The sequence below is a fragment of the Pseudomonas sp. G5(2012) genome (assembly GCF_000408945.1).
In the GTDB taxonomy this organism is placed as follows: domain Bacteria; phylum Pseudomonadota; class Gammaproteobacteria; order Pseudomonadales; family Pseudomonadaceae; genus Aquipseudomonas; species Aquipseudomonas umsongensis.
On sequence record NZ_APIO01000059.1, the window covers coordinates 114600 to 170397 of the forward strand.

Here is a 55798-nt window from a genome sequence, read left to right on the forward strand (position 1 = left end):
GACCATGAAGTCCTGCACGGCACCGGCCAGCACCACGCCGGCAATCAGCCACAGCGTGCCGGGCAGGTAGCCCATCTGCGCCGCCAGTACCGGACCGACCAGCGGCCCCGCGCCAGCGATGGCCGCAAAGTGGTGACCGAAGAGAATATGCTTGTTGGTCGGGACATAATCCAGACCGTCATTGTTGAGCACGGCCGGGGTAGCCCGTCGCGCATCGAGTTGCATGACATTGTTAGCGATAAACAGACTGTAGTAACGATACGCAACCAGATAGATGGCCACGGAAGCGACCACAATCCACAAAGCGTTGATCGCCTCACCTCGGCGCAGTGCCACCACGCCCAGGGCGCACGCCCCAACGATTGCCAGCAGCAGCCAGGGTAAGTGGCGTAGCGGGCTATTATTATTTTTCATTTTATTATTCCAGCCAGAGTGGACAAGAAAGACAGCCACCTCGAGTTTAGCTCGCCTGACAGCAAAGGCCATACCCTGACATTGGTCTAGACACCTGCCGGCGCTGGCAGCCTTTTGCAAGGCCAGTCTATAGTCAGCGTACATTTCCGAGGATCGCGCCATGAGCGAGCACCCTTCCGAACGTCGCCGCTTCAAACGTATTGCGTTCGATGCCAGAACCGATCTGAGCCAAGGAGCGTTCACCTGGCCGGTGAAGCTGATCGATCTGTCGCTCAAGGGCTTGCTGATCGAGCGACCGGAGCCGTGGCTTGGCAACGCGCAGCAGGATTTTTCTGTCGACATCCATTTGAGCGAAGACAACCACATTGCGATGGATGTGCAATTGACCCATGAAGACCATGGTCAATTGGGTTTCGTGTGCAGGCACATCAGCCTGGAGTCCATTGAACGCCTGCGGCGATTGATTGAATTCAATCTGGGCGATCCGCACGAGCTTGAACGCGAACTGGGCGCGCTCATCGAAATCTGAATGCCCCCTGTAGGAGCGAGCATGCTCGCGATGGACTCAAGAACGCTGCGGGGTGCCAGGTTCCCAGCGTTATCATTAACGACCATCGCGACGGCGTGACGATTCGACATGCTCGCTCCTACAGGGGATTGGTGTTATTCGAAGAGGGCGTCGAGGGCCTGCTCCAGACGGGTGACCGCGATGATCTGCAAACCCGCAGGCGGCTCTTTCGGCGCATTGCCCTTGGGCACGATGGCACGTTTGAAGCCATGCTTTGCCGCTTCCTTCAGGCGCTCCTGACCGCTTGGCACCGGCCGCACTTCGCCGGAAAGGCCGACCTCACCGAACACCAGCAGATCATGGGGCAGCGGCCGGTTGCGCAAACTGGACATGACGGCTGCCATCAATGCCAGGTCAGATGCCGTTTCCAGTACCTTCACCCCTCCGACCACGTTGAGAAATACATCCTGATCGTGGGTGGGTATGCCGCCGTGCCGATGCAAGACGGCCAACAACATTGCCAGTCGGTTCTGGTCCAGGCCCAGCGTTACCCGGCGTGGATTGGCCAGGTGACTGTCATCTACCAGTGCCTGGACTTCCACCAGCATCGGCCGTGTGCCTTCCCATGTCGCCATGACCACACTGCCCGGGACTTCTTCCTGCGCGCGGGTCAGAAAAATAGCCGAAGGATTGGAGACTTCTTTCAGGCCCTTGTCGGTCATGCCGAACACGCCCAGTTCGTTAACCGCGCCGAAACGGTTTTTAACCGCCCGCAACAAGCGCAGGCGCCCGTCTGATTCGCCTTCAAAATACAACACGGTGTCGACCATGTGCTCCAGTACCCGGGGCCCCGCCAGCGCGCCCTCCTTGGTCACATGCCCCACCAGGAAAATCGCGGTGCCACTCTGCTTGGCGTACCGCACCAACAGCGCCGCACTTTCACGAACCTGGGACACACCGCCCGGTGCAGATTGCAGTTGCTCGGTGAAAATCGTCTGGATCGAGTCGATCACCATGACCCGGGGCTTCTCCACCCGGGCGGTGGCAATGATGGTTTCTATGCAGGTTTCGGTCATGACCCGCAGCTGATCCTGTGGCAGCCCCAGGCGTCGGGCACGCATGGCCACCTGTTGCTGCGACTCTTCACCCGTGACATACAGTGCCGGCATGCTCTTGGCGAGATTGCACAAGGTTTGCAACAGAATGGTGGATTTGCCAATTCCGGGATCACCGCCGATCAGCACCACCGAGCCATCCACCAGGCCACCACCGAGCACCCGGTCAAGCTCACTGGAAGCCGTGGAAAAACGCGGGACCTCCTCGACACTGACTTCAGCCAAGGTCTTGATTTGCGCCTGCTGACCGGTCCAGCCAGTGCGACCGCTGGGTGCCGCTGCCCCGCCGCTCTCCACCATGGTTTCGGTGAGTGTGTTCCAGGCGCCGCACTCACCACATTGTCCGGCCCACTTGGGAAAGGTTGAGCCGCACTCGGTGCAGCCGTACATGCGCTTGGCCTTGGCCATCTGAACTCCCGGCAAAAACCGCGATGATAGCTCAGGTCAGCCGCCTCGGTGCGTTACGATCGATGCCGGCCTGTCTTGAATGAATAAGTTTCAAATCAACGCTTCCAAACTTGCTCGACACGACTCAAGCACACATCTATAACTACACACAATCTAAGCACCAAGCACTAGTTACTTATACACAAACACCAAAAACACCTTCCTTCCCGTTAATAAGCGCAAAAAAACCTGTACAAACACTAACCATTAACGACTTAAACGTACAACAACAGCTTGTTGAAAATCGCCACACGAATCTTGTCATCTGCTTTTGGTGCCGGGTGATTTTATCAAATGGAAACACCCGTCTAAAAAATGGCAACCAGATGACAGGCGTCGCAATATTCAAAGGTAAATCACACAGCGCAAATCATTGCGACTTTCTCGCCAGTCACTCGCCAGATCGCCAAATCCGAGAAGCGGCCGAGAAGCAATGATTGCGTATGGATAACCGGCATTTTGTAAACTTTTTGCCAAAGGTCCGGTCCTTTGCAGGCGAACCTCGCACGCAGTCGTTTCGAGCAGGATGCGATTTGCTGATTTACACTGCGTTCACCAACCTCATCTGTAACAAGGAAATGACCTATGGGCGTGTTAAACGAGTTCAAGGCCTTCGCGGTCAAAGGCAATGTGATCGACATGGCCGTCGGTATCATCATCGGCGCTGCTTTCGGCAAGATAGTGACGTCGTTTGTTGGCGATGTGATCATGCCTCCCATTGGCTTGCTGATCGGCGGCGTGGACTTCAGTGACCTGGCCATTACACTCAAGGCTGCCCAAGGCGATGTTCCTGCGGTGGTCCTGGCGTACGGTAAATTCATCCAGACCCTGATTGACTTCGTCATCGTCGCCTTTGCGATCTTCATGGGCATCAAGGCCATCAACCGCCTCAAGCGCGAAGAAGCCGTCGCACCCACCCTGCCGCCGGTTCCGACCAAGGAAGAAGAGTTGCTCGGTGAGATTCGCGACTTGCTCCGGGCCCAGAACAATCGACCCTGAATCAAACGGCGCTTGCAAGGCGCCGTTTTTTTTACCAGAAGTTTTCCACTGCCACCTGACCTGGCCGCCGGCTGAGGCTCAAGTGCATGTCGCGCTGCTTGAGCAATTTGCGCGTGTCATCGATCATTTGCGGGTTTCCGCACAACATCACTCGGGAATGTTCTGGTGTCAGCGCCACGCCAGCCGCCCGCTCCAGTTCGCCGTTTTCAATCAAGGTGGTGATCCGTCCGTTGAGGGCGCCCGGATGCCGCTCGCGGGTCACAGTGTTGATCAGCTGCAATTTGTGGGCGAATTCCTTCAAATAATCACGCTGCGCCAAGCCAGCGATCAGCGCCTGATAAGCCAGCTCCCTGGTCTCCCGGACGCTGTACACCAGGATGATTCGCTCGAATTTTTCCCAGACCTCGAAGTCCTGCAGGATCGATAGAAACGGCGCCAGGCCTGTACCGGTGGATAACAACCACAAGTCACGCCCATCAGCGAAGCGGTCGAGGGTCAGGTACCCGAACGCCTGTCGATCGACCAACAACGTGTCGCCAATGCCCAGCCGGCTGAGCTCGCTGGTGAATTCACCGCCGGGTACGACAATTGAAAAGAACTCGAGAAACTCGTCGTAGGGTGAAGACACCATCGAATAGGCACGCCACACCGTACTGCCATCAGCCTTGATCACACCCAGCCGGGCGAATTGCCCTGCGCGAAAGCGAAAACCTGCATCCCGCGTGGCGCGCAGGGTGAACAGGTTCGGCGTCAATGGCTGGACGTCGAGCAAGGTCTGGCGGGTAAATTTCTCTTCACTGGCGGTCATGGGGTGCTCCTTCAACACATAGCCGCAGTGTCTCGCAAAGCGGCACCCAGAAACACCGGCGATTTGTAGTGTCTTTAAAGCAGCAATATCGAATACATAGATATACAAGCCGCCTCACCCCCTCCCTAACTAACCAGTTAATAACCGCTAGCCAGGACGCCAACATATTAACATCGACATTTAACAACCATCTTTCACACAAACTTCTCTTTAGAACCCACACCCTTTGTCACAACTTCATCTAGGACAAAAAAGTTCTCACGGCGCCGTAAGAAAAATCCTACACTCCGATCCTATTGGGCATGGATCCAAGCACTCGAGCGAATACACATTGGAGTTGAAAAATGGAAAGGTGGAAGGAATCACAGCTAAAACAGATAGCCAGCGCAACTGAGATCGACATCGCTTACCAAGGGTCACTCAGCTTCGCGAAAAATATCGGATATAAATATTTCGAATTTTCAGCAACTTATATAACCAAACCGGAAAAGACAAAGACACTCAAATTCAATAATTACCCCGCCAGCTGGAATAACGAATATGAAGAGAAACAACTCAGAGATATCGACCCGGTAGTGGCTTATTGCAATCAATCTATGCTGCCCATCCTTTGGAGTGAAGAGCTTTTTTCCAAGATCCCATCGATGTGGGAAGCGCTTGGGTTGCAAGGACTCCAGCATGGCTGGTCGCAATCGGTGCATGACGATGAAAGCGGTTTGTGCAGCATCCTGAGCCTGGCCAGGAGCCATTGTCCAATCAGTGCATTTGAGCTGTACGAGACACTCGGCTTTTCCGTCTTCATGGGCCGGCATCTGCATGCATTGGTTGTACAAACGCTTCCCAAGCGGTGCCCAAAATTGACTGTCGCACATTTGTCGCTGCGGGAAATTGACGTGTTGAAACTGGCCGCCGATGGAATGACAGCCCAACAGAGCGCCAAGATCCTCAATCTCAGTGCACGTACCATCAATTTCCATGTGCAGAGTGCGATTGACAAGCTTGGTGTGAACAACAAGATTTCGGCAGTCATTGCCGCGGTCAAGGCCGGTTATCTCGGCAGCGGTGCGATGCGCTGATCACAAAACCTGCGAGTAATCCAAAAGAAAAAAACGTAACATTTACACCCCCCTTGAGTGATGACGTGTAAAAAGTCATGCCGCAGTTCACTCGCAAGGTCCCACCCGCAACAACGCCTCAGGGCCGCGGAACATCTTTGTCCATCTATCAGAGTCTCCTGCCCGATGCCCTTGCTCGAAACCCCGTTCGCCCAACTCGAACTGATCCGCCAGCCCGAACAGCAAAACGAACCACTGCAAGCCTTTGATGCTGCAGATGAGTACCTGCTCAATCACCTGGCTGAACAACTGCCCGCGGCGAATACGCGGGTGCTCGTGCTGAACGACAGTTTTGGTGCATTGGCCGTCAGCCTGGCAGGCAAGGTCAATGTGACCAGCAGCGGTGATTCGTTCCTGGCCTTGCAGGGCCTGGAAAAGAACCTGGCCCGTAATGGCCTGGCATTTGACGCTGTGCCTCACGTACCGGCCAGCGAACCGTTCACCGGGCCATTCGACAGGGTCCTGCTCCGGGTGCCGAAGACCCTGGCCTTACTGGAAGAACAACTGATCCGCCTGCAAGGCCAATTGGCGCCGGGCGCCCAGGTGATTGCCGGGGCAATGATCAAGCATCTGCCGCGCGCAGCCGGCGATCTGCTCGAACGCTATATCGGCCCGGTGCAAGCCTCGCTGGCGGTAAAGAAAGCCCGTCTGTTGATCGCCACGGCCCAAGCCAAAGCCGCGGTTGTATCCCCCTACCCGACCCGCTATCGACTCGATGAGCCTGCGATCGAACTGATCAATCATGCCAACGTGTTCTGTCGTGAAGGCCTGGACATCGGCACGCGAGCCTTCTTGCCGCATTTGCCGAAGAACCTCGGCAGCGCAAGGGTCGCCGATCTCGGTTGCGGTAACGGCGTGCTAGCCATCGCCAGCGCCCTGCAAAACCCGCAAGCGCACTACACGCTGGTAGACGAATCCTTCATGGCCGTGCAATCGGCCGCCGAGAACTGGCGCGCCACGCTGGGTGAGCGGGAAGTGATCGTGCGGGCCGGCGATGGCCTGGCGGGGCAGGAACCCCAGTCGCTGGATGTGGTGCTGTGCAATCCACCGTTTCACCAACAACAGGTCGTCGGTGATTTCCTGGCCTGGCGGATGTTCCAGCAGGCCCGGGAGGCGCTGGTGGTGGGCGGAGCGCTGTACATCGTCGGCAACCGTCATTTGGGCTATCACAGCAAATTGGCGCGGTTGTTCCGCGGGGTCGAGCAAGTGGCAGCCACCCCGAAATTCGTGATCCTCAAGGCGCGCAAATAGCGCGCAAGAAAAACCCTCCAGCTCGGGAGGGTTTAATTGCGCACCTGAGGCTGCGCGATGAGATGTCGATTGTTTCAGGGAGTGCTGAGGCCTGCGGCGCTCATGAACATCCGCATCAGGCTGGCCACGATGAACAGCGCACCGACGCTGCCAGCCCAGATCATGGCCAACCAGCCGAGCCGCTGCCACAGCGGTTTTTTTTCGGCTTGCTCAATGTCGCGCAGGGGATGTTTACCGGTCATTTGCTTCGATCTCCTTGCGATCGATGGCGCCGTGGCCGACGCCAACACGGGTGCGTGACTAGTGGTAACCGTCTTCATGGGTAACCTTGCCGCGGAACACGTAATAGCTCCAGAAGGTGTAGCCCAGGATGAACGGGATGATGAACAACGTGCCCACCAGCATGAAGCCTTGGCTTTGCGGTGGTGCTGCAGCGTCCCAGATAGAGATCGACGGCGGCACGATGTTCGGCCACAGGCTGATCCCCAGGCCGCTGTAGCCGAGGAAGATCAGCACCAGTGTCAGCAGGAATGGCGTGTAGTGCGCGTTGCGGGCCACGGCACGGATCAGGCCATAGAGCGTCACCAACACCAGGATCGGCACGGGCAGGAACCAGAACAGGTTGGGCAAGGTAAACCAGCGGGCGGCGATTTCGGCGTGAGCCAGAGGGGTCCAGATGCTGACGATACCGATCACCGCCAACAACACGAACGCCAAGGGTCGCGCCAAGTCGTGCATCTGTTCCTGCAACTTGCCCTCGGTCTTCATGATCAGCCAGGTACAACCCAGTAGCGCATACGCGACCACCAGTGCAGCGCCGCAGAACAGGGTGAAGGGTGTCAGCCAATCCAGCGAGCCGCCGGCAAACTGCCGGTCTACCACCGGCAAGCCATCGATGAATGCCCCCAATGCCACACCCTGGAAGAACGTTGCGGCAATCGAGCCACCGATGAACGCCTTGTCCCACAGGTGACGCTTGTCATCCTTGGCCTTGAAGCGAAACTCGAACGCCACGCCGCGGAAAATCAGCCCGATCAGCATGAAAATCAGCGGTAGATACAACGCTGAGAGCACCACCGAATAGGCCAGCGGGAAAGCCCCGAACAATGCCGCACCACCCAGTACCAGCCAGGTTTCGTTGCCGTCCCAGACCGGGGCCACGGTGTTCATCATGACGTCGCGGTCGGTCTTGCCGGGAATGAACGGAAAGAGAATGCCGATGCCCAGGTCAAATCCATCCATGACCACGTACATCATGATGCCGAAGATGATGATCACGGCCCAGATCAGCGGAAGATCAATACCCATGATTCAAATCTCCTTGGTCACGATGGGGTCGGCATCGGCTTGCTCGTCGTCGGCTGCGGACAAAGGACGAGCGGGTGTGCGTTTCTTGCCGGGGCCACCCTCAGTGGTTTCCTTGCCTTCGTCGATCTTCGGCCCCTTGCGCACCAGGCGCATCATGTAGCCGAGGCCAGCACCGAACAGGGCGAAATACACCACGACGAACAGGATCAGGGTGATGCTCATCTGCATCACGCTATGGTTTGAAGACGCGTCCGCCGTGCGCATCAATCCGTAGACTACCCAAGGCTGACGGCCGATTTCAGTGGTGAACCAGCCCGCGAGAATCGCAATCAGGCCGGACGGCCCCATCCACAACGCCAGGTAAAGGAACGGCCGCGAGGTGTAGAGCGTGTCGCGTTTACGCAGCCACAGGCTCCACAGACCGGTGAAGATCATCAGGAACCCCAGGCCGACCATAATCCGGAACGACCAGAACACAATGGTCGAATTCGGTCGGTCCTCGGGTGGAAACTCCTTGAGCGCCGGCACCTGCTTGTCCAGCGAGTGAGTCAGGATCAGGCTGCCCAGGTACGGAATCTCGACGGCGAACTTGGTTTTCTCCTCCTTCATGTCCGGCCAGCCGAACAGGATCAGCGGAGTCGCCTCGTTTCCGTGGTTCTCCCAGTGCCCCTCGATCGCAGCGATTTTTGCCGGCTGATGTTTCAGCGTGTTGAGACCATGGAAGTCCCCTATAACGGCCTGGATCGGCGCGACGATCAGTGCCATCCACATCGCCATGGACAACATCTTGCGGATTGCCGGGTTGTCCTTGCCGCGCAAGAGGTGCCAGGCCGCCGAGGAGCCGACGAAGAATGCTGTCGCAACGAAGGCCGCCGTGGCCATGTGCATCAGGCGATAAGGGAAAGACGGGTTGAAGATCACCGCCAGCCAGTCGGTCGGAATGACCTGGCCATTGACGATTTCAAAGCCCTGCGGGGTCTGCATCCAGCTGTTGGAGGCGAGAATCCAGAAGGTCGAGATCAGCGTGCCGATGGCAACCATGACCGTGGCGAAGAAGTGCAAGCCGCGCCCGACCTTGTTCCAGCCGAACAGCATGACGCCGAGGAATCCGGCTTCGAGGAAGAAAGCCGTAAGCACTTCATAGGTCAGCAGCGGCCCGGTCACCGAGCCGGCGAAGTCCGAGAAACGGCTCCAGTTGGTGCCGAACTGATAGGCCATGACCAGTCCCGAGACCACACCCATGCCGAAGTTGACGGCAAAGATCTTCGACCAGAAATGGTAGAGGTCGCGGTAGGTGTCGTTATGGGTTTTCAGCCACAAGCCTTCGAGTACCGCCAGGTAACTCGCCAGGCCGATGGTGATGGCTGGGAACAGGATGTGGAACGAGATAGTGAACGCGAACTGAATTCGGGCGAGATCAAGTGCCTCTAAACCGAACATAAGTTTTCCTCTGTCAGGTAGTACGGCTGCGGGCTCGAAGCCTGCACCCACGGCCCCCACGGATATGGAGTGTGGCGAATCTCTATTTGTTCTTTTTTTGTACGCATCACAACGCAGGGAGTCTGGCCAACCGGCCGCCGGATCAATTCCTTTTGTGGGTTTTGATCTGGATCAAGCAACGATGAAAGAGTAGTCCCATTTGCGAGGTTGACCCGCGTGGTCTTTTGCCGCGTGACAAGTTGCCTCACGGCTTCAGAAACAGATTGAAATGAATGCCCAAGGAGCAGTTGGCAAACGGCTGGCGAAATCGATGCTTGGCTAACGATTTTTTTCCCATGGCAACTTCCTGTTACAGGTTGGTGATAACCTCGCCCTTTCCCTTCCAAGACTTGCCTTCAAATGCCGAGCCAAGAGCCCTTGCTGTTACGTCGCCATCGCCCTTTCATCGCCTTCTGGCTGGCCCGGGTCTTTACCGCCAGCGGCTTTCAGATGCTCACCGTGGCCATTGGCTGGAACCTCTATCAACTGACCGGCAACGTACTTGACCTTGGCCTGGTCGGGCTCGTGGAGTTCGCACCGCGGGTACTGTTCATGCTGCACACCGGGCATGTCGCCGATCGCTACGATCGACGCAAGGTCGCGGCCATCTGCCAATCGTTGCAAGCGCTGATCGCCTTGTCGCTGGCGATCGGCAGCGCAACCGACCATGGCACCCGGGAAATGATCTTCATCCTCGCGTTCCTGCTCGGCGCCGCACGCTCCTTCGAAATGCCGACCACTCAAGCCTTGCTGCCGAGCATCGTGCCCAGTGCACTGTTCCCCCGCGCCGTGGCCGCCGCGCAATCGGCCCAGCAATCGGCAACCATCGTCGCCCCGGCACTCGGTGGTTTGCTCTACGCCTTCGGCAGCGTCTGGGTGTATGGCCCGACGGTGATCCTGTACATCATTGCCTGCGCGCTGATGCTCAACCTGCCCGCCCGGCAAACGCCCCTGAACAAGGGCAAGGCCACACTGGATTCACTGTTGGCGGGTATCCGTTTCATCCGCAGTCGCCCGGACATTCTCGGGGCCATTTCCCTTGACCTGTTCGCGGTCCTGCTGGGAGGTGCGACCGCGTTGCTGCCGGTGTTTGCCAAGGACATTCTGTTGACCGGGCCTTGGGGGCTGGGCCTGTTGCGATCGGCACCGGCGGTGGGCGCGTTGCTGATGTCGCTGTTCCTGGCGCGATTTGCGGTGGAACGCAATGTCGGGCGGGTAATGTTCACCGCTGTGGGCGTGTTCGGCGTGGCGACGATCGCCTTCGGCCTGTCGACCTCGTTCTGGTTTTCCCTCGCCGTCCTGGTGGTGCTGGGCGCCGCTGACATGATCAGCATGGTGATCCGCGCATCCTTCGTGCAACTGGAAACCCCAGACGAAATGCGCGGCCGGGTGAGCGCCGTGAATGGCCTGTTCATTGGCGCTTCGAACCAGTTGGGCGAATTCGAATCCGGCCTGACCGCCCACTGGTTCGGCACCGTGCCGGCAGTGGTCATGGGCGGTATCGGCACGTTGGTGGTGACAGGGACCTGGATGAAGCTATTCCCGACCCTGGCCAACCGCGACCGGATGCATGTGCCGATGGAAGAGGTGAAGGCCTGAGGCTCGTTACACCAACAACTCCCCCGCCACCATCGCCCGCGTGGCTTTGCCGCATAGCTGCTCCACCAGCGTCAGGGCAAATGCCAAAGCGCCACCCGAGCCTTGGGCTGTGATGCAGTTGCCGTCGACCACCACCGGTTGATCGACGAAGGTGCAGCCCGACAGTTGATGGCTGGCCGAGGGCAGGCAAGTCATGCGCCGCTGGCGTAGTACGCCAAAGGTTTGCAGGGCTACCGCGGGCGCTTCGGCAATACCGGCGAACAGGCGCCCCGCCGCGGCCTGGTCCTTGATCAGTTGTTGCAGGGGTTGGTGGGCGGTCAGATGTTGCGTCCCTACGGCACCGCCTGGCAGGACTATCAGGTCGAACGGCTGGGCCAGCAAATCCACCAGCATGGCATCGCACGTCAAGCGCGTGCCTCTTGCACAGGTGAGCATGCGCCGCCCTTCGATGCTGGCGACCACCACCTCGACCTTGGCGCGGCGCAATACATCGATCAAGGTCACGGTCTGCAGGTCATCGGTGCCCTCGGCGAGGGTAATCAAGGCTCGAAAAGTCATGGGAACAATCCACGGAATAGTTCCTAAAGCGTAGTCAGCTTTCCTGACGCTTGTTCGGGCCCCTGTCGTTACTTGATGTAAAGCTGGGTCGACATTGTGTTGCCCGGTGCGTTGATCGAGGTGTTGCTGAAGGTGAACGTACCCTCCTGCTTACCCGCCAGATTGAAAATGTACAGGTTGCCGACGACCTTGGTCCTTTGCGAGCAGTCGGTCAGGTTGCCGTTGTCATAGGCACAGACCGGTGTGCGGGTTCCATCCACTTCGAAGCCATCCAGCGCGACGTGGGGCTGGCTGCGCCCGTAGCCGACTTCCAGTACGTAGATCCTGATGTTCGGGCCCGCGTGGTTGCAGCGGGTCTGTGCCTGCCCTTTGTCAATCGTCTCAAAACCACAGCCTGGCGACTCGACCTTAAGCACCTTTACCTCGGTCAACGGCGGTGCCGGTGCCGCCGTCGCGGGGTGTGCCACCAGCGACAATGCCATCAAGACACCGGACATGATTTCCAGACGCTTTGTCATCCCGTTACCACCACAAAAAACCAGCGCGCAGTATGGCTGGTTTGGATTAAACGCAAAACATCGACGACGATCACCGCCATAGGCAGCCATAACCCCAAGCTGCTGGTATGATGCGCGGCTTTTTCCGGCCCACAGTAATTTCCCAGGCGCGTTCAGCGGTCTGTGCTTTGCTGTTGAGGTCGATACATTCACGGCGCCGGGCGCGCCACGGGGAGCAGACATGCTGGAAAGGCTGTTTCAACTCAAGGCACATAACACCAACGTGCGGACCGAGATTCTGGCGGGCGTCACCACCTTCCTGGCCATGGCCTACATCCTGTTCGTCAACCCGAGCATCCTCGGCGAGACTGGCATGGATAAGGGCGCGGTGTTCGTCGCCACCTGCCTGGCAGCCGCCATTGGCTCCGCGGTCATGGGCCTGATTGCCAACTACCCGATCGCGCTTGCGCCGGGCATGGGCCTGAATGCCTTCTTCACCTACACCGTAGTCCTGCACATGGGCCATACCTGGCAAGTGGCGCTGGGTGCGGTGTTCATCTCGGCCGTGTGCTTCTTCCTGCTGTCGATCTTCCGCATCCGTGAGTGGATCATCAACAGTATCCCGCTGCCGTTGCGTTCGGCCATTGCCGCCGGTATCGGCCTGTTCCTGGCGCTGATCGCCCTGCACAACGCCGGCATCGTGGTCAGCAACCAGGCGACCATGGTCGGCCTCGGTGACCTCAAACAACCGGCACCGATCCTCGCGACCCTCGGCTTCGCCCTGATTGTTGCCCTTGAAGCCCTCGCCGTGCGTGGTGCGGTGCTGATCGGTATTCTGGTGGTGACCATTGTTTCCATCCTGATGGGCTTCACGCCGTTCGGCGGCGTGATGTCGATGCCGCCGTCGCTGGCTCCGACTTTCCTGCAACTGGACATCAAGGGCGCACTGGACATCGGTCTGGTCAGCGTGATCTTCGCCTTCCTGTTCGTCGACCTGTTCGACAACTCCGGCACCCTTATCGGCGTCGCCAAGCGCGCCGGATTGATGGGCAAGGATGGCCACATGCCGAAAATGGGCCGCGCACTGATCGCCGACAGTACCGCCGCGATGGCCGGCTCCCTGCTGGGCACCTCGACCACGACCAGCTACATCGAATCCGCCGCTGGCGTGAGTGCGGGTGGTCGCACTGGCCTGACCGCCATCGTCGTGGCGATCCTGTTCCTGCTGGCACTGTTCTTCTCGCCGCTGGCAGCCAGCGTTCCCGCGTTCGCCACGGCGCCGGCACTGCTGTTCGTCGCCGTATTGATGACATCTGGCCTGGCCGAAATAGACTGGGACGACATCACCGTCGCCGCGCCGGTCGTCATCACCGCGCTGGCCATGCCGTTTACTTATTCCATTGCCAATGGCATCGCCTTCGGTTTCATTGCCTGGACCGCCATCAAGCTGATGTCCGGTCGTGGCCGTGAGCTGAATTCGGCGCTGGTGATCCTGTCGATCCTGTTCGTGATCAAGCTCGGTTGGTTCAACGCATGACTTTTGATTCCCAGGCCTACGCCGTCCAACTCGAAGACAAGGTCACGCGTTTGCGTGACCTGTTGGCACCATTCGATGCACCGGAGCCGGTCGTCTTCGACTCGCCGCTGCAGAATTTCCGCCTGCGCGCCGAGTTCCGCCTGTGGCGCGAAGCCGGTGAGCGTCACTACGCGATGTTTTCCCAGGAAGACAAGCGCACGCCAATCCTGATCGAAGAGTTCCCGATCGCCAGCCAACGCATCAATCAGTTGATGCCGCAGCTCAAGGCCGCGTGGCAAGCCAGTGCCGCCCTGAGCCACAAGCTGTTTCAGGTGGAGTTCCTGACCACCCTGGCCGGCGATGCGATGATCACCCTGTGCTACCACCGCCCGCTGGACGAGCACTGGCACACAGCGGCCTCGAAACTGGCTGCCGAGCTCAACGTCAGCGTGATTGGTCGGTCGAAGGGCAAACGCGAAGTCATTGGTCACGATTACGTCGTCGAGAAACTTGAAGTCGGCGGCCGCACCTTCAGCTATCGCCAGCCCGAAGGTGCCTTCACTCAGCCAAACGGCACCGTGAACCAGAAGATGCTCAACTGGGCATACGACGCGCTGGGTGATCGCGCAGACGATTTGCTGGAACTGTATTGCGGCAACGGCAACTTCACCCTGCCGCTCGCCACCCGCGTGCGCAAAGTGCTGGCGACCGAAATCAGCAAGACCTCGGTCAATGCCGCGCTGAGCAACCTCAGTGAAAACGCTGTGGACAACGTCACCCTGGTGCGCCTGTCTGCCGAGGAACTGACCGAAGCGCTGAACGAAGTGCGACCGTTCCGTCGCCTGCACGGCATCGACCTCAAGAGCTACGAGTTCGGCAGTGTCTTCGTCGACCCGCCCCGTGCCGGCATGGACCCGGACACCTGCGAGCTGACCCGACGCTTCGACAACATCCTGTACATTTCCTGCAACCCGCAAACCCTGGCGGACAACATCGCCCAACTGCACGACACCCACCGCATCACCCGATGCGCAATGTTCGACCAGTTCCCGTGGACGCATCACATGGAATCCGGGGTGTTGCTGACCCGTCGGTGATTGCAGAGGCCACAAACAAATCAGCCGTCATCACGACGGCTTTTTTGTGCCTGTTCAAAGGACGACATCGGCCTTGCGTGGACGTCCACCTTTTCTGCCATTGGCCCGAGCGGCTTCGGATTTTGCGCTGCTAATCTGTCGGCCATTGCGTGAGGCAATTACCGAGGCTGCCATGGCCATCAAAGACTGGCTCGCCGAAATCATGCCTGCGAGAGAGACATCCAGGTCTTTTTCTTCATGACACAGAGCAGTACCGTCGAAACCAACAGTCAGGCCGGCAAAATCCTTGGCCTCGAAATCATCGAACTCAGAATAATTCGCAACGGGCAGCAAGATGCCACCGCCATCTTCGAAGGTTATCGCCAGATACGGTGCCAGGAAGGTAACCGCCGTTGCTTGCAGGCCAGAGCTCCTGCGTGATTTCCCCCGCTCAATGGCTTCGTCCACGCCACGTTCTGTTATCGGCGTGTCTGCCTGAACTTTGGCCTTTACCGTTTTCATAACTCGATCTCCACAACTTCGTGCATACCTATCAGAGATAAGCGCGTCTTGTTCGTTTCAGATTCGTAGTGAGCTGATCCAATCATGTTGGTTGTACTGACAATTCCCTTCACCACAACGACTTCGTTGCTCTGCCAATCCCACAATTGATTTTCAAGACAGACCGTTCCGATCTTTCGCCACCAGATGCCACGCGCGCGCAACAAATGGACAGGTTGTTTGAGCGATTGACGCAAACCCTCAAGCACCGCAGCGGGTGGCCGGCGCGATAACGGAATGACGTCCCAGAGTTCGACATTGTTGTGCCAAAAGCTGAACTTGAATCGCGCACTCCACGCTCCAGCCTTCACATGCGCATGAGGTGGACAATGTTCATCACGCAACATGATCCGGACTGAAAGCCCCTTGTAGCTGTATATCTTCATGCTAACCCATCCGTTAGGTTATTGAGCCAGCAGGCTCGACATTCCCTGGTAAATCCGACCACCGGCACCTGGCGCTGAGTACTGAGTTCTCGTCTGAGCCTAGCGCTCAAGCTTGCGATCGGCGTGATGAACATCTCCGAAGAATCGTAAGCAATCCTTTCCTTGCCCCCACAAAAAAGCCGTCACAAAGGACGGCTTTTCAGTCTCGGGCCCACAATCACCCCGGCTGATTTTTCCGAAATTCAGTCGTGGTAATCCCCTTATACCCCCAGTTATCGGTATCGACTTCCTCGATCACGATGTGGGTCAGCTCCGGCGGCTTGCCGAGGACGCGCTGCAAGGTCTCGGTGATCTCGGCGATGACTTGGGCTTTCTGCTCCCGGGTTACGCCGTCACGGGTGATGCGTACGCTGACGAAAGGCATGCTGCTTCTCCTGCTCGCTCATTAAGTGAAGCTGACTGTATCTGCGTACGGGGCATTTGATAAATACTCATTCACAGACTTCATTTGATCCCCGGTGTAATCAATCATGCAGCGACAATTCGACGATCTTCAACTGGGCAGCATCGAGCTGTTTTGCCTGGCTGCCGAAGCTGGCAGCTTCACTGCCGCCGCGCTGGTGGCAGGGGTCACGCCGGCCGCGGTGAGCCGCTCGGTGTCGCGCATGGAAGAACGCCTGGGCGTGCGGCTGTTTGCGCGCACCACTCGCAGCGTAAACCTGACCGACAGTGGTCGGCGCTACTACGAAGAATGCCGCCAGGCATTGGCGCAACTGGTGGAAGCCCAGCGCGAAGTCATGGGCCAGCAACAGGTACCGTCAGGCACCCTGCGCATCAGTATCCCGACCACCTATGCCCATCACCGCATCCTGCCGTTGCTACCTGCCTTTCGTGCGCGTTTTCCGGCGGTGAAGGTCGAGTCGCACATCAGTAACCGCAACATCGATTTCGTTGGTGAAGGCTATGACATGGCGATTCGCGTGCGCGCGATTCCCGATTCCGGCCTGATCGCCCGGCAACTGGAAGACGCCGCGCTGGTGATGATTGCCAGCCCTGAATACCTCAAGCGTGCCGGTACGCCGCAAACCCTCGACGACCTGCAACAGCACGAATGCATTCAGTACGCTGCCCAGCAGTGGCCGACGCATTGCCTGGTTGTTCAGCGACAACGGCGTGCAACGGGAGATTCTGGCCGAGGGCAACTTCGTTTGTTCCGACGATGTGTTAGGTGGCGTCACCCTGGCGAAACATGGTGCAGGGTTGTTTCAGACCTATCGCTTTATCGTCGAAAAGGAATTGGCCGATGGCTCGCTGGTGGAAGTGCTCAAACCTTATGGGGGGCGTTCCCGGCCGTTTACCCTTCTCTACCCGCAAAGTCGCCACATGCCCCTGCGGTTACGGGCATTCATTGATTTCCTGGTCGAGCATTTGCCTCGTTAAAAGATCGCAGCCCGCGGCAGCTCCTCCAGGGAACGGGTTTCAAATATAGAGGCACCGCAGGCTTCGATCTTTTTTGTCCGATCACCGCACACATTACGCCCACCAGCGGGCTGTCCAATTGACCATATTAACCATCTGGTACATTTTATCTCCACAGGCTGAAACATCGGCCAATGCCAAAAATAATATGTGGAGAACACTGATGCCCCCTATCATTCTGGTACTCAACGGCCCGAATCTGAATCTGCTTGGCACCCGCGAACCGGCGACCTATGGCCATGAAACCCTGGCAGATGTTTCCGCGCTGTGCGGCCAAGCCGCCGAAGAGTTCGGCCTGGCGGTGGAGTTTCGCCAGACCAACCACGAAGGCGAACTGCTCGACTGGATTCATGCCGCCCGCGGCCGTTGTGCCGGGATCGTGATCAATCCCGCCGCCTGGACGCACACCTCGGTGGCGATCCGCGACGCGCTGGTCGCCAGCGAACTGCCGGTGATCGAAGTGCACCTATCCAACGTTCACGCCCGCGAGCCTTTCCGTCACCACTCCTTCGTCTCGGCCATTGCAACGGCGGTAATGGCTGGCTTCGGTAGCCATGGCTATCGCCTGGCCCTGGAGCATTTCAGCCAGCGTCTGAAGGGGCAAGCAGCATGAACCAGAACCAAACGGTATTGGCCGGACTGATCGGCGCCGGCATCCAGGCGTCCCGTACCCCGGCGCTGCACGAGCACGAGGGCGACGCCCAGGGCATGCGTTATCTCTATCGACTGATCGACCTCGATCAGTTGCAACTCGACAGCAACGCCCTGCCCGACCTGTTGACGGCCGCCGAGCGCATGAACTTCACTGGCCTGAACATCACCTTTCCGTGCAAGCAGGCGATCATCCCGCTGCTCGACGAGTTATCGCCAGAAGCCCGGGGCATTGGCGCGGTGAACACCGTGGTGCTGAAGGACGGCAAGCGCATCGGCCACAACACCGATTGCCTGGGGTTTGCCGAAGGTTTTCGCCGTGGTTTGCAGGGCGTTGCCGTTGAGCGCGTCGTACAAATGGGCGCCGGTGGCGCTGGCGCGGCCGTGGCTCACGCGTTGCTGAGCGAAGGCGTACGACAATTGAGTATTTTCGATGTGGAAATCAGTCGCGCGCAGAGCCTGGCTGACAATCTCAACCAGCATTTCGGCAGTAACCGCGCAGTGGCCGGCCATGATTTGGCACTAACCCTGGCCGAGGCTGATGGCCTGGTCAATACCACCCCCATGGGCATGAAAAAACTGCCAGGCATGCCGGTGCCGGTCGAGTTGCTTCGAGCTCAATTGTGGGTGGCGGAGATTGTTTACTTCCCACTGGAAACCGAACTGCTGCGCAATGCATGCGCACTGGGTTGCCGTACGCTCGATGGCGGGAACATGGCCGTGTTCCAGGCGGTGAAGGCGTTCGAATTGTTCAGCGGCGTGGTGCCGGATGCGCAGCGGATGCTGGAGCATTTTCAGAGCATGAATGGCTTATGCAATTTATAGGAGCCAGCTTGCTGGCGATGGCGATCATACAGACGCTATCGCCAGCAAGCCGGCTCCTATAAAGGAGATTCACCCAGCTTAATTACGCCTGCAGGTATCTCAGAACGGACTCGCAAATCATCTCCCGATGACGCTGCTTGATGCTTTCGTCCGGCAAGTCGATCTGGAAGATCTCGCCGAAGGTATGGCGGTTCGACACGCGATAGAAGCAGAACGAACTGATCAGCAAATGCACGTCCAGCGGGTCGAGGCCGGTGCGGAACAGCCCCTGTTCGGCACCGCGACGCAGGATCTCGCCCAGTGAATCGAGGATGGTGTTGTTCATCGCCTTGATCGCATCGGAGCGTTTCACGAATTCGGCGTTGTGAATGTTCTCGATGCTGACGATACGCACGAAATCGACATTGCGATCATGGTGATCGAAGGTGAACTCCACCAGACGCCGAATCGCCTCCACCGGCGCCAACTCCGCCAGGTGCAGGCGATTTTCGGTGCTGCGGATATCGCCGTAGAGTTTCTCCAGCACCTCGACGTAGAGCTGCTCCTTACTGCCGAAGTAGTAATAGATCATGCGCTTTGACGTGTGGATGCGCTCAGCGATGGCATCGACGCGAGCCCCGGACAGCCCTTGCTGAACGAACTCGACTATCGCTTCTTGCAAAATGTTCTCCCGGGTTTTCTCCGGGTTGTTCTTGCGACTCTTGCGCGGCTCGGCAATCGGTTGATCAGTTGCTGCGGAGAGTTCTGAAGTTATTGTCATTGCGGGCTCACGGCCATCACTGCACAGGCTGGCGATTATGAGCCGCGCCGCACAGTGAAGGAAGCCGTGCGGCAGCGGTTTGTCGGCGTAGTTACGATTTTCCTACAACTTTGCCTGACGCACGGCACCGCTGCGGGATTTGGCCATGGCCGCCAAGCGTACCGCCACGTTGGCCGCACCGTAACCGGCATAACCGTTCTTGCGCTGAATGATCTCGAAGAAAAACCGCCCCTCGAACGGCTCGGTGTACACGTGGAACAGTTCACCGCCCTGGGCATCACGGTCGTACAGCACGTTGTAATAGGCCAGCTCGCTAAGGAATTCGTCATCGAAATCGAAGCGTGCCGCCAGGTCATCGTAATAGTTGAGCGGAATATCCAACAGCGGCACGCCTGCCGCTTTCGCCCGACTGACTTCGGTAAAGATGTCGTCGCAATCAAACGCGATGTGGTGCACGCCGGAGCCGCGATAACTCGACAACGCGTGTGAAATGGCGGTGTTGCGGTTTTCGGAAATATTCAGCGGCAGACGGATCGAACTGTCGCGACTGCGCAGCGCGCGGCTCTTCACCAGACCATAGGGATCGGGCAGCACCACTTCGTCGTCAGCCTCGAAATCCAGCAGGCTCTTGTAGAACAGCACCCAACTGTCGAGGCTGTCGGCGGGCAGCGCCATGGCCATGTGGTCGATGCGCTTGAGGCCGCCGCTGCTCACCGCAGCCGGCTGCAGGTTGAAGTCGGTCCCATAGACATCGGCGTCTTGATCGACGAGGTAAATCAGGCTGCCATCCGGCGCGCGCACGGCGGCCAGTTCCAGTTCATTGGGGCCGACCAGTCCGCGATACGGCTGGCCTTTGTAGGCCACCGCCCGGGCCAGCGCGCTGGCACTGTCCTTGACTCGCACGGCAGTGGCGCACAGCGATGGTCCGTGCGCCTCGAAGAAACTGTGGCCGAACGAGTAAGGTTCCGAGTTGAGGATCAGGTTGATATCGCCCTGGCGCAGCAGGCTGACGCTCTTGGAGCGATGCTGCCCGGCCTTGACGAAACCCAGCCGCTCCAGCCAATGGGAGAGCTTGGCGCCGAGGCTTTCGTCCACGGCGAATTCGAGAAACTCGATGCCGTTGTATTCGCTGGCCTTCGGTGTCTCGAACAGGATCTCGGGGTTGCCGGCAGGCTTGGCCTCCTGGGCCAGGCGCTCGCGGGTTTTCTCTTCCAGGTACAGCAACGAGCGCAAGCCGTCAGCAGCGTTGGCCCGTGGCGGTGCGGCGCGGAAACCGTCGTTGAAGATCTCCAGCGACAATGGCCCGGTGTAGCCACTCTTGATGATCGGCGCGAGGAAACCAGGCAAATCGAATTCGCCCTGGCCCGGGAAGCAACGGAAATGCCGGCTCCACTCAAGCACATCCATGGCCAGGATCGGTGCATCGGCCATTTGCACGAAGAAAATCTTGTCGCCGGGAATCTCGGCGATAGCGCTCGGATCGCCCTTGAGCGACAGCGTATGGAAACTGTCGAGCAACACGCCGAGGCTCGGGTGATCGGCCTGACGGACGATGTTCCAGACTTGCTGGTAGGTGTTTACGTGACGCCCCCAAGCCAGCGCTTCGTAACCGATGCGCAGACCACGCGCGCCAGCGTGTTCAGCCAGCAGGCGCAAATCATCGACTAAAACCTGCTCATCACCGATGGAATCGGCCGAGGCGTTGCTGCACACCAACACCAGGTCGGTGCCCAGCTCCTGCATCAGGTCGAACTTGCGCTCGGCCCGCTCCAGATTGCGTGACAAGCGATCACGGCGGCAGCCTTCGAAGTCCCGAAACGGTTGAAACAGGGTGATGGCGATCCCGAGATCGGCACACATCTGTTTAATTTCCCGCGGGCTGCCGTCGTAGTAGAGAAGGTCGTTCTCGAAGATCTCGACGCCATCGAAACCGGCGGCGGCAATGGCTTCGAGTTTTTCCGGCAGGGTACCGCTCAAGGACACGGTGGCAATGGAACGCTGCATTTTTTCGACTCCCGGTGGTGGAGGCAATCTTGTTAGGGGCATCGCACGCTTGGCTCTGTGTAGGAGCTGCCGGAGGCTGCGATCTTTTGACTTGGCTTATTAAGATCAAAAGATCGCAGCCTTCGGCAGCTCCTACGGAGATCGCGTTTAGCTTTGAGTGAATTATTGGCTGCGAGATCTCTCACAGCAATTTAAAGTGTACTACCCAGTTAGTTTTGCGTGCGATTATCGAACAGAATGGGCTTTAGCGAATTGACGATTTTTTGCTCAATGCGCAACATCAACACCACATTGAGTCCGGTCAACCACCGACGGCCTCAGTTACCAACGACCCTGAACACCACATAAAAATTTCAAAAACCGGGTATATGCTCATGCGCTCATTCAACGCCTCGTTCACTCGAACCACCGTCATTACGCCCTGCCTGGCGTCCATCCGAACCTTGCGCACCGCCGGCACTCCCGTGCCGCTCGCTGAATAAACCGTCAGCCGACGAAACCAGCCGATCAGTCCTGCGCCCATCGCCATCGATTGATCACGCGCCCTTGAAGTCCCGACGAGCCTTGCTTGTCAGTCATTGAACGGATGGCACATATGAATCCTGCACCTAGCTCACGCATGGCTCCGGCCATGAGCGCTGCCTCTGGCGGCATCGGCGACAAAATCCGCGGCGCCATGGCTGTCGGCAAAACCCGTTGGGGCATGCTGGCGCTGGTGTTTTTCGCCACTACCCTGAACTACATCGACCGCGCCGCCCTCGGCGTCATGCAGCCCATCCTGGCCAAGGAAATGAGCTGGACGGCGATGGACTACGCCAACATCAACTTCTGGTTCCAGGTCGGCTATGCCATCGGTTTCGTGCTGCAAGGCCGCTTGATCGACCGGGTTGGCGTCAAGCGCGTGTTCTTCTGCGCCGTGCTGCTCTGGAGCCTGGCGACCGGCGCTCACGGCCTGGCCACTTCGGCGGTCGGCTTCATGGTCTGCCGCTTCATTCTCGGCCTGACTGAAGCCGCTAACTACCCGGCCTGTGTGAAAACCACGCGCCTGTGGTTCCCGGCTGGCGAGCGCGCCGTGGCCACCGGCATTTTCAACGCCGGTACCAACGTCGGTGCAATGTTCACTCCGATGCTGCTGCCGCTGATCCTCCATGTATGGGGCTGGCAGGCTGCGTTCCTGTGCATGTCGGCACTGGGCGGGATCTGGCTGCTGTTCTGGGGCCTGAAGTACTTCAACCCGGAAGATCACCCACGCGTCAAACAATCGGAACTGGACTACATCCAGAACGAAGTGGAGCCGGAACAAGCCCGCGTCCCCTTCTCGAAAATCCTGCGCATGCGCGGCACCTGGGCCTTCGCCCTCGCCTACTCGATCACGGCGCCGGTGTTCTGGTTCTACCTGTACTGGCTGCCACCGTTCCTCAATCAGCAATACAACCTGGGCATCAACGTGACCCAGATGGGCATTCCGCTGATCATCATCTACCTCACCGCCGACTTCGGCAGTGTCGGCGGCGGGATCCTGTCCTCGTTCCTGATCGGTCGCGGCGTCAACCCGATCAAGGCGCGCCTGATGTCCATGTTCCTGTTCGCCTGCTGCATCATCGGCGTGATCATGGCCGCCGGCTCCAGCAATCTTTGGGTGGCGGTAGCCGCGATCTCCTTGGCCATCGGTGCGCACCAGGCCTGGACCGCGAACATCTGGAGCCTGGTGATGGACTACACGCCCAAGCACATGATGAGTACCGTGTTCGGCTTCGGCGGCATGTGTGCGGCGATTGGCGGGATGTTCATGACCCAGTTGGTCGGCCACATCCTGACCATCACCAACAACAACTACACCGTGTTGTTCACCCTGATCCCGGCGATGTACTTCATCGCGCTGACCTGGATGTACTTCATGGCACCGCGCAAGATCCCGAAAGTAGAAGACTGATGTTCCCTCGGCGCAGGCCCGGATTCGGGCCTGCGCTTTTTTTGTGCCTGTTTTTTATGAATCCGTGAATGTTCGTTCATCGCCAAGGAGGTGAAACCATGTCGCCAGGTCACTTGAGCATCGCCAAGCGCGCCATGATCAGCTTCGGCCTCATCGCCTTGCTGGTCCTGTTGCAAGGTTTGTTCGCTCTCAAGCAGGTCGCCGAAGTACGCGCCACCGGCCAGCACACCGAGAACGTCTCCCTGCCCAGCACCCGTTATCTGGGTGAAATTCGCGACTACGTCCTGAGCATTCGCGTACTCAGCCTGCGCATGGCGCTCAATCGCGAGCCCAAGGTGCTCGACGCGACCGTCACGCGCCTGCATCAAGTGCAGGGCTGGCTTGCCCAGGCACTGGAAAAGTTCACCCCGCTCGTAGGCGACTACAACCGGGTGCCGTACGAAAATTTCGTGGCGACGGTCACCCGCTACCGCGAGGCGCTGGCGCAATACGAACGCCTGTCGCAGGCAAACCGCCTCGACGAAATGACCGCACTGCTCAATGGCGAAATCCAGGACTACTCGACTCGCAGCGGCGACCAGTTCGCCGAACTGGTCGCGCTTACCGCCGACGAAGTCAGTCAGTCCGCCGCGCAAGCCGACACGCTCTATGGCCAGGTGAAAATCACGGTGATCGGGGCCTTGCTGGGCGTGTCGCTGCTGACCGTTATGCTCGCCTGGCTGCTGATCCGCAGTATCGTGGTGCCCATCCGCCAGGCGGTGGCAGTGGCCGAGCAAGTGGCGGCCGGCGATCTCGGCACACCGATACACAGCCAGGGTGGCGATGAAACCGCGCGCCTGCTCACCGCCCTGTCGATCATGCAGACCAGCCTGCGCGAAACCCTGCAGCAAATCAGCACCGCGTCGAACCAGTTGAATGCAGCCGCCGAGCAAATGCAGCAGAGCACCCACGAGGATTCCGGGCGACTGCAGCAGCAACACAACGAAATCGAACAAGCCGCCACCGCGGTCAATGAGATGACGGTCGCGGTGGAAGAAGTCGCACGCAATGCCGTGTCGACGTCTGACAGCACGCGTCAGTCGACACAGCAGGCCAGCCAGGGCCAGGTGCGGGTCATCGAGACACTGGACTCGATTCAGGCCATGAGCGCCGATGCCGGCATCGCCCTGCAACAGGTACAAACCCTGGCCGAGCAATCCCGGGAAATCGGCAAGGTGCTCGACGTGATTCGCGCCATCGCCGAACAGACCAACCTGCTGGCGCTCAATGCCGCGATCGAGGCGGCACGGGCCGGGGAAGCCGGGCGTGGTTTTGCGGTGGTCGCCGATGAAGTGCGCGCACTGGCCCATCGCACCCAGCAATCGACCCGGGAAATCGAACAGATGATCGGCCGGGTCCAGGGCGATACCGAGAGTGTGGTGCAGTCGATGCATGGCAACAGTCAGCGCGTCGCCGCCACCCTGTCGATTGCCGAAGAAGCTGGCCTCGCGCTGGCGCAAATCACCCGGGCCATGGAGCAGATCCACGAGCGCAACCTGGTGATCGCAAGCGCATCGCAAGAGCAATCCGCCGTGGCCCGCGAAGTGGACAGGAATCTGCTGAACATCCGCGACCTGTCACTGCAAAGTGCCGATGCTTCGACCCGCACGAGCGCCACCAGCCAACAACTGTCGCAATTGGCTGCAGGCCTGCAGAACCTGGTGCTGCGCTTCAGGTTCTGAGTGACCTCAACGGCGGCTTTGTTGCCATGCCGCCGCCAGGCCACTGCAGCAAATTATGGCGATCCCGACGATGGTGGTCAGGGTCGGCGTGTGGGAAAACAGCAGCCAGCCCAGCAGGCCGGCAAACACGATCTGGCAATAGCTGAAGGGTGCCAGCAAGGCCGGCGCCGCATGGCGGAAGGCCTGGGTCAAGAACAGGTGCGCGGTCATGCCGCAGGCACCCAGCGCCAGCATCATTGCGCCGTGCAGCAAGGTCGGCACCTGCCAGAAGAACGGCACCAGTGCACTCATGACCAAGGTGTTGCACAGCCCGGCAAAAAAGTTGCTGGTGGTCGGGCTGTCGATCTCACTGAGCTTGCGGGTCAGCAGTTGGTAGAAGCAGAAAAACAGCGCCGAGCACAATGGCAGCAGCACCGCCGGGGTGAACAAATCACCACCGGGATGGACGATGACCAGCACCCCGATAAACCCGCAAATCACCGCCAGCCATTGGCCTCGGGTGACCTTCTCCCCCAGCAACGGCACCGACAATGCCGTGACCAGCACCGGCGCCAGGAAGTTGACCGAGGTTGCCTCGGCCAGCGGGATGTACATCAACCCCGTGGTGAAAAACAGGCTGGTGCCCAGCAGACATAACGCCCGAACCAGTTGCAGCAGCGGCCGCTTGGTACGCAGCACGCGCAGCCCGGATTGCGGCAGGAATATCCCCGCCATCAGCAAGGTATGCACCACATAACGCGCCCAGACCACCATGACAATCGGATAGAACCCGGAAAGGTACTTCGATATGGCGTCATGGCTGGAAAACAGGAAGGTTGCGACAACGATCAGCAGGATCCCTTTGAAGGGTTTGTTGACGCCGGAAAGCGGGGTGCTGACGGTCATTGGGGTTCCTTTGTGTACATCAAAAGTCAAAGCCTCACAGGCAAGCCACGCCCCCAGGAATCAGCAAAGAATCTGTGGGAGCGTGGCTTGGCCTGGGCGGCACTCCGACGATAGGTGCGCAGCACCGCTTACAGCCGCGCCAACAATTCGCGGGTTTTATCCAACGCCATTTGCGCTCGTTCCAATCCGCTCACGCCCTGCTCAAGCAGTCGCACGGTGGGAATCTCCAGGCTCAATGGAATGTTAGCCGGCAAACACCGCAACAGCCCCGGCAGATCACAATCGCCGTCGCCGGGAAAACGCCGTTCATTACGCGCCTGCCGCAAGATCTCTGCCATGTCTTGCGGCCTGGGACCCGCCACGTCACACAACTGCGCATACCGTAACCGCGAGGGGGCAACCCTGGCCAGATCTTCCAGCCGCGATCCAGAGCGATCGAAGTGAAAGGCGTCGACCAGCACCGCCGCGTTTTCGCGCTCAGCCTTTTCCACGATGCGCACGGCTTGCTGCAAATCGCGCGCGTCGGTCCAGGGCATGAACTCCAGGTGCGGATGCAACCCGTAAGGCGCCGCCAGATCACACAGCCGGGCAAAATTCTCTGTCATTCGTTGCTCGTCAGGATCGTTACCCGCCACCAGCAATTCACTGGCACCGAATTCGGCACCCACTGCCAGCACCCGCTCGAAATCGGCAACAACGGTGTCCGGTTTCAGCCGCAGGATCTCGACATCCAGGACACGAATGCCGGTATCGCGCAGACGTGCCAGGGTCTGGCGCCGCAGCTCTTCATCGGCCACCAACGCGAAATGGTGTTCCTCTGGCGTCGCTGGCACCAGGCGTAAGCCGACATGACTGTAACCGGCCCGTGCCGCGACTTCGACCATGTCCGGTGGTGACAACTCCAGCACAGTCAGACTGGCCAGGGAAAAGATTCGTTCACTCATGGTCAATCCTCGATCAAGGCCGGTGCGCAGGCGCGCCCGGTTTCAGCGGCTTGGCGAATCGCCTCGACCAGCGCCAGGGTGCGGGCTGCATCGGCGGCACTCACCAGCGGTTCGACCTCCCCACGTGCAACGCGCACGAAGTGTTGCAACTGCAAGCGCAGCGCTTGATCGACACTGAAAGGCTCGTCAGTCGAGACCAGGGGTTGATGCCATCCACCGTCCGCTTGCGTGTAGTGCCAATGCTTGAGCTGCGGGATGCTCAGCGCCCCAGCGGTTCCCGCCAGCAAATAGCACGGTTGATCGGCCTGGCGTGGATACACCGGGTTCTCCCCCGAGCCCAGCTCCCAGCTCCAGGGTGCCGCCACCGCATCGGACCCGGTCAGGCTGCCCAGCGCACCGTTGTCGAATTGCAACAGCACCGCCGCGCAATCCTCATTGGCAAACCCCCGAACGGAATTACTGGTGATGGCCTGCACCTGGCGAACTTCACCACACAGATGCCTGAGCAGATCCAGGTCGTGGATCAGGTTGGTCAACAACATGCCCGCACCGGGTTCACGGCGCCAGGCCGTTTCGAAATAGCTATCGGGCTTGCGCAATTGCCAGAGAGCGGTGACGGTGCTCAATCGGCCCAACGCGCCGCTGTGGACAAGTTCATGGGCGCGGACGATCAACGGATTGTGGCGTCGATGATGACCGACCAACACCGCAACACCGCTCGATTTAGAGGCAGTCACCAGCTCACGGGCCTCATCCAGGTGCACGCCCACCGGCTTTTCCAGCAACACCGGTACGCCGGCAGCCAGGCAATCGAGTGCGGTGTTGACGTGCAGCACGTTCGGGTTGGCGATAATGACGGCCGCAGGCTTCGCCTGCTCCAGCATCTGAAGATGATCGGCGAAATACTCCACCCCCCATTCCTTCGCGAGACCCGATGCGTGCGGACCGGGGTCGGCCACTGCGCACAAAGTCGCTTCATTGAGGGTTTTCAGCTGCTGGTAATGCTGTTGGCCCATATTGCCAGTGCCGATAAGGGCTATTCGCAATGGTGAACTCAAGGTGCGGTCCTCTTGTGATTGTTGTTGAAAGGTTCGACATCAACAATTTAGAATCGAGTTCCAGATTCTTACACACGCGCACATTGAAAGTGTTCGAACAGCGCACAGCTTTAAAAAGCTCAACACAGATCAAATGTGAGAGCGGGCTTGCTCGCGAATGCGGTGTGTCATACAGCTTAAATATTGACTTACGCTCCGTCGTTCGCGAGCAAGCCCGCTCCCACAGGGGTTTTGTAGAGGCTTTAGCTAAATAGTTCTGAGGCCAGACTCGCGGCCGACAACTCCTCGGTAAACGCTAACAACAACGGTGCCAATTCATGCAGCCGCGCCCCCGGCATCCGCGCACTCGGCCCGGCGATGCTGAGCACGCCGATCACCCGGCCATCACCGGGATGACGCACCACCGCGGCAATCGCCGAGGTACCTACCGCAGAACTTTCCTCGACACAGGCGTAGCCCTGCTCCCGTGCCAGACGCAAGCGTTCAAGCAATTCAATGTTGGACCTTGGGGCATTCGGGCCTAGCTCCAGCGGCGGGGCCGCTGCCTGGCGCTCCACCAGCGACAACGCTTCGGCATCGCTCATGCACGCCAGCCAGGCATGGCCGGAAGCGGTATAGAACAGCGGCGCATCCCGGCCCATATCGGGGTCATAACGCAGGCCGGAACGAGCCCCCTGGGACTTGGCGATCCAGGTCTGGCGCTCGCCTTCGATCACTCCCAGACGCACCAGTTCGCCGGTTTCCTGAGCCAACCGGTCGAGCACCGGTTGCACGATATCGGCGCCGCTGCTCGACAGATAGCGGAAACCCATCGCCACCAACCGGGTCGACAAGTGGTAGCGCAAATTTTCTGGATTCTGCCGCACGTAGCCGAGCCGGATCAGCTCGGCAAGCAAGCGGTGGGTAGCACTCTTGGGGATGTCCAACTGCTCCGCCAGCACCTGCATCGGCAGGCCACGAGGGTCGCTGGTGAGGCTTTCCAGCACACTGAAAACACGTTCGATCTGACTGCCAGCCATGGGGATGTCCACGCAAAATTTGTTCGATTCTAGAAGAGAACCTGAGGAATGCGAAATCTGGAACTGCCCGTGCGATAACCGCCCGTTTTATACAGTTCAGTCTTGCCGCCCCTCTTTCTGCCTCATATATTTTCTGGAATTCAATTCCAAAATAAACCACAGCGGAGTTTCAAACCATGCCTGCCCAACCGTACTGCTCCCCCGACATCGATTGCGATGTGCTGATTGTCGGCTCCGGTGCGGCGGGCCTGGCAACAGCCGTGACGGCCGCTTGGCATGGCCTGAAAGTGATAGTGGTGGAAAAGGACCCGTTTTTTGGCGGCGCCACCGCCTGGTCCGGTGGCTGGGCGTGGGTACCGTGCAATCCCCTGGCCCGACGGGCCGGCATCGTCGAAGACGTTGAACAACCGCGCACTTACTTGAAACACGAACTGGGTGATCGCTATGACCCGGCAATGATCGACGCCTTCCTTGAAGCCGCTCCGCGCATGGTCACGTTCTTCGAACAGCACACCTCGCTGCAATTCGCCGATGGCAACGCGATTGCCGACATTCACGGCGACACGCCGGGCGCCGGTACCGGTGGGCGTTCGGTGATCGCCGCGCCTTATGACGCGCGCAACGTCGGCAAGCTGCTCAAGCGCCTGCGCAAAACCATGCGCGAAACTTCCTTCATGGGCATGCCGATCATGGCGGGCGCAGACCTTGCCGCGTTTCTCAACCTGACCCGTTCGTTGCCGGCGGCCTGGCACGTTACCCGACGTTTCACTCGCCATCTGCTCGACCTTGTCGTGCATGGCCGGGCGATGCAACTGGTCAACGGCGTGGCGCTTGTAGCGCGCCTGGCCAAATCCGCCGACGATCTTGGCGTGTTGCTGTGGGAATCAGCCCCCGTTACTGAGTTGTTGCGCACCAACGATAGGGTACAAGGCGCGGTGGTTCGCAATGCAAAGGGTTCGATCCGTATCAACGCAAGCAGGGCGGTGGTGCTCGCGGCCGGCGGTTTTGCCAATGACGTCGAACGGCGCAAGTCCCTCTTCCCCCGTACACCAACCGGACACGAACACTTGGCACTGCCGCCCCTCGGCGTGTCTGGCGATGGCCTGCGGCTGGGCGAGAGCGCCGGCGCCAAAGTCGATACCAACCAGGCATCGCCGGTGGCCTGGGCTCCGGTTTCACGAGTGCCATACCGTGATGGCAGTATCGGCCACTTCCCGCACATCATCGAGCGCGGCAAGCCTGGAATCATCGGTGTGCTGAGCAACGGTCAACGCTTCGTCAACGAAGCCAACGGCTACTACGACTATGTGACAGCCATGGTCGCCAGCGCCCCGCCCGGCGAAGAAGTGGCCTCCTGGCTGATCTGCAGCCATGGCTTTCAACGACGTTATGGCCTGGGTATTTCCCGGCCGTTTCCGGTGCCGCTGTCATCCTTTATCCGCAGTGGTTATCTGAAAACCGGCAAGACACTGGAGGAATTGGCACAGGCTTGCGGCATCGACCCGGTCGGCTTGCGCACCACCGTGTCGGACTACAACCGCCACGCGCGCAACGGCCAGGACCCGCAGTTCGGACGCGGCTCAACGCCCTATAACCGCAAACAGGGTGATGCGCTGCAGCAGCCCAACCCTTGCGTTGCGCCGATCGAGCAAGGACCGTTCTATGCGGTGAAAGTCGAACCGGGTTGTTTCGGCACCTTTGCCGGGCTCAAGGTCAATCAACACGCCCAGGTCCTCGACGACTCGGGCCAGGTCATCACCGGCCTTTACGCGGCGGGAGGCGACATGGCCAGCATCATGGGCGGCCACTACCCTGCTGGCGGCATCAACCTGGGGCCGGCGCTGACGTTCGGCTACATCGCCGCGCGTCATATCGCCGGCGTCACTGCTTATGAAAAGGAGATCGACCATGCAGCACATCGTTAACGCACAGGGTTTGAACATGCCCAAGCTCGGCCTCGGCACCTGGCCGATGCTCGGTGAAGCGTGCACGCGAGCAGTGGAACAGGCCCTGGCGCTGGGTTATCGACACATCGATACCGCTGCTGCCTACAACAATGAGGACGCTGTCGGTCAGGCGCTGCTGAACAGTCCGACACCCCGAGAACAAATCCACGTCACCAGTAAGGTCTGGTGGGACCAGTTACAACCCGACGCCATGCGCCATTCCATGGACCGCAGCCTCAAGGCCTTGCACAGCGACTACATCGACCTTTTCATGATCCATTGGCCCAGCACCGATTGGGACTTGCCGCGTACGATCGAAACCCTGGTGTCATTCAAGGAGCAAGGGCTGGCGCGCAATATTGGCGTGGCGAATTTTCCGCTCCCCCTGCTGCGCACCGTCGTCGAGGAACTCGCCGCGCCGTTGTCCGCCATTCAGGTCGAGTACCACGTGCTGCTTGGGCAAAACGCACTGCTGGACTACGCCCGTCAACACGATCTGGCACTGACGGCTTATTCGCCGCTGGCACGCAACAGGGTGACGGATGTTCCGGTTATCCAGCAGATCGCCGCCAAACACGGGGTATCGCCGACCCAGATCGCACTCAAATGGCTGCTGGATCAACCGAACGTGGCAGCTATCCCCAAGGCCAGTAGCGAGGCCAACCAATTGGCCAACCTGGCAGCGCTTGCCGTCAACCTGGATGATCAGGACCGTGCGCTGATCGCCGGCCTGTCCAAGCGCGAGCGTCTGGTCAGTCCGGACTTTGCACCGGTGTGGGACGCGTTCGATCGATAACCGCGAAAAAGCCACTTTCATTGTGCGACACCTGCCGCAATGACTGTGGCCTCACCAAACCTTACACATTTCACCCACACGCCTTTGCCAGTGCGGTTATTCATAGACCCGGCGCTATACGCCCCATCAATCTATGAGAGACCGTCAACATGCTATGGAACAAGGCAAGACGCAGCAAAAACGTGAACGACATACGCAAGGGCAAGGATGCCCGCACGCTTACAGGGACAACATTGGCCGCTGGGCTGGCCGCCGTCGCCCTGGCCAGCGCCGGGCTCTATTCGACACTGGACACGCCAGCAGACGCTACCAAGCTCGAACCTTCGTACACCCCGGATCGCCCCCTCCCTCAACCATCGATCGAGCCTGAAGTAGATCTGCAGTTAACGTTTGTCCAGTCGGTGCTGGGCGATACCGAAGACACCTGGAACCAACTGTTCGCGCAAATGGGCCGGCAATATCCACATCCCACCCTGACACTGTTCAACAATGGTGTGGTCTCGGGCTGTGGTTTCGCCAGCTCCGGCAGTGGCCCGTTCTATTGCCCGGGCAATCGGCAGGTGTATCTCGACCTCGAATTTTTCCGCACGCTTGAGCAGCAGTTTTCAGTGGTCGGTGACTTCGCGCGCGCCTACATCATCGCTCACGAAATCGGGCATCACGTGCAGCTTGAGCTGGGCCTTTCCGAACCGTTCGAAAAAGCCTTGCTCGAGCAACAACCCGTCAGTGGCGATGGCGGGCTGGAAGTGCGTGCGGAGTTGCAGGCCGATTGCCTGGCCGGTGTCTGGGCGCACCATGCGCAACAGCGCCTGGACTGGCTGGAGCCGGGGGATATTGAAGCTGCACTGCATGCGGCGGCAATGTTCGGAGACGACCAGTTGCAGGCAGCGCGCAATGCCCAGATTCGCCCAGAGACCTTCAGCCACGGCACTTCTCTGCAGCGCGTGAATTGGTTCAAGACCGGTTTCGCCACAGGCCTGCCGGAGGCCTGTGACACCTTCGCTGCCGAGGTGCTGTGATACCCGCCCGTCAATGAAGCCTCTAATGTCGCGGCCTGGATAGAACCGCTGCCGCTCATGGCTGTCTGACGACCGGACTGGCGCCGCTCCAACTGAGCAGCAACACTCATCCCACGGTTCTTTACCCGCAACATCAGAGGATTCCCACATGCTATGGAAAAAAGGCCGACGCAGCGACAACGTGGTCGATGCCCGTGGCGATGATGTCGGCGGCGGTGGCGGCGGGATGCGTTTTGGTGGCGGCAAGGGCCTGAGCCTGACGGCGATCCTGCTGATCGTGGGCATCGGCTGGATCACCGGCCAGGATCCCATGCAGATTCTCGGACAACTGACCGGGCAGATGAGCGAACAATCGGCGCCCACCACGTCGCAGACGCGCAAGGCGCCACCGGCCACTGATGAAGGGGCCGAGTTCGTCCGCTCGATTCTCGGTGATACCGAAGACACCTGGCGCCAGATTTTCCAGCAGGCGGACCGGCAATATAAGGATCCGACCCTGGTGTTGTTCAGCAATCGGGTCAATTCGGCCTGCGGACTGGCGACATCGGCGACCGGTCCCTTCTATTGCCCCGCAGACCAGAAGGTTTATCTGGACATGGCCTTCTTCCAGGAAATGTCGCAGCGCTTCGCTGCCGCGGGCGATTTCGCCCAGGCCTATGTGATCGCTCACGAAGTCGGTCACCACGTACAAACCTTGCTCGGTGTTTCGGCAAAGATTCAGGCTGCCCGCCAGCAAGGCCGGCAGATGGAAGGCGATGGTGGGTTGCTGGTGCGCCAGGAACTGCAAGCCGATTGCCTGGCCGGAGTCTGGGCCAACAACGCGCAGAAGCGCCTGAACTGGTTGGAGCCGGGCGATATTGAAGAAGCGTTAAACGCTGCGAACGCCATCGGCGACGATCGTTTGCAGCAACAAGGTCAGGGCCGTGTGGTGCCGGACTCGTTTACCCATGGTACGTCAGCGCAACGGGTGCGCTGGTTCAAAACCGGATTCGCCCAGGGCCAGGTTGGCCAGTGCGATACCTTTGCTGCGAAAAATCTGTAAATGAAAAAGTGGTGGTTAGTCTTACTGTTTACCTGCACAACATCCCAGGCTGCGGAGCATGGGGTCAAGGAAATCAGCCCCGGGCGCCTGTTGTTAAAGTCCGGTGAAATAGCGGTGGGCATCAGCCCGGCGCCGCCAAAAATCGAGCGGGTATTGATCATCGTCCATGGGCGCTTGCGCAATGCGCAGACCTACCTCCAGAGCGCCGAACGCGCGGCCGAACTGGCCGGGCAAAGCGCTACGACCCTGGTGATCGCGCCGCAATTTCTTAATGAAGACGACGTTGCACAGCACCCGGTAGCGGACACCGTCTTGCGCTGGCAAGGCAATGAGTGGATGGCGGGCGGTGAATCCACAGCCCCTTTTCGCCTGAGTTCCTACGAAGCGCTGGACGAAATCATTGCCCGCCTGGGTGATCGCCAGCAATTTCCGGACTTGAAGCAAATCGTCATTGCCGGTCATTCGGCTGGCGCTCAAGTGGTTCAGCGCTACGCCTTGCTGGGCCACGACCAGCCCGCCCTGGAAACTGCCGGCGTGCAGGTGCGCTATGTGATCGCTAACCCCTCTTCCTACACCTATTTCGATGAGCGTCGGCCAGTGGCCTTCAGTCATGCGGGTTGCCCGCAATTCAACCGCTGGAAATACGGTCTGACAGATCTACCTGCCTACGCAGAAGGACAAACTGCCGCGCTGCTGCAGGAAAAGTACCTCAAGCGCAACATCGTTTATCTGCTGGGGCAGCAGGACGTCGACCCGAACCACCCGGCGCTGGATAAATCCTGCGAGGCTAAGGCCCAGGGGCCGTATCGATTGGCCCGGGGGCGCTACTACTTCGCTTACCTGAAGCGGCTGCAACCGCAAGGGTTGCAGCAGCAACTGATTGAAGTGCCCGGGGTCGGGCATAACGGAGATGGGATGTTTACTTCACCGCAGGGGCAGCAGGCGTTGTTTCCGTAGGAGCTGCCGCAGGCTGCGATCTTTGCCCCTTAAAAATCACACCGACAGCATCTGCCGCAACTCGACACAATCGCTCGCATGCCAATCGGTCAACTCCGGCCACGGATTATCCGGCAGGTTGACCAACACCGTCCGCGCTCCCGCCGCACGACCGCAATCAAGGTCGAAACGGTAATCACCGACCATCACCATATCGCTGGCCGACACCTTCCAGGCTTCGGCCAGTTTCAGCAATCCTCCTGGGTGCGGCTTCGGTGGCGCCTCATCGCGACCCAACACATCTTCTACCGCAAAGCAGTCGGCCAGGCCGATAGCCTCCAGCGTGACATGCGCAAGTTCACGGGCATTGCGCGTGAGAATGCCCAGGCGATAACCGCGCCCGGCCAATTCACGCACCAACTCCACAGCCCCCGGGGCCGGTTTCGAACCTAGCGCCAGATCGCGCTCGTGCTCGAGCAGCCAGGCGTGTTTGGCGCTGGCTTCATCGGCCGGCAGCGCCGCCAGATGCGTCAGGATGTCGGCTTCAGGCGGGATCGCCAACGCGATGCGAATCGCTGCGAAATCATGCACAGCCACCGTCAGGGTGCCGTCCATGTCGAACACCCAATGACGTACGTCGGCCAGGCTCATGCCCAATCCTTGCGATGGCGAATCAGGCCTTCCTGGGTGACCGAGGCCACCAGTTGCCCGGCGCGGTTGAACACGCTGCCACGGGAGAAGCCGCGAGAGTTGCCGGCCCATGGGCTGTCCATCGCATACAGCAACCAGTCATCGGCGCGCAGGTCGGCGTGGAACCACAATGCGTGGTCGAGGCTGGCGACCTGCATGTCCTTGTGCCAGACCGATTTGCCGTGGGGCAGCATCGAGGTGGTCAGCAGACCGAAGTCCGAGGCGTAGGCCAGCAGATACTTGTGCAATGCCGGAGAGTCGGCCAAGGCGCCGTCGGCGCGAAACCAGACGTATTTGATCGGATCGCTGGCTTTCGGGTTGTAGGGATCTTCCGCGGTGACGGGCCGGAATTCGATCGGTTTCGGGCACAGCAGTTTTTCACGCATGTGCTCGGGGATCAGGTGAGCGCGTTGCTGGGTCAGTTCCAGTTCCGATGGCAGGTTTTCCGGTCCGACCACTTGCGGCATTTGGGTCTGGTGCTGGAAACCTTCTTCGTCGTACTGGAACGAGGCGCTGCAGGTGAAGATCGGCTGGCCTTTCTGGATCGCCGTGACCCGGCGAGTGCTGAAACTGCCGCCGTCGCGCACGCGGTCCACGGAATAAACCACTGGTAACTTGGCATCGCCCGGGCGCAGGAAATAACCATGCAGCGAATGCACATGGCGCGCCTCTTCAACGGTCTGACTAGCTGCCGACAGCGACTGACCGAGCACCTGGCCGCCGAACAGCTGACGAAAACCCAAGTCCTGGCTACGGCCGCGGAACAGGTTTTCTTCGATCGATTCCAGGCTCAGCAGGTCAACCAAATCATCCAACACTTGGCTCATTCAGACTCTCCTCACACAACGCAATGCCGCGCAGTCCTGGCTGCGTCGGTCGATTCACTTTCTGGCCCGTGCCAACATAGGGGCCATTGTAAACGTCCGTGCCAGGTTATCCATGCAAGGTTTGCAGCCATTGTTCGCGGCTGATGCGATACAGCACGTGGTGACGCAGGGGATGATCGAGGGCAAGCCTGGGATGATCGAAATCATCGGCCGGATCGTGTTGCATGCCGATCGCCTGCATGACTTTCTGCGACGGCAGGTTGCCGACCGTGGTAAAGGACACGACTTCATTCAGAACCAGGCGATCAAACCCGCAGCGTAGAGCGGTCCATGCCGCTTCGCTGGCATAACCCAGGCCCCAATGCTCGCGCGCCAGGCGCCAGCCGATTTCAATGGCCGGTGTGAAAGGCGCGTCGAAACCGACCACGCCCAGACCGGTAAAACCGATGAACTGGCCGGTGTCTTTGCGCTCCAGCGCCCAGAAGCCAAAACCGTGCTCGGCAAAGTGCTCGCGAACCCTGCCAATCAACGAGGCACTTTCCAATCGACTCAAGGGTGCGGGAAAATAGCGCATGACCTGTGGATCGGCGCACATCGCGGCAAACTCCGGCAAATCCTCATCGCGCCACTGCCGCAATAGCAATCGAGCGCTCGCCAGTTCGAGTATCGGCTCCATCGTTCCCCCCCCAATTCCATGCCGCCAGTCTACAACGCTGGTAGGATCCTTCACTCATTGCGCAACGAAATCATCATGCCACTGCCGCTGATCTACCACGAAGACTACAGTCCCGAGTTCCCGGCGGATCACCGCTTTCCCATGGACAAGTTTCGCCTGCTGCGCGATCACCTGGTGGACAGCGGTCTCACGCGCGACGCCGACCTGCTGCGCCCACAGTTGTGCCCAACGGACATTCTCGCCCTCGCCCATGACCCTTCGTATATCGAGCGCTACATGAGTGGCGACTTGTCCCGCGAGGACCAGAGGCGGCTCGGCCTGCCCTGGAGCGAAGCCCTGGCCCGGCGCACGGTGCGCGCGGTCGGCGGTTCGTTGCTGGCGGCGGAGCAGGCGCTGGAACATGGCCTGGCCTGCCACCTGGCGGGTGGCACCCACCATGCGCATTACGATTACCCCGCTGGCTTCTGCATCTTCAACGACCTGGCGGTGATCAGCCGTTTCCTGCTGGAGAGTGGCCGGGTCAATCGGGTGTTGATCTTCGACTGCGACGTGCATCAGGGCGACGGCACTGCACGTATTCTGCATGACACTCCAGAGGCGGTGACCGTTTCCCTGCACTGCGAAAAGAACTTTCCCACACGCAAGGCCGAAAGTGACTGGGACATCCCGCTTCCCAACGGCATGGGCGATGCCGATTACCTGAAAGTGGTGGACGATGCGCTCAACTACCTCTTGCCCCTCTATCAGCCGGACCTGGTGCTGTATGACGCGGGTGTCGATGTGCATAAGGATGATGCGCTCGGTTACCTGAAGCTGACAGACCAAGGCGTCGCCGCTCGCGATGAAGCCGTCATGCGCCATTGCCTGGGCCGCGATATCCCGGTGGTCGGCGTGATCGGCGGCGGGTACAGCAAGGACCGCCAGGCCCTCGCCCGCCGCCATGGCATCCTGCATCACAGCGCCGAGCGGGTCTGGCAGTCATCAGGCTGTCACTGAGTTGTGGATGCTTTACCCACAATGCCTGTGGAACCGCCTGTGGATAACCTGAGTGAAAGGGACTACAGACCATGCGGGGTGTGGGCTGCGGAGCGGTGGTTGTTTTTTAACCAGCCTCAATAACGCCAACGAAACCTTTGTGGGAGCGAGCCTGCTCGCGAAGGCGGCAGCACATCCAACCATGATGCGTCTGACATAACGCATTCGCGAGCAGGCTCGCTCCCACCGGGGACTGGGCTGTTAGAATGCCCGGCTTATCGGCCAAAACCGCAGTGCACCCCATGACTCAATCCCCGACCGCCTCCCCTTCCCATGTCGCCATCATCGGCGGCGGCCCCGCCGGCCTGATGGCGGCTGAAGTGTTGAGCCAGGCCGGGATCAAGGTCGACCTGTACGACGGCATGCCTTCGGTGGGGCGAAAATTCCTTCTGGCCGGCGTCGGCGGCATGAACATCACCCACTCCGAAGCCTACCCGGCCTTCCTCTCGCGCTATGCCGAACGCGCCCCACAGATTGCGCCGCTGCTGCGCGCCTTCGGTGCCGATGCGCTGTGCCAGTGGATTCACGGGCTGGGCATCGACACCTTCGTCGGCAGCTCCGGCCGCGTATTCCCCACCGACATGAAAGCCGCGCCGCTGTTGCGTGCCTGGCTCAAACGCCTGCGCGACAGCGGCGTAGTTATCCACACCCGCCACCGCTGGCTCGGCTGGGATGATCGCGGCGGTTTGCGCATCGACTGTCCCGATGGCGAAAAAACCGTTCAAGCCGATGCCACCTTGCTCGCCCTGGGTGGCGGCAGTTGGTCGCGCCTGGGTTCGGACGGCGGGTGGATGCTGCCACTGGAGCAAAAGGCTGTAGGACTCGCGCCGCTGCAGCCAAGTAATTGCGGCTTCGAGGTGCAGGCCTGGAGTGATTTGATGGTCAGCAAATTCGCCGGTGCGCCGCTGAAAAACATTGCGATCGGCCTCAATGATGACGCACCAAGGCTGGGTGAATGTGTGATCACTGCGACCGGGATTGAAGGGAGCCTGATCTACGCCCTGTCGGCAGCGATCCGTGAAGCGATCAACCAGCACGGCTCGGCAACCATTCACCTGGACCTGCTGCCAGGCCGGCCTGTGGATAAAATCCAGGCTGCACTGAGCAAGTCGCGCGGCTCACGCTCGATGGCTAAACATTTGCACAGTCAGTTGGGCATCGATGGGGTGAAAGCGGCGTTGTTGCGAGAGCTGACATCTGCCGAAACTTTTACCGACATGGCATTGCTGGCCAAAGCGATCAAGGCGTTGCCCCTAACCCTGGTGAAGACCCGACCATTGGACGAAGCCATCAGCAGCGCGGGCGGTGTGAAGTTCGAGTCGATGGATGAACGATTGATGCTCAAGCAAATGCCTGGGGTTTTCTGCGCGGGGGAAATGCTCGATTGGGAAGCGCCAACGGGCGGCTATCTGCTGACGGCGTGTTTCGCCAGTGGGCGTGCGGCGGGATTGGGGATGGTGGAGTGGTTGCAGCGCAAGGGCTGAAGACCAGGGCGCGCCCTTCGCGAGCAGGCTCGCTCCCACAATGGGTCTGTGTCGTACACAAATACAGTGTTCACAGAAGATCAATGTGGGAGCGAGCTAGCTCCGGGCGGCGCTCCGACGAAGGCGGCCTAACAGACGCCGCCGCTAATCAAGGCTTACGCTTACGCGGCCCAGTGTTGAACACCGGCACTTTGCGCACAGGCTTGATCGAAGGCTCCGCTGGCGCAGCCTCCCCGCTATCGACCCACTTGCCGAGATTGCGCTTACCGCCACCACCCGACGTTTTTGGCTTCTTCGGTTTCTTCGGCTTCTTGATTACCTGACCACTGGCGTCGGTGTCCGGCACGCGATGCTCTGGCTCGAAGTCCGGTTCGTTCTGACGCTTGAGCGTCTGGCGGGTCAACATCTCGATGGCCGACAGCAGATTCACTTCATCGGCGCACACCAGGGAAATCGCCTCGCCCGTGGAGCCGGCACGCCCGGTGCGACCGATGCGGTGGATGTAATCCTCGGCCACGATCGGCAAATCGAAGTTGACCACCAACGGCAGGTCTTCGATATCCAGGCCGCGGGCCGCGACATCGGTGGCGACCAGGATCTGCACTTCACTGAGCTTGAAGCGGTCCAGCGCGCGCTGACGAGTCGCCTGCGGTTTGTCGCCGTGGATGCCATCGGCGTTGATGCCCAGGCCCTGAAGTTTTTCCACCAGCGCGTCCACGCCGTTGCGGGTCTTGGCGAACACCAGCACTTGCTTCCACTTGCCCTTGCGCATCAAGTGCACAAACAGCTCCGGCTTGCGCTTCTTGTCCACCGTCACGATCCATTGCTTGACCGTATTGGCGGCAACGTTGCGCGGGCTGACTTCGATACTCAGCGGGTCATTGAGCATTTGCCCGGCCAGCAGGCGAATGTCGTCGGAGAACGTGGCGGAGAACAGCAGCGTCTGGCGCTTCTTGGGCAGTGCCCGATAGATATTCGCCAGTTCCTCGGAGAAACCCAGGTCGAGCATGCGATCGGCCTCGTCCAGCACCAGGGTTTGCAGCTGATTGAACTTCAGTGCGTTCTGGCGGAACAGGTCGAGCAAACGGCCCGGGGTCGCCACCAACAAGTCGACGCCGCTGCGCAGCTTCATCATTTGCGGGTTGATACTGACGCCACCGTACACCGCGTAGGTGCGCAACGGCAGGTTCTCGGCGTATTGGCGAACCGCTTCGTGAACCTGCTCGGCCAGCTCTCGGGTCGGCACCAGAATCAGCGCACGCACCGAGTTGGCGGTGACTTTCGGCCCTTCCATGGCCAGCAACTGCAGCAGTGGCAGCGCGAAACCGGCGGTCTTGCCGGTGCCGGTCTGGGCGGCGGCCATCAGGTCGCGACCGGCCAGCACCGCCGGAATGGCTTGCGCCTGAACTGGCGTCGGAGTCTGGTAGCCGAGCGTCTCAAGGGAGCGCAGCAAGGGTTCGATCAGGCCAAGGGTGGCGAAAGTCATTGGAGTACCGTAGGAAAAATCAGCGCGATTACGCGAAACATGTTTGCAATGGCGCGCAGTTTACCCTAATTCACGCGGGATTCTGTCGGCACCGCCGTCGGCTCCAACTTCACCACTGGCCGTTCCGGTGTGCGACGCCACTGCGGCAGGCCAATCAGCACCACGGCACTGATGATCACCAACATGGCCAATGCTTCTTCGATGCCAATGGTTTCTCCGACAAACACGATCCCCAGCAACACGGCCACCGCCGGGTTGACGTAGGCATAACTGGTGGCCGCCGCCGGACGCACATGCTTGAGCAGATACATGTAGGCGTTGAAGGCAATGATCGAGCCGAACACGGTCAAGTACGCCAGCGCTGCCCAACCCTCGATGGGCGGGACCTGCTCCAGGTGCTCGCCGCTTACCGCACTGCCGATCAGCAATACCACGCCCCCCACCAGCATTTCCACGGCACTGGCCATTGCGCCCTGAGGCAACGGCAAGTGTTTGCTCCACACTGAGCCGAATGCCCAGGTTGCCGCGGCAAAGATCAGTAATGCCGCACCTAAAGGACTCGATTGCAGGTTGGAGCCGAGATTAAGCATGACGATGCCAATCATCCCGAGTGCAACACCCGCCCATTCAAGACGGGTATTGCGCGCGCCCCAGAAGTAGCCACAGAGCAAGGTAAACAGCGGCACCGTCGCCACTGCCAGCGCGGCCACGCCGGAAGCCACGCCCGTGTGCTCGGCCACGCTGACCGCACCGTTGCCGCACGCCAGCAACAATACGCCGATGATCCCCGCAGCTTTCCATTGCGCCCAGGTCGGGGCTGGTGCCCCGCGCCAGCGCAGGTAGGCGTACATCAGGCTTCCAGCGATCACGAAGCGAATGCCGGCGAGCAGCAAGGGCGGCCAGTACTCCACACCGATGCGGATCACCAGGTAGGTCGAGCCCCAAATCACGTACAGCGCGAAAAAGGCAGCGATCAACGGTAAGGGGAAGCGACGTAGGCCGGACATGATGGGCAGCTCACAGGCAGAACAGGTGAACGGCTATTCTAGAAAGGCTAACGCTGGAAAATAAGTTACAAAACCTGTTTAAACCGCCGGTACACTTTTCAAAACACGGAGTTCAGCGCTATAAACCGTGCTTTCGAAAGTCGGTCATTTTCAGGAGCTGCCTCGATGGATAAGTACGACCGCATGCTGCTCAGCGCCCTGCTGGAAAACGGACGCGCGTCCTACGCCGACCTCGCGCGCAAGGTCAACCTTTCCGCCCCGGCCGTGGCCGAACGCGTGGCCAAACTCGAAGCCAGCGGCGTGATTACCGGTTACCAGGCGAAAGTCGACATGGCCAAGCTCGGCTTGCCGATCCAGTGTGTGATTGAACTGCGCCTGAACCAGCACGGCAACCAGAAAGCCTACGACGACCTGATCAAGATCCCGCAACTGACTGAATGCCACCGCGTGACTGGTGATCCTTGCGTGATCATGCAAGCGGCGGTGGGGTCGATGCCTGAGCTGGAAGAGTTGATCAACCGGATTGCCACGTTTGGCTTCAGCAAGACGTCGATCGTGTTGTCGAGTGCGATAGAGAAGCGGGTGCCGTTGGGGCAGTTGGAAGGGAATGGCAAGGGCATTTAATTGTTGTAGGTGATCCACTGTGGGAGCGAGCCTGCTCGCGAAAGCGGAGTGTCAGTCGACATCAATGTTGAATGATCAATTGATTTCGCGAGCAGGCTCGCTCCCACAGGGGAATCCTGTCGCGGTCAGAACCCACGATGCCGCTTCAGGTGTTCATTGACCTTCGCCGCCGGCACTTTCTGCAATTTGCACAACAGATCATGGGACAGCTCGCTCAGGCCATGCCTGTGCCGCAGTTCTTCGGCCAGGTGCACCGTCAGGTTAGCCGCCATTTCGGCATCGGCCATAGCCCGGTGAGCCTTGCCGGTGTGGGGCAGGTTGGCGAAGGTGGTGAGGGTGCCGAGCTTGTGGTTAGGTGCCGCAGGCATCAGGCGTCGGGCCAGCAACAGTGAGCAGGCAAAGTTCTGCAGGCGCGTGCGTTTGATCCGCCCCAGTTCGAAGTCCCAGAACTTCTGGTCGAACGCGGCGTTGTGGGCCAGCAATGGCGTGGTGCCGACAAACTCGTTGACCTCGTTCATCACCTGCTCGGCCGAAGGCGCGGTGCGCAGCATGGCGTTGCTGATGCCGGTCAGTTGCTCGATGAAGCCCGGGACGCGCACGCCGGCGTTCATCAGGCTCTGGTAACGCTCGACGATGCGCCCTTGTTCAAGGATCACCACGGCAATTTCCGTGGCCCGGCAACTGCTGCTCGGAGAGATCCCGGTGGTTTCAAAGTCGATGACTGCTATGCGTTCCAAACCTGTTTGAACTCCGTAAAAATCAATTCTTGAGCAGCAACGCGCCTTCGATCGGCACGTAGCGGCTGGCGGCGCGGATCAGCGAGTTGGCCGTCAGGCCCGGTACGCCGTAGGCCACCGCTTGCACGCCGTGCTTGCTGATGATGCGTTCCAGCAGCATGTCGAAATCACCGTCGCCAGAGGCCAGCACCACTTCATCGACATGGTCGGCCGCGTCCATGATGTCGAGGGTGATGCCCACGTCCCAGTCGCCCTTCGCCGAGCCGTCGCTGCGCTGGATATAGGGCTTGAGCTTCACGGTGAAACCGAGGTTGCGCAGGATCTGCTGGAACTGCTGCTGTTTGCTGTCGCCACGATCGATCGCGTAGGCGTAGGCCTCGACAATTTCGCCTTGCTTGCTGATATCAGCCCACAACGCGGCATAGTTGAAGTGGCAGCCATAAGCCTGGCGCACTGTGTAGTAGAGGTTCTGGACATCGGCGAACACTGCGATTTTTTTCACCGGACACCTCGATAAAGCGCAGGCAGGATCAGGCACCAGGCCCGAAAAGTCGCCCAGTATGCCAGCCAAAAGCAGAGTTTCGCGAATAATCGGCCCGAAGCGCCGCAGCGCCCCGGACGAATGGTGAATCAGACGAAGGAGTCGTCGTCGCCGCCAAAGAACGATGAGCTGTCATCGTTGTAGTCAGCATCGGCAAAACCGCCCTGGTCGTTGGCATAGGGCTCATTGCCAGCCATGCGCTGGTCATCGCCCCAGCCATTGTTGCCCTGGTCGTTGACCTGGGCCGGTTCTTCCTTGATGACTTCGACGACTTCCTGCGGTGCCTGGTTGTGGTGGAACAGACTGCTGATGCCTTGTGCCAGCATCACGCCACCCGCCACACCGGCCGCGGTCTTCAGCGCCCCACCGAGAAAGCCGCTACTCGCTGCGGGGGCCTGTTGCTGGGGTGCATAGCCCTGCTGTGGAGAAGCACCGAAGCTCTGTTGCGGCGGCGTGTTGAACGAAGGCCGCGCCGGCTCGCGCCAGCCACCACCGCCAGACACCGGCGCACTTTGCGTTGGCGCAGGCTGCGAACTACCACCAAAAATGCTCGACAAAAAGCCGCCGCTCGACGCAGGGGCCGGCGTTTGCGCCTTGGCTTGCTGCAGTTCGGCCTGCAATTTCTGGATTTGCGCAGTCAGCTGCTGGTTCTGCCCGTCGAGGCTCTTGATCGCCGCCTCCTGCACCAGAATCGCTTGGGTCATGAAATAACCGGCCGCCGGTTGGCGCACCAGGTGTTCCTTGATCCGCGCCTCGGCTTGGGCGTCGCGCGGGGCTGAGTCCGTCTCGGCCTGTTGCAGCCGGGAAAACAGTCCATCGATCAGGGTTTGTTCTTCGCTGTTCATGGCGACCTCGTAGATTGCCGGGAAAATCGTTGCCTTTGCCCATAGAGGATAAGGCGCTCGACCTTAATGGAGGCTGAAACAAGTTGTTTCAATGAGCTTTACCGAACGTTTACGTTTGCGCCCTCCCGCGCATCATCGGTTAAAGTGGGCCACTGCTTTCAACCAGCGATACCAACCGATGAATCCGTTCGATGTACTGCGTGACTCCTTGTATTTCTTCAAACGCAATCTGGGCCAGATCGTGCAGCTGTGCCTGCCACTGGTGATCATCGAGGCCCTGTTGCAACAAGTGGTTGACCATTCCACCGAGCCGGACAGTTTCCCCGGTATCAGTGTGATCGTCGGCTTGCTGGTCTATCCGTTGTACACCGCCGCCCTGATCCTGTTCCTCGATGCCCGCAGCCGAGGCGAATCGCCCAGTAACCGCGAGCTGCTGTCGAGGTCCGCCTATCTGTGGCCGCGTTTCGCCTTGCTGACCGCCCTGAACACATTGCTGATCCTGCTGGGCTTGTCGCTGTACTTCCTGCCGGGCATCTGGCTGATGGTGACCCTGGCTTTCGGCGAGTACCTGCTGGTGCTGCGTGGCTTGGCGCCATTGCAGGCCATGAAGGAAAGCCTGCGCCTGACCCGTGGCCACTTCATGCGCATCCTGGTGTGCATCCTGTGTGTAATGGGGCCGTTGTGGTTGCTCAAGGGTGCAACGTTGGCGGCGTACCCTGAGCCGCAAAACCCGGCTATCTCAATGCTGATCGACAGTGCCCACAGTTTCTTGCAACTGTTCACCAGCGTGGTGCTGTTCCGCCTGTTCATGCTGATCAGCGAAGTACCGGAAAAAATCGATGGACCACGTTGACCGTGGGCGACCGCTCGTCAGTCGGGTATGCTCGGAGGCAACTTCCGTAACGCGATAAGCCGAGCCATGCCCCGACTACTGCGCTACACCTTGCTGGGACTGTTGATCGTCATCGGCGTAGTCTGCGTAATGACGTACAGCCTGACCTGGCGCCCCGAAGCCAGGGAAATAGCGCCGGTCGCGTGCAGTACTCAAGCGCCAGGGCTGGCACCCGGCCAGGCACTGAAGGTCATGACCTGGAACGTCCAGTACCTGGCGGGCAAGCGCTATGTCTTCTGGAATGACCTGGCCGCCGGCAACGACGATTCCCCAACACCGGAAGACATGGCCTTCAGCCTCGACGAAGTGGCGCGAGTGATCCGCGACGAGCAGCCGGATGTCGTGCTGCTGCAGGAACTCGATGACGGCGCCAAGGCCAGCGATTACCAGAACCAGCTCAAACTGCTGCAGGAGCGGCTCGCCGACCTGTATCCGTGCAGCGCCCATGCCTTCGACTGGAAGGCTGACTTCGTGCCCAACCCGCACATTTTCGGCAGCGTCGGCCGGCAACTGGCGACCCTGAGTCGCTATCGGATCGAGCACGCCGAACGCCTGCAATTGCCCATCGCATCGGCCAACCCGATCAGTCGCCAGTTCCAGCCGAAAAACGCCTTGCTGGTGACGTACCTGCCATTGAGCGACGGCGGCCAGCTCGCCGTCCTCAATACCCATCTGGAGCGAGCGACCCAACCTGACGAGACGCTGCAGGCACAGATCGCGGCCGTGGCCAAGGTTCTCGATAAGTTCGAAAGCCGCGGCACGCCCTGGCTGATCGGTGGCGACTTCAACCTGCTGCCGCTGGGGCAATACCAGCGCCTGCCCAGCGAACAGCGCACCCCCTACTCCGCCGACAGCGCCCTGCATCTGTTGTGGGACAAGTACCCGATGATTCCCACCAACAACGAATCCAGTGGCATCGACCGCGCGCGCTGGCTGACCCATTACCCCAACGATACCGGCTTGAACGGCCCGGACCGGACCGTCGACTATCTGTTCTACAGCCCGCGAATCAAACGGGTCGAGGCGACGGTGCGGCAAGACGATACCCTGCGCATCTCCGATCATCTGCCGGTGATTGCACGGTTCCTGCTGCCCGCCGCGCCGTAGATCGCGGCGTCATGGCTTGCGCGGCTTGATCCGTGCCGTGGCTTCGGCCACCAGCGGGTCGTCCGGCCAGTAATGTTTCGGGTAGCGTCCCTTGAGGTCTTTTTTCACCTCGGCGTAAGTGCTGCGCCAGAAGTTCGCCAGGTCCTGGGTCACCTGCACGGGCCTTCGCGCCGGGGACAGCAAATGCAACTTGACCACCTGCCGGCCACCGGCGATGCGTGGGGTTTCAGCCAGGCCGAACAGCTCCTGCAAGCGCACGGCCAGAATCGGCGGCTGCTCGCTGTAATCCAGGCGAATCGATGAACCCGATGGCACGCTCAAGTGGTGGGGCGCCAACTCGTCCAAGCGTTGCGGCAGCGGCCATGGCAACAGGTTGTGAACGATGCTCGAGAGGTCGAGATTGGCGAAATGACTGAGGCGCGAGACTTTGCCCAGATACGGCATCAGCCAATGCTCAAGGGTGTTCAGCAGCGCAGCATCGCTGACATCTGGCCAATCGCTTTCGCCCTTTCCACCCAGGTCCAGCTGGCGCAATAACGCCACCCGTGCCTGCCACTGGCGCAACTCCGGAGTCCACGGCAGCAGCTCCAGGCCTTTGCGTCGCACCAGGTTGACCAGCGCCTGGCTGCGGGCGGCTTCATCGAGACCGGTTAGCGGTTCGCGGCTGAGGATGAGCTCGCCCACCTTGCGTTGGCGCTCGGCCCGCAGCACACCTTCGCGCTCATCCCAATCCAGCTGATCGACGCATCGCACCTGTTCGGCCAGTACCGAGTCGAACAACGCCGGATCGAAATCCGCCGCCAGATAAATCCGCTCCTCACGCTGGCCCTGACGGCTGCCGAGATCGGCGATCACCAGCCACGGCTGCTTCATCAGGCTGTCGGCCTCGGCGAACAGCGCGGCGCGACCATTGGCCAGGCGATACTCGGCGCCGCCGGCACGGCGCTGTTGGGCGACGCGGTCGGGATAGGCCAAGGCCAGCAGCGCACCGAGCCAGCGTGGATGATCGGGATCGCTGACCGGCTCCGACGCCTTGGCGCGCAGATAGCCGCGATATTGCCGTGCCAGTTGCCGGGCCCGTTGTACGCCGCCCTGGGCACCACGAGCGCCGCGCGCTTCGCCGGACAACAGCGCCAATCGGCTGTGCAAGTCGGCACCGGCGCCACGCAGGATATCGCGCTCGCCGAGCAAGGCCGCGACATCGCAAGCCATCTCCGCCAAGCCGAGCGCCTGTCCACGTAACAACAGGTGCGCGATACGAGGATGCGCCGGCAGCTCGGCCATGGCCTGACCGTGGCGGGTCAGTGCTTCACCCTCCAGCGCGCCCAGACGAACCAGCAAGTCCTGAGCTTGTGCATAAGCGGCTGCCGGAGGTACATCAAGCCAAACCAGCTGGCCCGGTGCTACGCCCCAACGCCCCAGCTGCAGCGCCAACCCGGCGAGATCCGCCGAAAGAATTTCCGCACTGCCATAAGCCGCCAATTGTTCGTGCTGATCCTGCGACCACAAGCGATAGCACACACCCGGTTCCAGTCGCCCTGCCCGGCCCGCACGCTGGGTAGCACTGGCTTTGGAAATCCGTTGTGTATCGAGACGGGTCATGCCGCTGCCGGGATCGAAGCGCGGCACCCGCGCCAACCCGGCGTCGATCACCACCCGCACGCCATTGATGGTCAGGCTGGTCTCGGCGATGTTGGTGGCCAGCACCACTTTGCGTTGACCCGGCGGCGCCGGATCAATCGCCGCCCGTTGCGCGGCGAGGTCCAGTTCACCGTGTAATGGGCAGAGCAGGATTTGCGTGTTATCGCCCAGCGCATCGGCCAGTTGTTGATGCACGCGACGGATCTCGGCCTGCCCCGGCAGGAACACCAGCACGCTGCCGGTTTCGTCGCTCAAGGCTTCGAGAATGGTCTGAACCAGCCGTGGCTCGATGAATTCGCCTGCCTGGAATGGCCGGCCCCAGCGCATTGCCACCGGGTACATGCGCCCTTCGCTGCGCAGGATCGGCGCGTCGTCGAGCAATCCGGCCAGCCGTTCGCCTTCCAGGGTGGCCGACATCAAGAGGATTTTCAGCGGCTGATCGTCACGGAACAGTTCCCGGCCATTGAGGCTCAAGGCCAGCGCCAGGTCGGCGTCGAGACTGCGTTCGTGGAACTCGTCGAAGATCAACAGGCCCACGCCCTCGAGCGCCGGATCGTCCTGCAAACGCCGGGTAAGGATGCCCTCGGTAACCACTTCGATTCGGGTGTTGGGGCCGACCTTGCTGTCGAGCCGAATGCGATAACCCACGGTTTCGCCGACCTTCTCGCCCAGCTCACTGGCCAGGCGCTCCGCTGCCGCCCGCGCGGCCAGGCGGCGCGGTTCGAGCATCAGGATCGTCTGCCCGGCCAGCCACGGCTCATCCAGCAAGGCCAAGGGCACACGGGTGGTCTTACCGGCACCGGGCGGTGCTTCGAGCACGGCTTCGTGGCGTGCAGCGAGGGCTTCACGCAGAGCGGGTAAAACTTCATCAATCGGCAAAGAAATCATGCTGGCTCCCAAACAGAGCGGCGAGTATAACGGCGAACTGCGGGGCGTTCGTCAGGGTCTTAATTTCTACCGACTACGCTTCGTTTTGAAATTACCCAGGAGATTTCACATGCGTGTTCCCTTTCGCCTGATTGGCGGTGTATTGATCGCGACCCTGCTAACGCAGATCACCGCATGCGGTTCGATTTTCTACCCTGATCGCCGTGGCCAGATCGACGGCAAGATCGACCCGGCCATTGCCGTGCTCGATGCCGTGGGCCTGCTGTTCTATATCATCCCCGGCCTGATCGCGTTCGCCGTGGATTTCGCCACCGGCGCGATTTACTACGCACCGGGCGAAACCGCACAGGTGGCGCCGGAAAAACTCAAGGAAGCCATCGGTGCCGACGGCAAGGTCGATAACCTCAAGTTGCAGACCATCCTGGAGCGTGAAACGGGCCGCAGCTTGCCGCTGGACGATCCACGCCTGATCCAGCACAAGGGCAGCGCCCAGCAACTGGCCATGTTCGGCCTGCAACCCGCCGCGTAATCGGGGCACGATAAGGAAAATCCGCACCCATGATCTCAAGCGTCGAACACGCCCGCCTGCTGCGGCTGGCAACCCGTGCCTCGGTGGCGGTGGCTTGCACGCTGATCGTCGCCAAAGCCATCGCCTGGTGGCTGAGCGGCTCGGTGAGCATGCTCGCCGGGTTGACCGACTCGGCGCTTGACGGCGTGACTTCGCTGCTCAACCTGCTGGCCGTGCACTACGCCTTGCGCCCGGCCGACGACGACCATCGCTACGGGCATGGCAAGGCCGAGTCATTGGCCGGCATGGCCCAGGCGCTGTTTATCGGCGGCAGTGCGGTGTTGATTGCGCTACAGGCATGGGATCGGCTCAAGCATCCGGAACCGGTGGGTGCACCGTGGATCAGCATCGGGGTGATCGTGTTCTCGCTGGGCCTGACCCTGGCGCTGCTGATGGTGCAGCATCGCGTGGTCAAGGCCACCGGCTCCAACGCGGTGCGCGCCGACTCCCTGCATTACCGTTCGGACCTGCTGCTCAATGGCAGCATCCTGGTGGCGCTGGTGCTGGCCGGGTTTGGCTGGCATCAGGTCGACCCGTGGTTCGGCCTGGGCATTGCCGCCTACATCTTCTGGAGCGCGGTGACGATCGCTCGGGAAAGCTTTGCGGTCTTGATGGATGAGGAGCTGCCGCCGGATGTCAGCCAGCACATGCTGGAGCTGGCCTGCGGAGTACCGGGGGTACTGGGCGCCCATGATTTGCGCACGCGGATTTCCGGCAACCAGTGGTTTGTGCAGCTGCACTTGGAGTTGCCGGGGGAACTGACCCTGTCAGTCGCCCATGGCATCAGCGACCAGGCCGCCGACGCCATTCACGCCGCCTACCCGCGGGCCGAAGTGCTGGTGCACGCCGATCCGCAGGAAGTCGTCAAGGCCGGTGCTCAGAACGTCACCCGATAACCGCGACCATCCAGGCAACCACCCTGGGCCTGGCGGTAGGCCTGCACCACCGCCGGGTCCGGTTGCCAGGTGTCGACCCTCGGATCAAAACCACTCTGCTCGACCGCCCAGCGATAGCAATCGTATCCATCCTGGTTGATCTGCTCCGGTGACTGGCCGTTGGCCGGATAAGCCTCCACGTCGTAACCATTGCCGGTGGCCAACGGCTGGCCAGGCGGCTCGACCACCCTGTAGTCCTGAGTGTTTTCCTGATAGGCGTAGTAGGCGCCGGCTACCAGGAACAGCAATGAGCCATCGATCCAGACCTCACGGGCATAATCAGGCAGGTACTGGACGCGAATCCCGCGCGGCGGCTGAACCACCACATAGCGCGGGCCTTGCGGGCGATACCAGTAGCCGCCGGAGTAGTAGTAATCCCGGCCCCCATAGGGCACACGGTAGTCGCGATCCGGGAAGCGGTCGATCACGTGCCCCGGACGATACTGCGGGCCGGGGCCCCAACCGTTGCCGTGGCCACTGGGACGGCCCTGCCACTGGTTGCTGTCGTTGGAAGGTGCGCCGATATAGCCATTCCAGTGCGGGTTGGGATCGTTGCGCCGCGGCTCGTCCTGATAGTAACCACGCCGAGGCTGTTGGGTCTGTTGCACGGTGTCGGGTCGTGGCTGGATGGGCAGGTCATTGGCCGGCAGTTGCGGCGGTGGTGGCGGCGAACGCACCCGGCTGTTGTAGTCCGGCGCTGGACGGGTCTGCCATTGGCCGTTGTCTTGATTTTGGTTCTGGCCGTTGTGCTGATTCGGTTGCTGGCCATTTTGCGGACGCGGCGGGTTGTTGCCAGCATGGCCCTGATGGCCACCGCCCTCGTGTTGTCCGCCATCCGGACCGCGGTTTTGCGGCTGGTCGGCCAGCGATTGCGCGGTGACACTGACACACAACAGCCCAACACCGGCCAACCGCCAGATGCGCAATCTCATGCTTTTCCTCTATACGGGTCAGGGCCTGTAGGTAAGACTGGAAATGCACAGGCCGGTTCTGCAACAGGTTATCAGTCGCGGAACTTATTTATTGAGGGCGGGTGCCAAATGACAGGCAAGAAAAAGGGGAGACCCGTCGGCCTCCCCTTGAGAACTTCGTCCGTGCTCGACGCTTTTGACGTCGGCTCACCTCACGCCGTCTTCTGGACAGTGTGCAGCTCGGGGGCCAGCACATCCCCTGTGGGGGTGGCGACCGCGGCGGGCCTGATTCGGCGGGCCGCATTGGACTGTTTGTCCGAGCAGTGATTCTGGTGATAAGAATAGGCCCGGAGCACCGGCAGAGGATTGCGAATATTGCTCAAATAAACATCACTTGCGCAATTTTTAACCCTGGATAGATAATCTGTCGCAATAGTTATGACAAGGGACCGTTCGATGAGCAAACTTGACCGATATGACCTGAGCATTTTGGCTGAATTGCAGCGCGATGCGCGCATCTCCAATCAGGAGTTGGCCGAACGCATTGGCCTGTCGCCCTCCCCCTGCTCGCGGCGGGTCAAGCAACTGGAAGACGACGGCTACATTACCCGCCAGGTCGCCCTGCTCGACCGTAAGATGCTTGGCCTGAGCCTGACGGCGTATGTGCTCATCGGCATGGATCGGCACACGCCGGAACGATTCGAAAACTTCGAGGCCGCCATTCGCACCTTGCCGCAGGTGCTGGAGTGCAGCCTGGTGACCGGGATGGATGCCGATTATCAACTCAAGGTCGTGGTGCCGGACATGGACCATTACCAGAAATTGCTGCTGGGGCATTTGACGCGGATTGAAGGGGTGACCAGTGTGCGCTCGAGTTTTGTGCTCAATCAGGTTTTAAACAGCACTGAGTTACCGCTCACTCATCTGCGCAGCTGAACTGCTTCTGTAGGAGCTGCCGAAGGCTGCGATCTTTTGATCTTGTTTATTAAAAGCAAAATCAAAAGATCGCAGCCTTCGGCAGCTCCTACGAGAGCAGGTCGGGCGACGAATAGCTGCGACACGCTGCCGCAGGTCAACTCATTGCCAACATCCATTGGCGTATACTCGCCGCGCCCTTTTAGCCTCGCCCGCGCGGAGATGTTCAATGGATCCTGCAGTTTTCGAAGAGTGGATGATGACCGGCCTGGTCAGCATCCTGATCATTTTCATGGGTTTCATCGTCTGGGATCTGGCGAAGAAGTCCAAGGCCGGACGGTTTGGCTCGTTTATTCTGTTTTTCGTGCTGGGCCTTGGCGTTGCTGCATTTGTGATCAAGAGCGTGGTCATTGGCCTGATCGAATCCGGCACTTTATAAGCGCGCTGGCACTTCCTTCCACTGGCCCTGATCGAGCCCTTCGATCGTCCAGTCGCCGATCCTGACACGCACCAACCGCAACGTCGGCAACCCGACCGCCGCCGTCATCCGCCGCACCTGCCGATTGCGACCCTCGCGAATCACCAGTTCCAGCCAACTGGTCGGCACACTTTTACGAAAGCGTACCGGCGGGTTACGCGGCCACAACGGCGGCTCATCCAGTTGCCGCGCCTGCGCAGGCAAGGTCATGCCATCGTTCAATTCGACACCGTCACGCAAGCGCTGCAACTGTTCGGCACTCGGCTCGCCTTCAACCTGCACCCAGTAGGTCTTGGCCAGTTTGTGTTTCGGGTCGGCGATGCGTGCCTGGAGCTGGCCGTCGTTGGTCAGCAGCAGTAGACCTTCGCTGTCGCGGTCCAGCCGTCCTGCGGGGTAGATCCCCGGGACATCGATGTAGTCCTTGAGGGTCGCGCGCCCTTCTGCGTCACTGAATTGCGTCAGCACATCGAAGGGTTTGTTGAACAGGATCAGCCTGGGCGCAGCGGGAGGCGCCTTGGCGACACGGCGCGGGGCTGCTGGGGATGGCTTTGCGCCAGGGCGGCGGGAAACAGGACGTTGCACACGGGACATGGTGAAGGAACATCTAACGGTCAGGGCTGCTAATGCTAGTAGCCCGACCGTTAAATGACCATCGCCAAATCAGCGGAACGGCGGCTCGTCGAAGCTGCGCAGTTTGCGCGAGTGCAACGAGTTGAGCTCTGTGCGCAACAAGTCCACGGCTTCGATACCGATTTTCAGGTGCTGGCTGACCGCGCGCTCATAAAAGGCGTTGGCTGAGCCAGGCAACTTGATTTCGCTGTGCAGGGGCTTGTCCGACACACAAAGCAACGTGCCGTAAGGCACCCGCAAGCGATAACCCTGGGCCGCGATCGTACCGCTTTCCATGTCCACTGCCACGGCGCGGGACAAGTTGATCAACGGCCGCTCCTGAGCCCAGCGCAGCTCCCAGTTACGGTCGTCGTAAGTCAGTACGGTGCCGGTACGCAGGCGCTTTTTCAGCTCGTCGCCCTTCTCGCCGGTGATGTTGGCCGCCGCCTGTTGCAGTGCGAGCTGCACTTCGGCCAAGGCCGGAATCGGAATATTTGGCGGCACGACCCGGTCGAGAATGCCGTCACGGCGCATATAGGCGTGGGCCAGCACGTAGTCGCCAATGGTCTGGGACTGACGCAACCCGCCGCAGTGGCCGATCATCAGCCAGCAATGCGGACGCAGTACCGCCAGGTGGTCGGTGATGTTCTTGGCGTTGGACGGGCCGACGCCGATATTGACCAGGGTCACGCCGTGGCCATCAGTAGCAATCAGGTGGTAGGCCGGCATCTGGTAGCGATGCCAGACCACACCTGCGGCAATCGCCGAGGCTTCACCGTGATCCATGCTCTTTTCGATGATCACATTACCCGGCAGCACCATGCGCACGAAGCGCGGATCTTTGCGCAGTTGCTCCAGGCCATGGACGATGAACTGGTCGACGTAACGGTGATAGTTGGTCAGCAGGATCCATGGCTGCACATGCCGCCAGTCGCTACCGGTGTAATGCACCAGGCGGCGCAGGGAAAAATCCACTCGGGCGGCATCGAACAGCGCCAAGGGCAGCGGATCGGTGTTTTCCCAATCGTACAAGCCGTCGGCAATACCGTCGGTCGCCGCCGACAGGTCGGTGCTCGGGAACACCCGCGCCAGCACGGCGGCGGTGACACCGGAGCCGGCCAACTCATCGCCCTGCTCGACCACGTATGGATAAGGAATGTTCTGCTGGCTGACACCGACCTCCACGGTCACGGTGAAGTCGTGCATCAACGGCACGAGTTGCTCCAGCAGGTATTTACGGAAGGCAGCGGGATGGGTGACGGTGACGCTGTAGGTGCCTGGCAACTGGACCTTGGCGTAGGCCCGCGTGGTCTGCGGGACTTCGCCCTGGCAGTGGTAGGTCAGACGCAGTTCGGGATAACGAAACATTGCCCGCTGTTCGGCGTCCGGCTCGACACGATCCTTGAGATAACGCTTGAGCGCCTGGCTCAGAGCGGTGGTTGCACGATTGTGCAAGAGCGCAAGCCGGTCTACAGCTTGCTCGGCGGTTTGAACGACAATAAAAGCTTCGGTCACGATCAGCATCCTGTGTTCTGACTTGCAGGCCTTCATCTTGCCTGTATCGTCGCTTCACGGGAACAGTGGCGACACAAATGCAGGGAGCGCCGCAGATCCCCTGTGGGAGCGAGCCTGCTCGCGAAGGCGATGGCACATCCAATATCGATGTGGCTGACAGATCGCTTTCGCGAGCAGGCTCGCTCCCACAGTTCAGAAACCTTGCGGAGTCGAACGAGCAACAATCGCTTCCACATTCAACCCACGCGGCAACCCGCCATAAACCCGCCCACCGCCATTCAGGCGACTGGCGATAAACCCATCACTCACCGCCACATTCCCCGCCTCCAGCAACAGCTTCGCCTGTAACCCAAGGGCGATGCCTTCGGTCAACTGCCGGGCACGGTATTGAATATCGTCGGTATCCTTGAAGGCCGACTGCAATTGGGCGATGTGCGCGGCCAGGCGTTTATCGCCATGACCATCACCCAATTCGCTGAACAATGCATCGAGCACGCCCGGTTCCTTGGACAAGGCGCGCAGCACATCAAGGCATTGCACGTTGCCGGAGCCCTCCCAGGTCGAGTTCACCGGAGCCTCGCGATACAGGCGCGGCAAGATGCTGTCTTCCACGTACCCCGCCCCGCCCATGCATTCAGCGGCTTCATTGATCATGGCCGGCGCGCGCTTGCAGATCCAGTACTTGCCCACCGCTGTCACCAGCCGGGCGAACTTGGCTTCCTGTGAGTCGTC

Annotated in this window: 56 protein-coding genes and 1 pseudogene (2 of these 57 only partly in view); 26 read left to right on the plus strand and 31 right to left on the minus strand. The window is 60.1% G+C overall.

Features of this window, described 5'->3' with window-relative positions; translation table 11 throughout:
• Window positions 1–414, minus strand: partial view of a carbon starvation CstA family protein gene (locus PG5_RS18660; protein WP_020798675.1) — the 5' end (the start) only. Its footprint begins 1653 nt before the window's first position; the window shows 414 of its 2067 coding nt (coding positions 1–414); its start codon is at window positions 412–414; its stop codon lies off the left edge, out of view.
• Between the two features lie 160 nt (window positions 415–574).
• On the opposite strand from PG5_RS18660, the gene PG5_RS18665 reads away from it, so the two are divergent.
• Window positions 575–943 carry a PilZ domain-containing protein gene (locus PG5_RS18665; protein WP_020798676.1) on the plus strand — a complete coding sequence of 123 codons (369 nt, stop codon included), beginning with the start codon at window positions 575–577 and terminating at the stop codon, window positions 941–943.
• A gap of 134 nt (window positions 944–1077) precedes the next feature.
• Here PG5_RS18665 and radA read toward each other — a convergent pair whose 3' ends face one another.
• A complete protein-coding gene (gene radA / locus PG5_RS18670; RefSeq protein ID WP_020798677.1) occupies window positions 1078–2445 on the minus strand; it encodes a DNA repair protein RadA in 1368 nt (455 codons plus the stop codon).
• 624 nt (window positions 2446–3069) lie between these two features.
• Here radA and mscL point away from each other — a divergent pair.
• Window positions 3070–3483, plus strand: coding sequence for a large-conductance mechanosensitive channel protein MscL (mscL, locus tag PG5_RS18675; RefSeq protein WP_020798678.1), 414 nt, complete (start codon window positions 3070–3072; stop codon window positions 3481–3483).
• A 31-nt stretch (window positions 3484–3514) separates the two neighbouring features.
• Here mscL and PG5_RS18680 read toward each other — a convergent pair whose 3' ends face one another.
• Window positions 3515–4291: a ferredoxin--NADP reductase gene (locus PG5_RS18680; RefSeq protein ID WP_020798679.1), complete on the minus strand. Its 777-nt coding sequence runs from the start codon at window positions 4289–4291 to the stop codon at window positions 3515–3517.
• A gap of 344 nt (window positions 4292–4635) precedes the next feature.
• Here PG5_RS18680 and PG5_RS18685 point away from each other — a divergent pair, with 344 nt between their 5' ends.
• Both PG5_RS18685 and PG5_RS18690 read left to right on the plus strand, forming a co-directional pair.
• Entirely contained in the window at window positions 4636–5367 is a 732-nt protein-coding gene (locus PG5_RS18685; protein ID WP_020798680.1) for a LuxR family transcriptional regulator, read from the plus strand.
• Between the two features lie 165 nt (window positions 5368–5532).
• On the plus strand, window positions 5533–6657 hold the full coding sequence (locus tag PG5_RS18690; protein WP_020798681.1) for a methyltransferase: 1125 nt from the start codon (window positions 5533–5535) through the stop codon (window positions 6655–6657).
• 74 nt (window positions 6658–6731) lie between these two features.
• Here PG5_RS18690 and PG5_RS33640 read toward each other — a convergent pair whose 3' ends face one another.
• The 3 genes from PG5_RS33640 to PG5_RS18700 are packed head-to-tail and all read right to left on the minus strand — an operon-like array spanning window position 6732 to window position 9405.
• A complete protein-coding gene (locus PG5_RS33640) occupies window positions 6732–6899 on the minus strand; it encodes a DUF2474 domain-containing protein (protein ID WP_020798682.1) in 168 nt (55 codons plus the stop codon).
• A gap of 58 nt (window positions 6900–6957) precedes the next feature.
• Window positions 6958–7965, minus strand: coding sequence for a cytochrome d ubiquinol oxidase subunit II (gene cydB / locus PG5_RS18695; protein ID WP_008066100.1), 1008 nt, complete (start codon window positions 7963–7965; stop codon window positions 6958–6960).
• Between the two features lie 3 nt (window positions 7966–7968).
• Window positions 7969–9405, minus strand: a complete 1437-nt coding sequence (locus PG5_RS18700) for a cytochrome ubiquinol oxidase subunit I (RefSeq protein ID WP_020798683.1) — start codon at window positions 9403–9405, stop codon at window positions 7969–7971.
• A 399-nt stretch (window positions 9406–9804) separates the two neighbouring features.
• Between PG5_RS18700 and PG5_RS18705 the strand changes: the two genes are divergently transcribed.
• Entirely contained in the window at window positions 9805–11043 is a 1239-nt protein-coding gene (locus PG5_RS18705; protein WP_042955498.1) for an MFS transporter, read from the plus strand.
• Window positions 11044–11049: 6 nt separating this feature from the next.
• On the opposite strand, the gene PG5_RS18710 is transcribed toward PG5_RS18705, so the two are convergent.
• The gene (locus tag PG5_RS18710) at window positions 11050–11601 is read right to left on the minus strand and encodes a DJ-1 family glyoxalase III (protein ID WP_020798685.1); all 552 of its coding nucleotides are present in this window, start codon (window positions 11599–11601) and stop codon (window positions 11050–11052) included.
• A 68-nt stretch (window positions 11602–11669) separates the two neighbouring features.
• The gene (locus tag PG5_RS18715) at window positions 11670–12119 is read right to left on the minus strand and encodes a DUF4879 domain-containing protein (protein WP_020798686.1); all 450 of its coding nucleotides are present in this window, start codon (window positions 12117–12119) and stop codon (window positions 11670–11672) included.
• Between the two features lie 220 nt (window positions 12120–12339).
• Here PG5_RS18715 and PG5_RS18720 point away from each other — a divergent pair, with 220 nt between their 5' ends.
• Both PG5_RS18720 and trmA read left to right on the plus strand, forming a co-directional pair.
• Window positions 12340–13635: an NCS2 family permease gene (locus PG5_RS18720; protein ID WP_020798687.1), complete on the plus strand. Its 1296-nt coding sequence runs from the start codon at window positions 12340–12342 to the stop codon at window positions 13633–13635.
• Complete coding sequence (trmA, locus tag PG5_RS18725) at window positions 13632–14711, plus strand: tRNA (uridine(54)-C5)-methyltransferase TrmA (RefSeq protein WP_020798689.1); 1080 nt, start codon at window positions 13632–13634, stop codon at window positions 14709–14711. The genes PG5_RS18720 and trmA overlap by 4 nt, the downstream gene beginning before the upstream one ends.
• A 54-nt stretch (window positions 14712–14765) precedes the next feature.
• On the opposite strand, the gene PG5_RS18730 is transcribed toward trmA, so the two are convergent.
• The 3 genes from PG5_RS18730 to PG5_RS18740 form a co-directional block, all read right to left on the minus strand.
• On the minus strand, window positions 14766–15212 hold the full coding sequence (locus PG5_RS18730; protein ID WP_020798690.1) for a DUF2442 domain-containing protein: 447 nt from the start codon (window positions 15210–15212) through the stop codon (window positions 14766–14768).
• Window positions 15209–15637, minus strand: coding sequence for a hypothetical protein (locus PG5_RS18735; protein ID WP_033040932.1), 429 nt, complete (start codon window positions 15635–15637; stop codon window positions 15209–15211). The genes PG5_RS18730 and PG5_RS18735 overlap by 4 nt, the downstream gene beginning before the upstream one ends.
• 217 nt (window positions 15638–15854) lie before the next feature.
• Window positions 15855–16061: a 4-oxalocrotonate tautomerase family protein gene (locus PG5_RS18740; protein ID WP_020798692.1), complete on the minus strand. Its 207-nt coding sequence runs from the start codon at window positions 16059–16061 to the stop codon at window positions 15855–15857.
• Between the two features lie 106 nt (window positions 16062–16167).
• On the opposite strand from PG5_RS18740, the pseudogene PG5_RS18745 reads away from it, so the two are divergent.
• The 3 genes and pseudogenes from PG5_RS18745 to PG5_RS18755 all read left to right on the plus strand — a co-directional run bounded on the left by PG5_RS18745 (window position 16168) and on the right by PG5_RS18755 (window position 18592).
• Window positions 16168–17077: pseudogene (locus tag PG5_RS18745) on the plus strand (LysR substrate-binding domain-containing protein).
• Between the two features lie 202 nt (window positions 17078–17279).
• Window positions 17280–17729 (plus strand): type II 3-dehydroquinate dehydratase, encoded by a 450-nt coding sequence (aroQ, locus tag PG5_RS18750; protein ID WP_020798694.1) that lies wholly within the window; start codon window positions 17280–17282, stop codon window positions 17727–17729.
• On the plus strand, window positions 17726–18592 hold the full coding sequence (locus PG5_RS18755) for a shikimate dehydrogenase (RefSeq protein ID WP_020798695.1): 867 nt from the start codon (window positions 17726–17728) through the stop codon (window positions 18590–18592). The genes aroQ and PG5_RS18755 overlap by 4 nt, the downstream gene beginning before the upstream one ends.
• Before the next feature lie 82 nt (window positions 18593–18674).
• On the opposite strand, the gene PG5_RS18760 is transcribed toward PG5_RS18755, so the two are convergent.
• The 3 genes from PG5_RS18760 to PG5_RS18770 all read right to left on the minus strand — a co-directional run bounded on the left by PG5_RS18760 (window position 18675) and on the right by PG5_RS18770 (window position 21885).
• Window positions 18675–19352, minus strand: coding sequence for a TetR family transcriptional regulator (locus tag PG5_RS18760; protein WP_020798696.1), 678 nt, complete (start codon window positions 19350–19352; stop codon window positions 18675–18677).
• A gap of 102 nt (window positions 19353–19454) precedes the next feature.
• A complete protein-coding gene (quiC, locus tag PG5_RS18765; RefSeq protein ID WP_020798697.1) occupies window positions 19455–21356 on the minus strand; it encodes a 3-dehydroshikimate dehydratase QuiC in 1902 nt (633 codons plus the stop codon).
• A gap of 301 nt (window positions 21357–21657) precedes the next feature.
• On the minus strand, window positions 21658–21885 hold the full coding sequence (locus PG5_RS18770; protein ID WP_033043186.1) for a hypothetical protein: 228 nt from the start codon (window positions 21883–21885) through the stop codon (window positions 21658–21660).
• 66 nt (window positions 21886–21951) lie between these two features.
• Here PG5_RS18770 and PG5_RS18775 point away from each other — a divergent pair, with 66 nt between their 5' ends.
• The gene (locus PG5_RS18775) at window positions 21952–23289 is read left to right on the plus strand and encodes an MFS transporter (protein WP_020798699.1); all 1338 of its coding nucleotides are present in this window, start codon (window positions 21952–21954) and stop codon (window positions 23287–23289) included.
• Between the two features lie 98 nt (window positions 23290–23387).
• A complete protein-coding gene (locus PG5_RS18780) occupies window positions 23388–25010 on the plus strand; it encodes a methyl-accepting chemotaxis protein (RefSeq protein ID WP_020798700.1) in 1623 nt (540 codons plus the stop codon).
• 6 nt (window positions 25011–25016) lie between these two features.
• On the opposite strand, the gene PG5_RS18785 is transcribed toward PG5_RS18780, so the two are convergent.
• From PG5_RS18785 to PG5_RS18800, 4 genes are all read right to left on the minus strand, one after another.
• Entirely contained in the window at window positions 25017–25895 is an 879-nt protein-coding gene (locus tag PG5_RS18785; RefSeq protein ID WP_020798701.1) for a DMT family transporter, read from the minus strand.
• A 128-nt stretch (window positions 25896–26023) separates the two neighbouring features.
• Window positions 26024–26839, minus strand: a complete 816-nt coding sequence (locus tag PG5_RS18790) for a sugar phosphate isomerase/epimerase (protein WP_020798702.1) — start codon at window positions 26837–26839, stop codon at window positions 26024–26026.
• A 2-nt stretch (window positions 26840–26841) separates the two neighbouring features.
• Window positions 26842–27897: a Gfo/Idh/MocA family protein gene (locus PG5_RS18795; RefSeq protein WP_033043181.1), complete on the minus strand. Its 1056-nt coding sequence runs from the start codon at window positions 27895–27897 to the stop codon at window positions 26842–26844.
• Between the two features lie 242 nt (window positions 27898–28139).
• Window positions 28140–28916, minus strand: a complete 777-nt coding sequence (locus PG5_RS18800; protein ID WP_020798704.1) for an IclR family transcriptional regulator — start codon at window positions 28914–28916, stop codon at window positions 28140–28142.
• Between the two features lie 176 nt (window positions 28917–29092).
• Between PG5_RS18800 and PG5_RS18805 the strand changes: the two genes are divergently transcribed.
• The 5 genes from PG5_RS18805 to PG5_RS18825 all read left to right on the plus strand — a co-directional run bounded on the left by PG5_RS18805 (window position 29093) and on the right by PG5_RS18825 (window position 34676).
• Entirely contained in the window at window positions 29093–30841 is a 1749-nt protein-coding gene (locus PG5_RS18805; RefSeq protein WP_020798705.1) for an FAD-dependent oxidoreductase, read from the plus strand.
• Window positions 30825–31658, plus strand: a complete 834-nt coding sequence (locus PG5_RS18810; RefSeq protein WP_020798706.1) for an aldo/keto reductase — start codon at window positions 30825–30827, stop codon at window positions 31656–31658. Before PG5_RS18805 ends, PG5_RS18810 begins: the two co-directional genes overlap by 17 nt.
• A gap of 149 nt (window positions 31659–31807) precedes the next feature.
• Entirely contained in the window at window positions 31808–32677 is an 870-nt protein-coding gene (locus PG5_RS18815) for a neutral zinc metallopeptidase (RefSeq protein WP_020798707.1), read from the plus strand.
• Between the two features lie 148 nt (window positions 32678–32825).
• Complete coding sequence (locus PG5_RS18820) at window positions 32826–33719, plus strand: neutral zinc metallopeptidase (RefSeq protein ID WP_020798708.1); 894 nt, start codon at window positions 32826–32828, stop codon at window positions 33717–33719.
• Window positions 33720–34676, plus strand: a complete 957-nt coding sequence (locus PG5_RS18825; protein WP_020798709.1) for an alpha/beta fold hydrolase — start codon at window positions 33720–33722, stop codon at window positions 34674–34676.
• A gap of 36 nt (window positions 34677–34712) precedes the next feature.
• On the opposite strand, the gene PG5_RS18830 is transcribed toward PG5_RS18825, so the two are convergent.
• From PG5_RS18830 to PG5_RS18840, 3 genes are all read right to left on the minus strand, one after another.
• Entirely contained in the window at window positions 34713–35306 is a 594-nt protein-coding gene (locus PG5_RS18830; protein WP_020798710.1) for an HAD family hydrolase, read from the minus strand.
• Window positions 35303–36172: an acyl-CoA thioesterase II gene (gene tesB / locus PG5_RS18835; RefSeq protein ID WP_020798711.1), complete on the minus strand. Its 870-nt coding sequence runs from the start codon at window positions 36170–36172 to the stop codon at window positions 35303–35305. The genes PG5_RS18830 and tesB overlap by 4 nt, the downstream gene beginning before the upstream one ends.
• A gap of 106 nt (window positions 36173–36278) precedes the next feature.
• Window positions 36279–36848 carry a GNAT family N-acetyltransferase gene (locus tag PG5_RS18840; protein ID WP_020798712.1) on the minus strand — a complete coding sequence of 190 codons (570 nt, stop codon included), beginning with the start codon at window positions 36846–36848 and terminating at the stop codon, window positions 36279–36281.
• Between the two features lie 75 nt (window positions 36849–36923).
• On the opposite strand from PG5_RS18840, the gene PG5_RS18845 reads away from it, so the two are divergent.
• Together PG5_RS18845 and PG5_RS18850 are read left to right on the plus strand one after the other, a co-directional pair.
• Window positions 36924–37844 carry a histone deacetylase gene (locus PG5_RS18845; protein WP_033043192.1) on the plus strand — a complete coding sequence of 307 codons (921 nt, stop codon included), beginning with the start codon at window positions 36924–36926 and terminating at the stop codon, window positions 37842–37844.
• Between the two features lie 281 nt (window positions 37845–38125).
• A complete protein-coding gene (locus PG5_RS18850; RefSeq protein ID WP_116287627.1) occupies window positions 38126–39367 on the plus strand; it encodes a TIGR03862 family flavoprotein in 1242 nt (413 codons plus the stop codon).
• 148 nt (window positions 39368–39515) lie between these two features.
• Here PG5_RS18850 and PG5_RS18855 read toward each other — a convergent pair whose 3' ends face one another.
• Both PG5_RS18855 and yedA read right to left on the minus strand, forming a co-directional pair.
• Window positions 39516–40853, minus strand: a complete 1338-nt coding sequence (locus tag PG5_RS18855) for a DEAD/DEAH box helicase (protein ID WP_020798716.1) — start codon at window positions 40851–40853, stop codon at window positions 39516–39518.
• 65 nt (window positions 40854–40918) lie between these two features.
• Window positions 40919–41860 (minus strand): drug/metabolite exporter YedA, encoded by a 942-nt coding sequence (gene yedA, locus PG5_RS18860; RefSeq protein WP_020798717.1) that lies wholly within the window; start codon window positions 41858–41860, stop codon window positions 40919–40921.
• Between the two features lie 165 nt (window positions 41861–42025).
• Here yedA and PG5_RS18865 point away from each other — a divergent pair, with 165 nt between their 5' ends.
• Window positions 42026–42484: an Lrp/AsnC family transcriptional regulator gene (locus PG5_RS18865; protein ID WP_020798718.1), complete on the plus strand. Its 459-nt coding sequence runs from the start codon at window positions 42026–42028 to the stop codon at window positions 42482–42484.
• 125 nt (window positions 42485–42609) lie between these two features.
• Here the strand turns inward: PG5_RS18865 and PG5_RS18870 are convergent, their stop codons facing one another.
• The 3 genes from PG5_RS18870 to PG5_RS18880 form a co-directional block, all read right to left on the minus strand.
• The gene (locus PG5_RS18870) at window positions 42610–43221 is read right to left on the minus strand and encodes a PolC-type DNA polymerase III (RefSeq protein WP_020798720.1); all 612 of its coding nucleotides are present in this window, start codon (window positions 43219–43221) and stop codon (window positions 42610–42612) included.
• Between the two features lie 22 nt (window positions 43222–43243).
• Window positions 43244–43723, minus strand: a complete 480-nt coding sequence (locus tag PG5_RS18875; protein ID WP_007946629.1) for an NYN domain-containing protein — start codon at window positions 43721–43723, stop codon at window positions 43244–43246.
• A 128-nt stretch (window positions 43724–43851) separates the two neighbouring features.
• Complete coding sequence (locus PG5_RS18880) at window positions 43852–44607, minus strand: DUF2076 domain-containing protein (RefSeq protein ID WP_020798721.1); 756 nt, start codon at window positions 44605–44607, stop codon at window positions 43852–43854.
• A gap of 178 nt (window positions 44608–44785) precedes the next feature.
• Between PG5_RS18880 and PG5_RS18885 the strand changes: the two genes are divergently transcribed.
• Complete coding sequence (locus PG5_RS18885) at window positions 44786–45460, plus strand: YciC family protein (protein ID WP_020798722.1); 675 nt, start codon at window positions 44786–44788, stop codon at window positions 45458–45460.
• 66 nt (window positions 45461–45526) lie between these two features.
• Complete coding sequence (locus PG5_RS18890; RefSeq protein WP_020798723.1) at window positions 45527–46606, plus strand: endonuclease/exonuclease/phosphatase family protein; 1080 nt, start codon at window positions 45527–45529, stop codon at window positions 46604–46606.
• Between the two features lie 9 nt (window positions 46607–46615).
• On the opposite strand, the gene hrpB is transcribed toward PG5_RS18890, so the two are convergent.
• Window positions 46616–49135: an ATP-dependent helicase HrpB gene (hrpB, locus tag PG5_RS18895; RefSeq protein ID WP_020798724.1), complete on the minus strand. Its 2520-nt coding sequence runs from the start codon at window positions 49133–49135 to the stop codon at window positions 46616–46618.
• A 109-nt stretch (window positions 49136–49244) separates the two neighbouring features.
• On the opposite strand from hrpB, the gene PG5_RS18900 reads away from it, so the two are divergent.
• Entirely contained in the window at window positions 49245–49664 is a 420-nt protein-coding gene (locus tag PG5_RS18900; RefSeq protein ID WP_020798725.1) for a hypothetical protein, read from the plus strand.
• Between the two features lie 29 nt (window positions 49665–49693).
• Window positions 49694–50599 carry a cation diffusion facilitator family transporter gene (locus PG5_RS18905; protein ID WP_020798726.1) on the plus strand — a complete coding sequence of 302 codons (906 nt, stop codon included), beginning with the start codon at window positions 49694–49696 and terminating at the stop codon, window positions 50597–50599.
• Here the strand turns inward: PG5_RS18905 and PG5_RS18910 are convergent.
• On the minus strand, window positions 50581–51570 hold the full coding sequence (locus tag PG5_RS18910) for a DUF6515 family protein (protein ID WP_020798727.1): 990 nt from the start codon (window positions 51568–51570) through the stop codon (window positions 50581–50583). The two genes, PG5_RS18905 and PG5_RS18910, sit on opposite strands and share 19 nt — an antisense overlap.
• Before the next feature lie 435 nt (window positions 51571–52005).
• Here PG5_RS18910 and PG5_RS18915 point away from each other — a divergent pair, with 435 nt between their 5' ends.
• Complete coding sequence (locus PG5_RS18915) at window positions 52006–52485, plus strand: Lrp/AsnC family transcriptional regulator (RefSeq protein WP_007894448.1); 480 nt, start codon at window positions 52006–52008, stop codon at window positions 52483–52485.
• 208 nt (window positions 52486–52693) lie between these two features.
• On the plus strand, window positions 52694–52903 hold the full coding sequence (locus PG5_RS18920) for a DUF2788 domain-containing protein (RefSeq protein WP_007937369.1): 210 nt from the start codon (window positions 52694–52696) through the stop codon (window positions 52901–52903).
• Here the strand turns inward: PG5_RS18920 and PG5_RS18925 are convergent.
• The 3 genes from PG5_RS18925 to PG5_RS18935 form a co-directional block, all read right to left on the minus strand.
• On the minus strand, window positions 52898–53533 hold the full coding sequence (locus PG5_RS18925; RefSeq protein ID WP_020798729.1) for a pseudouridine synthase: 636 nt from the start codon (window positions 53531–53533) through the stop codon (window positions 52898–52900). The two genes, PG5_RS18920 and PG5_RS18925, sit on opposite strands and share 6 nt — an antisense overlap.
• Before the next feature lie 69 nt (window positions 53534–53602).
• The gene (gene amn / locus PG5_RS18930; RefSeq protein WP_020798730.1) at window positions 53603–55102 is read right to left on the minus strand and encodes an AMP nucleosidase; all 1500 of its coding nucleotides are present in this window, start codon (window positions 55100–55102) and stop codon (window positions 53603–53605) included.
• A gap of 156 nt (window positions 55103–55258) precedes the next feature.
• Window positions 55259–55798, minus strand: the final stretch of a protein-coding gene (locus PG5_RS18935; protein WP_020798731.1) for an acyl-CoA dehydrogenase family protein. It continues 1110 nt past the right edge of the window; 540 of the gene's 1650 nt are visible here — the last part of the coding sequence; the start codon falls outside the window, past its right edge; it ends in the stop codon at window positions 55259–55261.

Excerpts from the sequence above, each read along its gene's own strand:
- PG5_RS18820 (WP_020798708.1), top strand. The coding sequence starts at position 32,826 with ATGCTATGGAAAAAAGGCCGACGCAGCGACAACGTGGTCGATGCCCGT.
- aroQ (WP_020798694.1), top strand. The coding sequence starts at position 17,280 with ATGCCCCCTATCATTCTGGTACTCAACGGCCCGAATCTGAATCTGCTT.
- PG5_RS18915 (WP_007894448.1), top strand. The coding sequence starts at position 52,006 with ATGAGCAAACTTGACCGATATGACCTGAGCATTTTGGCTGAATTGCAG.
- mscL (WP_020798678.1), top strand. The coding sequence starts at position 3,070 with ATGGGCGTGTTAAACGAGTTCAAGGCCTTCGCGGTCAAAGGCAATGTG.
- radA (WP_020798677.1), bottom strand. The coding sequence starts at position 2,445 with ATGGCCAAGGCCAAGCGCATGTACGGCTGCACCGAGTGCGGCTCAACC.
- PG5_RS18730 (WP_020798690.1), bottom strand. The coding sequence starts at position 15,212 with ATGAAAACGGTAAAGGCCAAAGTTCAGGCAGACACGCCGATAACAGAA.
- PG5_RS18910 (WP_020798727.1), bottom strand. The coding sequence starts at position 51,570 with ATGAGATTGCGCATCTGGCGGTTGGCCGGTGTTGGGCTGTTGTGTGTC.
- PG5_RS18810 (WP_020798706.1), top strand. The coding sequence starts at position 30,825 with ATGCAGCACATCGTTAACGCACAGGGTTTGAACATGCCCAAGCTCGGC.
- yedA (WP_020798717.1), bottom strand. The coding sequence starts at position 41,860 with ATGTCCGGCCTACGTCGCTTCCCCTTACCGTTGATCGCTGCCTTTTTC.
- PG5_RS18680 (WP_020798679.1), bottom strand. The coding sequence starts at position 4,291 with ATGACCGCCAGTGAAGAGAAATTTACCCGCCAGACCTTGCTCGACGTC.
- PG5_RS18790 (WP_020798702.1), bottom strand. The coding sequence starts at position 26,839 with ATGAGTGAACGAATCTTTTCCCTGGCCAGTCTGACTGTGCTGGAGTTG.
- PG5_RS18830 (WP_020798710.1), bottom strand. The coding sequence starts at position 35,306 with ATGAGCCTGGCCGACGTACGTCATTGGGTGTTCGACATGGACGGCACC.
- PG5_RS18735 (WP_033040932.1), bottom strand. The coding sequence starts at position 15,637 with ATGAAGATATACAGCTACAAGGGGCTTTCAGTCCGGATCATGTTGCGT.
- PG5_RS33640 (WP_020798682.1), bottom strand. The coding sequence starts at position 6,899 with ATGACCGGTAAACATCCCCTGCGCGACATTGAGCAAGCCGAAAAAAAA.
- PG5_RS18865 (WP_020798718.1), top strand. The coding sequence starts at position 42,026 with ATGGATAAGTACGACCGCATGCTGCTCAGCGCCCTGCTGGAAAACGGA.
- PG5_RS18890 (WP_020798723.1), top strand. The coding sequence starts at position 45,527 with ATGCCCCGACTACTGCGCTACACCTTGCTGGGACTGTTGATCGTCATC.
- PG5_RS18850 (WP_116287627.1), top strand. The coding sequence starts at position 38,126 with ATGACTCAATCCCCGACCGCCTCCCCTTCCCATGTCGCCATCATCGGC.
- PG5_RS18685 (WP_020798680.1), top strand. The coding sequence starts at position 4,636 with ATGGAAAGGTGGAAGGAATCACAGCTAAAACAGATAGCCAGCGCAACT.
- PG5_RS18690 (WP_020798681.1), top strand. The coding sequence starts at position 5,533 with ATGCCCTTGCTCGAAACCCCGTTCGCCCAACTCGAACTGATCCGCCAG.
- trmA (WP_020798689.1), top strand. The coding sequence starts at position 13,632 with ATGACTTTTGATTCCCAGGCCTACGCCGTCCAACTCGAAGACAAGGTC.
- PG5_RS18825 (WP_020798709.1), top strand. The coding sequence starts at position 33,720 with ATGAAAAAGTGGTGGTTAGTCTTACTGTTTACCTGCACAACATCCCAG.
- PG5_RS18740 (WP_020798692.1), bottom strand. The coding sequence starts at position 16,061 with ATGCCTTTCGTCAGCGTACGCATCACCCGTGACGGCGTAACCCGGGAG.
- PG5_RS18775 (WP_020798699.1), top strand. The coding sequence starts at position 21,952 with ATGAATCCTGCACCTAGCTCACGCATGGCTCCGGCCATGAGCGCTGCC.
- PG5_RS18885 (WP_020798722.1), top strand. The coding sequence starts at position 44,786 with ATGAATCCGTTCGATGTACTGCGTGACTCCTTGTATTTCTTCAAACGC.
- PG5_RS18770 (WP_033043186.1), bottom strand. The coding sequence starts at position 21,885 with ATGGCGATGGGCGCAGGACTGATCGGCTGGTTTCGTCGGCTGACGGTT.
- PG5_RS18815 (WP_020798707.1), top strand. The coding sequence starts at position 31,808 with ATGCTATGGAACAAGGCAAGACGCAGCAAAAACGTGAACGACATACGC.
- PG5_RS18805 (WP_020798705.1), top strand. The coding sequence starts at position 29,093 with ATGCCTGCCCAACCGTACTGCTCCCCCGACATCGATTGCGATGTGCTG.
- PG5_RS18900 (WP_020798725.1), top strand. The coding sequence starts at position 49,245 with ATGCGTGTTCCCTTTCGCCTGATTGGCGGTGTATTGATCGCGACCCTG.
- PG5_RS18800 (WP_020798704.1), bottom strand. The coding sequence starts at position 28,916 with ATGGCTGGCAGTCAGATCGAACGTGTTTTCAGTGTGCTGGAAAGCCTC.
- PG5_RS18905 (WP_020798726.1), top strand. The coding sequence starts at position 49,694 with ATGATCTCAAGCGTCGAACACGCCCGCCTGCTGCGGCTGGCAACCCGT.
- PG5_RS18780 (WP_020798700.1), top strand. The coding sequence starts at position 23,388 with ATGTCGCCAGGTCACTTGAGCATCGCCAAGCGCGCCATGATCAGCTTC.
- PG5_RS18710 (WP_020798685.1), bottom strand. The coding sequence starts at position 11,601 with ATGACTTTTCGAGCCTTGATTACCCTCGCCGAGGGCACCGATGACCTG.
- tesB (WP_020798711.1), bottom strand. The coding sequence starts at position 36,172 with ATGAGCCAAGTGTTGGATGATTTGGTTGACCTGCTGAGCCTGGAATCG.
- PG5_RS18880 (WP_020798721.1), bottom strand. The coding sequence starts at position 44,607 with ATGAACAGCGAAGAACAAACCCTGATCGATGGACTGTTTTCCCGGCTG.
- PG5_RS18845 (WP_033043192.1), top strand. The coding sequence starts at position 36,924 with ATGCCACTGCCGCTGATCTACCACGAAGACTACAGTCCCGAGTTCCCG.
- quiC (WP_020798697.1), bottom strand. The coding sequence starts at position 21,356 with ATGCAGCGTTCCATTGCCACCGTGTCCTTGAGCGGTACCCTGCCGGAA.
- amn (WP_020798730.1), bottom strand. The coding sequence starts at position 55,102 with ATGAAGGCCTGCAAGTCAGAACACAGGATGCTGATCGTGACCGAAGCT.
- PG5_RS18700 (WP_020798683.1), bottom strand. The coding sequence starts at position 9,405 with ATGTTCGGTTTAGAGGCACTTGATCTCGCCCGAATTCAGTTCGCGTTC.
- cydB (WP_008066100.1), bottom strand. The coding sequence starts at position 7,965 with ATGGGTATTGATCTTCCGCTGATCTGGGCCGTGATCATCATCTTCGGC.
- PG5_RS18920 (WP_007937369.1), top strand. The coding sequence starts at position 52,694 with ATGGATCCTGCAGTTTTCGAAGAGTGGATGATGACCGGCCTGGTCAGC.
- PG5_RS18840 (WP_020798712.1), bottom strand. The coding sequence starts at position 36,848 with ATGGAGCCGATACTCGAACTGGCGAGCGCTCGATTGCTATTGCGGCAG.
- PG5_RS18665 (WP_020798676.1), top strand. The coding sequence starts at position 575 with ATGAGCGAGCACCCTTCCGAACGTCGCCGCTTCAAACGTATTGCGTTC.
- PG5_RS18705 (WP_042955498.1), top strand. The coding sequence starts at position 9,805 with ATGCCGAGCCAAGAGCCCTTGCTGTTACGTCGCCATCGCCCTTTCATC.
- PG5_RS18855 (WP_020798716.1), bottom strand. The coding sequence starts at position 40,853 with ATGACTTTCGCCACCCTTGGCCTGATCGAACCCTTGCTGCGCTCCCTT.
- PG5_RS18755 (WP_020798695.1), top strand. The coding sequence starts at position 17,726 with ATGAACCAGAACCAAACGGTATTGGCCGGACTGATCGGCGCCGGCATC.
- hrpB (WP_020798724.1), bottom strand. The coding sequence starts at position 49,135 with ATGATTTCTTTGCCGATTGATGAAGTTTTACCCGCTCTGCGTGAAGCC.
- PG5_RS18785 (WP_020798701.1), bottom strand. The coding sequence starts at position 25,895 with ATGACCGTCAGCACCCCGCTTTCCGGCGTCAACAAACCCTTCAAAGGG.
- PG5_RS18720 (WP_020798687.1), top strand. The coding sequence starts at position 12,340 with ATGCTGGAAAGGCTGTTTCAACTCAAGGCACATAACACCAACGTGCGG.
- PG5_RS18925 (WP_020798729.1), bottom strand. The coding sequence starts at position 53,533 with ATGTCCCGTGTGCAACGTCCTGTTTCCCGCCGCCCTGGCGCAAAGCCA.
- PG5_RS18715 (WP_020798686.1), bottom strand. The coding sequence starts at position 12,119 with ATGACAAAGCGTCTGGAAATCATGTCCGGTGTCTTGATGGCATTGTCG.
- PG5_RS18760 (WP_020798696.1), bottom strand. The coding sequence starts at position 19,352 with ATGACAATAACTTCAGAACTCTCCGCAGCAACTGATCAACCGATTGCC.